Source organism: Cupriavidus sp. 22TCCZM04-2 (assembly GCF_057798895.1).
This window is the reverse complement of sequence record NZ_JBYOJS010000014.1, coordinates 112321-168126: the sequence shown is the minus strand read 5'-3', so window position 1 is coordinate 168126 and position 55806 is coordinate 112321. Positions and strand designations below refer to the sequence as shown.

Below are 55806 nucleotides of genomic sequence, written 5' to 3'. Positions count from 1 at the left end.
AGAGTTTGCCACGAATTCGTGACGACGGGCCATGCAGCCCTGGCCGTGCCCGCATTCAGTTGCCCGGCGTACGGGCCAGCCGATAGCCGCTTCCCCGCACCGTTTCGATCATATTGCTATAGCCGCCGGGCGTCAGCGCCGCGCGCAGGCGCTTGATATGCACGTCGACGGTACGCTCTTCGACGAAGACATGGTCGCCCCAGACGTGGTCGAGCAGTTGCGAGCGGCTATGCACGCGTTCCGGATGGGTCATCAGGAAGTGCAGCAGTCGAAACTCGGTAGGACCGAGATCGAGCTTGATCTGGCCAGCGTTGTCTTCTCCGGTCACACGGTGCGTGGCCGGATCCAGCCGCAGGCCGTTGATCGCCACCACATCATCGGTAAGCTGCGGCGCACGACGGCGCAGCACGGCCTTGATGCGCGCAAGGAGTTCCTTGGGCGAGAACGGCTTGGTGACGTAGTCGTCCGCACCGGCCTCAAGGCCCATCACCTTGTCCTGTTCCTCGCTGCGTGCGGTGAGCATGATGATGGGAATCTGCTTGGTGCGTTCATTGGCACGCAGTTCCTTGGCGAAGGTTGCGCCTGACTTGCCCGGCAGCATCCAGTCCAGCAACACCAGGTCGGGCAGCACGTCGCTCATCAGCGACAGCGCCTGCTCGGCGTTATAGGCACGGATCGGATAGTGCCCCGCGTGCTGCAGGTTGACGGCGATCAGCTCGGCGATCGCCGGTTCGTCTTCGACAACGAGAATACTGCTTGGCATGTGTCTGTTTCTCCGGAGGTGCGGCTCAGCTCAGGGCTTCGCGCTCCATGTCCTCACGCGATACGTGGCGGACATCGGTCCCCTTGACGATATAGATGATGAACTCGGCAATGTTCTTGGCGTGGTCGCCGATGCGCTCGACCGCCTTGGCCACGAACAGGAAGTCCAGGGCGACCGAGATCGTACGCGCGTCTTCCATCATGTAGGTAATCAGCTTGCGCACAAAGCCGCGGAATTCCTCGTCGATGGCCTTGTCGTCCTTGACGATGCTCGCGGCCGCCACGGTGTCCAGGCGAGCAAAGGCGTCCAGGGCCTGGCGCAGCAGCGAGATGGCCATCTCGCCCGACAGCTTCACTTCGGCGTAATTGATATTATGCGCCGCCGCGTCTTCCATGATGTGCTTGGTGCGCTTGGCGATCTTCTCGGCCTCGTCCCCCGCGCGCTCGAGGTTCGTGATGGTCTTGGAAATCGCCATCACCAGGCGCAGGTCGCGCGCGGTCGGCTGGCGACGCGCGATGATGTTGCCGCAGTCGGCGTCGATCTCGACTTCCAGCGCATTGAGCTGCTGCTCGCGCGCGATGACCTGGTCGGCCAGCGAGGCATCGAAGTCGGCCAGCGCGCGCATGGCGAGCTGAATCTGCGACTCGACCAGGCCACCCATCTGCAGCAGCTTGGTGTTGATGGCATTGAGGTCGGCGTCGAACTGCGTTGACAGGTGCTTTTCAGGCATGGGTATCTCCAGACCGCTATGGGTTTCCGGGGAGTTGGCGTGGCACGTCGGCCGGCATCAGCCGAACCGTCCGGTAATGTAGTCTTCCGTTTCCTTGCGGTGCGGCTTGATGAAGATCTTCTCGGTCTCGCCGAATTCGATCAGTTCGCCCAGGTACATGTAGGCGGTGTAGTCCGAGCAACGCGCGGCCTGCTGCATATTGTGGGTCACGATCACCACCGTATATTCGTCTTTCAGCTCGGCGATCAGTTCCTCGATGCGGCCCGTGGAAATCGGGTCCAGCGCCGAGCACGGCTCGTCGAGCAGCAAGACTTCGGGGCGAATGGCAATGCCGCGCGCGATGCACAGGCGCTGTTGCTGGCCGCCCGACAGGCCGTAGCCGGACTGGTGCAGCTTGTCCTTGGCCTCGTTCCACAGCGCGGCCTTGGACAGTGCCCACTCCACGCGGTCATCCATTTCGGAACGCGACAGCTTCTCGAACAGGCGCACGCCAAAGGCGATATTGTCGTAGATCGACATCGGGAACGGCGTCGGCTTCTGGAACACCATGCCGACCTTGGCGCGCAGCAGCGCGATGTCCTGGCGGCTGGTCAGCAGGTTCTCGCCGTCCATGTTGATCTCGCCCTCGGCACGCTGCTCCGGGTAGAGGCCGTACATCTTGTTGAAGGTGCGCAGCAGCGTGGACTTGCCGCAGCCCGACGGGCCGATAAAGGCCGTCACCTTGCGGTCAGGAATCGACATGTTGATGTTCTTCAGGGCATGGAACTGGCCATAGAAGAAATTCAGGTTGCGCACGTCGATCTTGGAGCGCACGGCGTCGGGAATATCGATGACAGTCGAAGTCATGCTGGTTCTCGCTTGAATTCAGGTTCCGGTCCGATTCCGGCTCTGGAATCGCGCGCCGGTCATTATTTCTTGAACAGGATGCGCGCCAGGATATTGAGCGCGAGCACGCCGACCGTAATCAGGAACACGCCTGCCCAGGCCAGTTGCTGCCACTCCGTGAACGGGCTCATGGCAAAGCGGAAAATGGTGACGGGCAGGTTCGCCATCGGCTTGTTCAGATCGCTGGTCCAGAACTGGTTGGACAGCGCGGTGAACAGCAGCGGCGCGGTTTCACCGGCGATACGCGCCACGGCCAGCAGCACGCCGGTCACGATGCCGGCATACGAGGACTTGACCGTGATCGACAGCACCATCTTCCACTTCGGCGTACCCAGCGCGAAGGCCGCTTCACGTAGTGCATTCGGCACCAGGTTCAGCATGTTCTCGGTCGTGCGCACCACGATCGGAATCTGCAGCAGCGCCAGCGCGCACACGCCTGCCCAGCCCGAGAAATGGCCCATGCGGGTCACCACCAGCGCGTAGACGAACAGGCCGATCACGATCGACGGCGCCGACAGCAGGATGTCGTTGATAAAGCGGATCAGGCTGGCCAGCGGCGACGACTTGCCATACTCGGCCAGGTAGATGCCTGCCAGGATGCCCAGCGGCGTGCCGAGCAGCGTGGCCAGCGCCACCATCACGAAGCTGCCGTAGATGGCGTTCGCCAGGCCGCCACCGGCGGTATTCGGCGCCGGCGTCATCTGCGTGAACAGGTCCAGGGACAGGCCGCCGACGCCCAGCGTGACAGTGGTGAACAGGATCCACGCCAGCCAGAACAGACCGAAGATCATTGCACCCAGCGAGGCCGTCAATGCGATCAGGTTCATGCGGCGACGGCGCGCTTGCAGGCGCGTGCGCACGGCATCGGCGTCGGGCCGCACGGCCGGGATCGATGCGGAAGACACGGTGTGGCTGGCCTGGTTCATTTTCCACCCTCATTCTTTGCCAGTCGCAGCAGCAGCAGCTTGGACAGCGCCAGCACCACGAACGTGATGAAGAACAGGATCAGCCCCAGTTCCATCAGCGCCGCCGTGTGCAGGCCTGCGCCGGCTTCCGCGAATTCGTTGGCCAGTGCGGACGTGATGCTGTTGCCCGGCGAAAACAGCGATGCGTTGTCGAGCAGGTTGGTATTGCCGATCACGAAGGTGACAGCCATGGTTTCGCCCAGCGCCCGGCCAAGGCCGAGCATGACGCCGCCGATCACGCCGGCGCGGGTATAGGGCAGGACCACGTTCCACATCACTTCCCAGGTGGTGCAGCCCACGCCGTAGGCGGATTCCTTGAGCAGCACCGGGGTGACTTCAAACACGTCGCGCATCACCGAGGCGATGTACGGAATGATCATGATCGCGAGGATGACGCCCGCGCACAGCAGACCGATGCCCAGCGGGGCGCCCTGGAACAGCTTGCCGATCACCGGAAGCTGGCCGACCGTGGCGGCGAGCGGCTTCTGGAAGTACTCGCCGAAGAGCGGCGCGAACACCAGCAGGCCCCACATGCCGTAGACGATCGACGGCACGGCGGCCAGCAGTTCGATCGCGGTGCCCAGCGGGCGGCGCAGCCAGGCCGGCGAAAGCTCGGTGAGGAACAGCGCGATGCCGAAGCTGACCGGCACGGCAATGATCAGTGCGATCAGCGAAGTGACGAGCGTGCCGTAGATCGGCACGAGCGCGCCATAGACGTCCGCGGGGGGATCCCACTCCGCAGTCCAGAGGAAGCGAGCGCCGAATGTCTGGATCGAAGGCCAGGCGCTGATCGCCAGCGACACGATGATGCCACCCAGCAAGAGCAGCGTCACGATGGCGGCCCCGCGCGTCAGGCCGCCGAACAGGATGTCGCCAATGCGGCTGGGCGGCCGTACGGCTGAGAGATCGGACGAAGTCGCCATGGTGCAGAAAATACTGTCGATGATTTGGCAGGCGCCGGCGGCAAGCCGCCGGGCCACTCAACCGGCCGCGGCACACGCTGCGGCCGGCTGCCATGCAGTCGGACTGCGGCTTAGTACAGTGCCTTGCCCGAAGCGTCCTTGACGCTGGTCTTCCAGGTGGTGCGAATCTGGTTCACGACCGCCTCGGGCAGCGGCACGTAATCCAGGTCGGCAGCCATGTTGCCGCCGCTCTTGTAGGCCCAGTCGAAGAACTTCAGCACTTCAGCACCCTGCGCCGACTTTTCCTGGTTCTTGTGGACCAGGATGAAGGTGGCACCGGCGATCGGCCATGCCGTCTTGCCCGGCTGGTTGGTCAGGATCTGGTAGTAGCTCTTGCTCCAGTCCGCGCCGGCGGCGGCGGCCTTGAAGGCATCGTCACCCGGCTGGACCACGGCACCCGACGCGTTCTTCATGTTCAGGTAGGTCATCTTGTTCTGCTTGGCGTAGGCGTATTCGACATAGCCAATTGCGCCGTTCAGACGCTGCACGAACGCGGCCACGCCTTCGTTGCCCTTGCCGCCGGTACCGCCGCCCGGCCAGTTGACCGTGGTGCCCTCGCCCACCGACTTCTGCCAGTCAGGGCTCACCTTCGACAGGTAGTTGGTGAAGATGAAGGTCGTGCCCGAGCCGTCAGCGCGACGCACCGGCAGGATGTCCTGGCTCGGCAGCTTGGCGTGCGGGTTCAGCGCCTTGATGGCCGGATCGTCCCACTTCTTGATCTTGCCCAGGTAGATGTTGGCCAGCACTTCGCCGGTGATGGTGAGTTCGCCCGGCTTCACGCCTTGCAGGTTGATCACCGGCACCACGCCGCCGATCACCGTCGGAAACTGGACCAGGCCCTGCTTGCTCAGGTCCTCGTCCTTCAGCGGCGCGTCGGAGGCGCCGAAATCGACCGTCTTGGCGCCAATCTGCTTGATGCCGCCCGACGAACCGATGGATTGATAGTTGACCTTGTTACCCGTTGCTTTTTGGTATGCATCGGCCCACTTGGAATACACGGGCGCCGGGAAGGAAGCGCCTGCACCGGTAATTTCCGCCGCGAACGCAGTACCCGCTACGACCATCGAAACGATGCCTGCCACGGCAGTCTTGACCAGCTTCATATGTCCTCCAGAGAACATTGGTTGGGAATGACAAATTTTTGACAAGACGAACTCTAAGCCGCGTATATGACAATTCCATGACATCTTCAAATCTTCTTGAAAGCCAATGGTGATGCGGGTCTCTCACAGCCGCCCTGCCCAGGCCATGTCAGGAGATGTCATCTGTTAATTGCGTTATCGGGCAAAAAAAAGCGCCGGAACATGTCCGGCGCATCGCTATCGGCGGGGGTTAGCGTGGTTCAGGCACGCAAGGCCTCTGCCAGTGTCTGCGCGGCGCGCTCAGCGGTTTCGGCCTTCTCGGCCTCGACCATCACGCGGACCACGGGTTCGGTGCCCGACGCACGGATCAGCACGCGGCCGCGGCCTGCCAGTTCTGGCTCCACCAACGCTTGCGCCGCCTTCAGGCCGGCATGTGACTGCCAGTCAAACCCCTTCTCGACACGGACGTTGATAAGCTTCTGCGGAAACAGGGTGACACCCTCGAGCAGGCCCGCCAGTGTCTTGCCGCTGCGGCGCAGCGCTGCCAGCACCTGCAGCGCGGAGACGATGCCGTCGCCGGTGCTGTGCCGGTCCAGGCACAGCAAGTGGCCCGAGCCCTCGCCGCCAAGGATCCAGTTGCGCTTGTTCAACTCTTCGAGCACATAGCGGTCACCGACCTTCGCCCGCACAAAGTCCACGCCAATACGCTTGAGCGCAAGTTCCACCGCCATATTGGTCATCAGCGTACCGACGGCGCCTTCCACGGCCTGACCTTCCGCCATGCGGTCGCGTACGATCAGGTACAGCAATTCGTCGCCGTTGTAGAGGCGGCCTTCGCTGTCCACAACCTGCAGCCGGTCCGCATCCCCATCGAATGCCAGCCCCAGGTCGGCACCGTGTTCACGCACTGCCTCCACCAGCTTTCCCGGTGCGGTGGCCCCGTATCCGTCATTGATATTGCGGCCGTCAGGCTGGTTGCCGATCGCCACGACATCCGCGCCAAGCTCGTGGAAGACATGCGGAGCGATGTGGTAGGCGGCACCGTGCGCGCAGTCCACGACCAGCTTGAGGCCGTGCAGGTCCTGGCTGTTCGGGAAGGTGCTCTTGCAGAATTCGATGTAGCGTCCCGGGGCATCGTTGATGCGCCGTGCACGCCCGAGGTCGTCGGATGGCGCGCAGACCATCGGATCATCCATGGCGGACTCGATCTGCGCCTCGACCTCGTCGGGAAGCTTGTCTCCGTCGGCCGAGAAGAACTTGATGCCATTGTCGTAATACGGATTGTGGCTTGCCGAAATGACCACGCCCGCCGACAGCCGCAGCGCGCGCGTCAGGTAGGCGATGCCGGGGGTCGGGAGCGGCCCGGTCAGCAACACATGCACGCCGGCCGAGGTAAAGCCGGCCTCCAGCGCTGCCTCCAGCATGTAACCGGAGATCCGCGTGTCCTTGCCGATCAGCACGGTCGGCCGCCCCTGCGCAGTGCGGGCGCCATGGGCGAGCACCTTGCCAGCGGCGTGTCCCAGCCGCATCACGAAATCCGGGGTGATCGGCAGCTCGCCGACCTTGCCCCGTACGCCATCTGTCCCGAAATACTTGCGCGTCATTCGATTCGTCCTTTCTTTCTTGCTCTGTCTGGCAACTATTGCTGCGATACCTGCGATGGCTGGTCGACAGTCGTCACAGCCTCATTCCGTACGGCCCACCAGGTCTGGAGGGCATCCACCGTATCCTGTACATCATGCACGCGCACGATAAAAGCGCCCCGCTCTGCCGCACAGACCGCCGCGGCAATGCTCGCCGCCACACGCTGCATCGGCGGCCGGCCGCCCAGGATCGCGCCGAGTGTCGACTTGCGCGACAAGCCCACCAGCAGCGGCAGCCCAAACCTTTCCAGTGCGGGCAACTGCCCGAGCAGGCGCAGATTATGATCCGGAGTCTTGCCAAAGCCAAATCCCGGGTCCAGCGTGATGCGCGCGGGGTCGACGCCGGCCTTGCGCAATTCAGCCACGCGTTCTCCGAGGAAGTCACCCACCTCGGCCACCACGTCGGCGTAGTGCGGATCCTCCTGCATGGTCTGCGGATCCCGCTGCATATGCATCACGCACAGGCCGGCCTGCCCTTTGGCAACCGCCTCGATGGCACCGGGCATGCGGAAGCCCCAGATATCGTTGATCAGATCGGCACCGGCCGCCAGAGATGCGCGCATCACCTCCGGCTTGTAAGTGTCGATCGACAGCGGCCTGCCGCAGTCGCGCAATGCCTCGACGATCGGAATCACGCGGGCCAGTTCCTGGTCCAGCGGCAAGGCAGCCGAACCCGGGCGGCTCGACTCGCCCCCGATATCGAGGATGTCCGCGCCTTGCCCAATCAGTTGTTCGGCATGCCGCAGCGCTGCGTCCCGCGTGGCGTGCTTGCCGCCATCCGAGAAGGAGTCGGGCGTGACATTGAGAATGCCCATGACGAGCGGGCGACGATCCAGTGCAAAGCGATAACGGCCGCACTGGAAATACGGGGATGGCGAGGTCTGCTGCAAGGTAGGAAGGCGCAATGGGAAAAGGGTGGTTCTACGCGCGTGCCGCGCAGAAACAAGAAAGCCGGTGCAGAGGCACCGGCTTGTCGGAACTACCAGGCGATCAAAGTCCTGTGAACAGCGATCCGAGCCGTCAGGCCGCGGCGGGCGCGTTCGAAGGCGCCACCGGCGAACCACCGGACGGGGCATTGCCGCCGCCGTTCGGACCTGACACACCGCGCGGCGGACGCGGCGGCTTGCCAGCCATGATGTCGTTGACCTGATCGGCGTCGATCGTTTCCCACTCCATCAGCGCGGCAGTCATGGCCTCGACCTTGTCGCGGTTCTCTTCGAGCAGGCGCTTGGCCAGCGCGTACTGATCGTCGATGATGCGGCGGATCTCGTAGTCAACCTTCTGCTGCGTGGCTTCCGACACGGTCTTCGACGACAGCTTGCCGAACATGCCATCCTGCTCGGTATCGACGTAGACCATGGCACCGAGTTCGTCGCTCATGCCGAAGCGGGTCACCATGTCGCGCGCGATCTTGGTCGCGCGCTCGAAGTCGTTGGACGCGCCAGTGCTCATGGCATTGAGGAAGACCTCTTCCGCCGCACGGCCACCGAAGAGAATCGCAATCTCTTCGAGCATGTTGTCCTTGTACTTCGAGTACTTGTCATGCTCCGGCAGCTGCCAGGTCACGCCCAGCGCCCAGCCACGCGGCATGATCGTGACCTTGTGGACCGGATCGGCCTTCGGCAGCAGCTTTGCCACCACCGCATGGCCGGACTCGTGGTAAGCCGTGGCCTTGCGCTCTTCTTCGCGCATGACCGTCGACTTGCGCTCCGGACCCATGTAGATCTTGTCCTTGGCGTCCTCGAAGTCCTGCATGTCGACCACGCGCTTGCTGCGGCGGGCGGCGAACAGCGCGGCCTCGTTGACCAGGTTGGCCAGGTCTGCGCCCGAGAAGCCCGGCGTACCGCGCGCGATGATCGAAGCATCCACATCGTTGCCGATGGGTACCTTGCGCATATGGACCTTCAGGATCTGCTCGCGGCCGCGGATGTCCGGCAGCCCCACATAGACCTGGCGGTCGAAGCGGCCCGGACGCAGCAGCGCCTTGTCGAGCACGTCGGAGCGGTTGGTCGCGGCAATCACGATCACACCCGAATTGGCCTCGAAGCCGTCCATCTCGACCAGCATCTGGTTGAGGGTCTGTTCGCGCTCGTCGTTACCGCCGCCCATGCCGGCGCCACGATGGCGGCCGACCGCGTCGATTTCATCGATGAACACGATGCACGGCGCCTGCTTCTTGGCGTTCTCGAACATGTCGCGCACGCGGGCAGCGCCCACTCCAACGAACATTTCAACGAAGTCGGAACCCGAAATGCTGAAGAACGGCACCTTGGCTTCGCCGGCGATGGCGCGCGCCAGCAGCGTCTTGCCGGTACCCGGAGGGCCGACCAGCAGCACGCCGCGCGGAATGCGGCCGCCCAGCTTCTGGAACTTTTGCGGGTCCTTCAGGAAGTCGACCAGTTCGACGACTTCTTCCTTGGACTCGTCGCAGCCGGCGACGTCCTGGAACGTGACGGCATTCTGGTTTTCATCAATCAGGCGTGCGCGCGACTTGCCAAACGAGAAGGCTCCGCCTTTCCCGCCGCCCTGCATCTGCCGCATCATGTAGAACCAGAACACGATGATCAGCAGGGTCGGTCCGAGGTAGTACAGCGCCTGGACCAGCACATTGGGTTCATCGTCCGCCTTGCCGGTCACCTGAACGCCGTACTTCATCAGGTCGCCGACCATCCAGATGTCGCCCGGCGAGATGATGGTGTACTTGGCGCCCTCTTTCGGCGACACCACGAGGTTGCGGCCCTGCACGTCGACACGCGACACCTTGCCGTTCTTGGCGTCATCCATGAACTGCGAATAGGTGACGCCGTCCTGTGCACGGGGCTTGTCGAACTGCTTGAAGACGGTAAACAACACCAGCGCGATCACGAGCCAGATTGCCGCCTTTTGAAACAGGTTGTTATTCAAGGCCGAACTCCTTTGCAATTGCCTTGCCAACGGATAGCTGCATTGTAATGCAGCACCCGCCCCGAAGGGGTAACACCGAAAACTATGGAGCCAATAGCCCCCCGGGACCAGACAGCCCGGCTTCCGCCGGATCCGTCAATTCATGACTTTGAGGTAACGCCCAAGGATAAATGTTTCAGAGGATTTGTCACGCGACGCCTTGGGCTTGCGTGCCGCGACCACCTTGAACTGCCGTTTGAACTTCTCGACGATCTGGCTGTAACCACTACCGTGGAAGCACTTTACCAGTAATGCCCCGTCCGCCTTGAGATGGGCCTGGGCAAAATCCAATGCCAGCTCGCACAGATACTCGATGCGGGCGGCGTCAGCAAAGGCCACACCGGACAAGTTGGGGGCCATGTCAGACAATACAAGGTCGATCTTTGCACCGCCGGAAGCTGCCAGGACCACTTCCTCAAGCTGGCGGAACACTTCTTCCTCGCGAAAATCACCCTGGATAAACGTGACGTCCGCGACCGCCTCCATGGGCAGGATATCGATGGCCACTACCGCGCCATCCGGCTTGCCATCGACCGCCCGCGCAGAGGCCGCCAGCTTGTTGCGCGCATACTGGCTCCAACTGCCGGGCGCGGCGCCCAGGTCGACAATGACCTGGCCTGGACGGATCAGGTTGTCCTGCTCGTCGATTTCCTTGAGCTTGTAGGCCGCGCGGGCGCGATACCCCTCGCGCTGGGCCATCTTCACATACGGGTCGTTGATATGGTCGTGGAGCCACGACTGGTTGAACTTGTTCTTCGACTTGCCTTTGGCCATTCTGATTACGCCTGTTTCCTGTTTGCCGGCTCCCCCGCGAAGCGAGCACGCCGCAATTTCTTGCCTGTTTTGCCGTTTCTTGCCGCCAACCTGCGTTGATTTGGCGGATAATACGCGCCAATCGCATGCCAGCGGTGGCCAATTCGGGCCGCCATTGCCCGTTCGGGCCGTTGGCAGCACTTATTCCTGCGCCGTCAGCGCCTATTTATGTCCGCACTTCAACTTATTCCAGCCCAGCGCTCCGAACTCCGCTCCCGTGCCCACGGCCTCAATCCGGTCGTGATGATCGGCGCGGAAGGCCTCACGCGCGCGGTGCTGGCCGAAATCGACCGCAGCCTGGCGTCGCACGACCTGATCAAGATTCGCGTGTTCGGCGACGACCGCGAAGCGCGTATCGCCATCTACGAATCCATTTGCGATGAACTGAGCGCCGCACCGATCCAGCATATCGGCAAACTGCTGGTTATCTGGCGGCCGGGCGACGCCCGCCTCAAGGAAAACCAGCCTCAGGATCTCGGTCGCCACACGCCGGTCCGCCGTGGTGGCGCCGCGCCCCGTACCGTGACGGTGAAGAAGCCCAGCGGCGCACCCAACCGCCGTCCGACCCGCAAGGACGTCACGGTGCTGGGCAATGAACGCGTCACCGCCGGCGGCAACGTCAAGCGCTCGCGTGCCCGGCCCGCCAGCCCGAAGAAAAAGGCGCTGGCCTGAACGAAGGCGGCCCGAGCGGGCCGCCTTTTTTCATACATTCGCCGGCTATTCGCCGGCGGAACGCGGCGCCGAAGCGCGCCACACCAGCGCCAGCGCCAGAAGGCTCTGCACCAGGTAGAAGGCGCTGGAAACGCCGTGCAGCATGCCGAACTGCGCGCGGAACGGCGACTCCGACACGCCGACACCGAGCGCCGTCGCCTTCTCCTTGAGGCTGCCCATGAATGGCTGGGTGCCGAAATAGCCCACCAGCACGCAACACAGCATGGCCAGTACCAGCCAGCGCAGAGCCCGATATCGGTTGGCACCGCGCCGGATCAGCACGTTGCATAGCACAAGCTGCAAGACGCCGATGGTCACGCCAAGGATAGCCTCGGTCTGGAACAGATGGCCGGCGATCATGCCCGCCATTTCGCGGCTCGGCAGGACCGAGAACAACGTCGGCGCCACCATGTAACCCACCGTCCACAGGCTGCCGGCCCAGACAACCGTCAGGAGCAGGAAGATGCGGTGGGGCAGCGGCGGCAGGCTTGAGTAGGAAGTAGAGAACACGATCCGCTTGGTCCAGTCGGTCGGGTACCGACTTCAGATGTAGCGGACGGTGATGACTTCGTACTCGCGGTCACCGCTGGGCGCCAGGACGGTCGCAACGTCGCCCTCGAACTTGCCGATCAGCGCACGCGCGATTGGCGAGCTGACGGAAATCTTGCCGCTCTCCAGGTCAGCCTCGTCATCGCCGACAATCTGGTAGCTCACCGGGCTGCCGGATTCGAGGTCTTCCAGGTCTACCGTGGCACCGAACACGATGCGGCCATCCGTATCCAGCTGGGTCGGGTCAATGACCTGCGCTGTGGACAGCTTGGATTCGACTTCCAGAATGCGGCCTTCGATGAATGCCTGCTTTTCCTTGGCAGCATCGTACTCGGCATTTTCGGACAGGTCGCCCTGCGCACGGGCTTCGGAGATGGCATTGATCACTGCCGGACGCTCGACAGCCTTCAGGCGTTGCAGTTCTTCCTTCAGCAGTTCGGCGCCACGCTTGGTAATCGGAATGGTGCTCATGTCTTCGATCAACAAAAAAATGAGCCGCAGCGGAGCTGGAACCATGCCCGGCACATAATCCAGGGCACTTCCGCTCAACCGCGGCTTCGGATGGGGAAGGCGCCCGGGGATACCGGGCGCCGATCGATGAATTCGACGTAGTTTAGGACAAGATGCCCGCAGGCAGCAACACCGGCGGGCCGCCAGCCCTTGACGGAGCGCAATCGCCCCGCCAGGTCATATTGTTACCCCAGCGTCGCATGCAGGCCCTGCAGGTCATAGACCTCCAGGCTCTGCATGTGCTTGAGGCCCTCCACCGCAGCGCTCGCGCCGGCGATGGTGGTGTAGTAAGGCACGCGGTTAGCCAGCGCCGAGATACGGATGGAACGCGAATCGGCAATCGCGCCGCGGGTCTCGTCCACCGTGGTGAACACCAGCGCCAGTTCGCCGTTCTTGATCATGTCCACGATATGCGGACGGCCATCCTTGACCTTGTTGACCACCCGGACCGGGATGCCGGCGGCTTCGATGGCCGAGGCCGTGCCGCGCGTGGCGACGATCGGGTAGCCCATGTCGTGCAGCATGCGGGCCACGGCAACGGCGCGTACCTTGTCGCTGTCCTTCACGGTGATCAGCACGGTGCCCTTTTCCGGCAGACGCGACCCCGCGGCCAGCTGGCTCTTGAAGAGCGCCTCGCCGAACGACTTGCCCACGCCCATCACTTCACCGGTGGAACGCATTTCAGGTCCGAGGACCGGATCGACGCCCGGGAACTTGTTGAACGGGAACACCGCTTCCTTGACGCTGTAGTACGGCGGCACCACCTCGTCGATAACGCCCTGCGAGTCCAGCGACTGGCCGGCCATGCAGCGCGCGGCGATCTTGGCGAGCTGCATGCCGGTCGCCTTCGACACGTACGGCACGGTACGCGAGGCACGCGGGTTCACTTCCAGCACGTAGACGGTGTCGACACCGTTGCTCTGCTGGATCGCGAACTGCACGTTCATCAGGCCGACCACGTTCAGGGCCTTGGCCATGGCAGCGGTCTGGCGCTTCAGTTCGGCCACGGTTTCCGCCGACAGCGAGTACGGCGGCAGCGAGCAAGCCGAGTCGCCCGAGTGCACGCCAGCCTGCTCGATGTGCTCCATCACGCCGCCGATGAACACGCGCTTGCCATCCGACAGCGCGTCGACGTCGCATTCGATCGCATCGTTCAGGAAGCGGTCCAGCAGCACCGGGGAATCGTTCGACACCTTGACGGCCTCGCGCATGTAGCGCTCGAGGTCGCGCGGCTCGTGCACGATTTCCATCGCGCGGCCACCCAGCACGTACGACGGACGCACCACCAGCGGGTAGCCGATTTCCTCGGCCAGGCGCAGCGCTTCGTCCTCGGCACGTGCGGTGCGGTTGGGCGGCTGGCGCAGGCCAAGCTCCTGCAGCAGCTTCTGGAAGCGCTCGCGGTCTTCCGCGGCGTCGATCATGTCCGGCGTCGTGCCGATGATAGGCACGCCGTTGCGCTCCAGGTCGAGCGCGAGCTTCAGCGGCGTCTGGCCGCCGTACTGCACGATCACGCCGACCGGCTTCTCGATCGCGACGATCTCGAGCACGTCTTCCAGCGTCACCGGCTCGAAGTACAGGCGGTCCGAGGTGTCATAGTCGGTCGACACGGTTTCCGGGTTGCAGTTGACCATGATGGTCTCGTACCCGTCTTCGCGCAGCGCCAGCGCGGCGTGCACGCAGCAATAGTCGAACTCGATGCCCTGGCCGATCCGGTTCGGGCCGCCGCCCAGCACCATGATCTTCTTCTTGTCGGTCGGGCTGGCCTCGCACTCGCCATGCTCGGCCTCGTAGGTCGAGTACATGTAGGCGGTGTTGGTGCCGAACTCGGCCGCGCAGGTGTCGACGCGCTTGTACACCGGACGCACGTTCTGCGCGATGCGCGCCTCGCGCACAGCCTTGGCGTCGGTTTTCAGCAGCTTGGCGAGGCGGCGGTCGGAGAAGCCCTTCTGCTTCACGTAGCGCAGCTCGGCCGTCGACAGGCTTGCCAGCGTGCGCGCCTTGATCTGCCCTTCGGTCTTGACGATGTCCTCGATCTGGGCCAGGAACCACGGGTCGATCGCGGTCTCGGCATATACCTCTTCGAGAGACATGCCCAGGCGGAATGCATCTCCCACGTACCAGATGCGGTCCGGACCGGCCTCGCCGATTTCCTCGACGATCTCGTCGCGGTCGGTGGACTTCTCGTCCAGGCCGTCCACGCCGACTTCGAGGCCGCGCAGGGCCTTCTGGAACGATTCCTGGAAGGTGCGGCCCATGGCCATCACCTCGCCCACCGACTTCATCTGGGTGGTCAGGTGGCTGTCGGCCTGCGGGAATTTCTCGAAGGCGAAACGCGGCACCTTGGTGACCACGTAGTCGATCGACGGCTCGAACGAAGCCGGGGTCGCGCCGCCGGTGATCTCGTTCTTCAGCTCGTCCAGCGTGTAGCCGACGGCCAGCTTGGCCGCGACCTTGGCGATCGGGAAGCCGGTGGCCTTCGAGGCCAGCGCCGACGAACGCGACACGCGCGGGTTCATCTCGATCACGATCATCCGGCCATCCTTCGGATTGATCGAGAACTGCACGTTCGAGCCGCCGGTATCGACGCCGATCTCGCGCAGCACGGCCAGCGAGGCATTGCGCAGGATCTGGTATTCCTTGTCGGTCAGCGTCTGGGCCGGGGCCACGGTGATCGAGTCACCGGTGTGGATGCCCATCGGGTCGAGGTTCTCGATCGAGCAGATGATGATGCAGTTGTCCGCCTTGTCGCGGACCACTTCCATCTCGTATTCCTTCCAGCCCAGCAGCGATTCTTCGATCAGCAGTTCGCGCGTCGGCGACAGGTCCAGGCCGCGCTTGCAGATCTCTTCGAATTCTTCGCGGTTGTAGGCAATGCCGCCGCCGGTGCCGCCCAGCGTGAACGAGGGACGGATGACGATCGGGTAGCCGCTGGTGCCGGTTTCCGTGGCGATTTGCGACTGCACGCCCATGGCTTCGTCCATGGAATGCGCGATGCCGGACTTGGCCGAGCCCAGTCCGATCTTGGTCATCGCATTCTTGAACTTCTGGCGGTCTTCGGCCTTGTCGATGGCTTCCGGCGACGCGCCGATCAGTTCGACCTTGTACTTGTCCAGCACGCCGTGGCGATGCAGGTCCAGCGCGCAGTTCAGCGCGGTCTGGCCGCCCATGGTCGGCAGGATCGCGTCCGGACGCTCTTTCTCGATGATGCGCTCGACCACTTCCCACGTGATCGGCTCGATATAGGTCACGTCGGCCGTGGCCGGGTCGGTCATGATGGTCGCCGGGTTCGAATTGACCAGGATGACCTTGAAGCCTTCCTCGCGCAGCGCCTTGCAGGCCTGCGCGCCGGAATAGTCGAACTCGCACGCCTGGCCGATGATGATGGGGCCGGCGCCGATAATCAGGATGCTCTTGATGTCTGTGCGTTTTGGCATTGCACTATCTCTTTTTTGGCCGGCCGCCCGTTCGGGACGGCCGCGCCGGAATATCAGGAATCCCGCGGGATTCGGAAAATCAGCTCAGGGTGGCCGTGGCCAGCTTCGCGCCGAAGCCGATGAACATGGCGCCCACGCCGCTCGACACGCCCGCCGACAAGCGGCGGCGGCGGCGAAAGGCGGCGGCCAGTTTCACGCCAACGAAGATCAGCGTCGTCAGGTACAGGAAGCTGAAGATCTGCACGACCACGCCCAGTGCGAGGAACGCCAGCGCCGGATAGCCGAAGCCCGGGTCGACGAACTGGATGAAGAACGAGATAAAGAACAGGATGGCCTTGGGGTTCATCAGGCTGATGATGAGCGCCTTGCGGAACGGGTTCGACTGGTCGACGGGCATGGCCGCGGCGGCATTGATTGCCTGCCCCGCCTGACCTGCCTTGGACCCGTTGCGTACCGCCCCGCGCAGCATGTTGAACCCGATCCAGCCCAGGTACGCCGCGCCGATGTACTTCACGACGTAGAACAGCGCCGGGCTGGCCTGGAGCAGCGAGGCGACGCCTGCCGCCGACAGCACCATCAGCACCGCATCGCCAAGGAACACGCCGCAGGCACCCTTGTAGCCCGTGCGCACGCCGCGCTGCGCCGCCACGGACAGCACGTACATCGAATTCGGCCCCGGCAGCAGCACGATAAAGATCGTGCCCAGCACATAAGTCCAGAAATCGGTGATGCCGAAAGCGGTATGCATGAAGGCGTTCATGGCGTGTCCCTGTTCCCTGCTCGTCCCTGTTTCTCGAATGGCGCCGCGCTTACTTGCGCGCGTCCGCCATCATCTTCGTGAAGCGGTCGAACAGGTAAGCCACGTCGTTCGGGCCCGGCGACGCTTCCGGGTGGCCCTGGAAGCAGAAGGCCGGCTTGTCGGTCAGCGCGAAGCCCTGCAGCGTGCCGTCGAACAGCGACACGTGCGTCACGCGCGCGTTGGCCGGCAGGGTTTCAGCATCGACCGCGAAACCGTGGTTTTGCGACGTGATCATCACACGGCCGTCATCCAGGTCCTTGACCGGATGGTTGGCGCCGTGGTGGCCGGCCTTCATCTTCAGCGTCTTGGCACCGATGGCGAGAGCCATGATCTGGTGGCCTAGGCAGATGCCAAAGGTCGGGATGCCGCGCTCGATGAATTCGCGCGTGGCCTTGATGGCGTAGTCGCACGGCTCCGGGTCGCCGGGGCCGTTGGACAGGAACACGCCGTCCGGATTCAGCGCCAGGGCGTCGGCCGCGCTGGCCTGGGCCGGCAGCACCGTCACCTTGCAGCCGCGCTCGGCCAGCATGCGCAGGATGTTGAACTTCACGCCGTAGTCATAGGCGACCACGTGGAACTGCGGCTTGTCCTGCTTGCCGTAGCCCGCGCCGAGCGCCCATTCCGACTGGGTCCACTCGTACGGTTCCTTGACCGACACTACCTTGGCCAGGTCCATGCCGGCCAGGCCGGGGAACGAGCGGGCCAGGTCGATGGCCTTCTGCACATTGTCCTCGCCAGCCAGGATGCAGCCGTTCTGGGCACCCTTCTCGCGCAGGATTCGGGTCAGCTTGCGGGTATCGATGCCCGCGATCGCCACGACCTTTTCCTGCTTCAGGTAATGGCCGAGCGTGTGCTCCTTGCGGAAATTCGATGCCAGGATCGGCAGATCCTTGATGATCAGGCCGGCGGCATGGACTTTCGTGGCTTCAATATCCTCACGGTTGACGCCGTAATTCCCGATGTGCGGATACGTCAGCGTGACGATCTGCCGGGAATAGCTCGGGTCGGTGAGGATTTCCTGGTAACCGGTGATGGCGGTGTTGAACACCACTTCGCCGATGGTATGGCCGGATGCGCCAATGGAATAGCCACGAAAGACCGTGCCGTCTGCAAGCGCGAGAATGGCGGACGGAAAAGACGGTAACACGGGTAGGCTCCTGCTGGACTCACCCCGTGCCCGACCTGATCAACGCCTCGTGCCCCTGGAAGAGATCCGGTACGGCCGCACTGGCAAGGCTGCCATTGCGGCGCGACTCGGTCGCAGCGCGCTCTTTGCATCACATATTTCAATGCTGGCAACACTGCGCGGACGGGGGCGGCGGAAGGTGGAAAGCGGTTGGCGCTAGGGTGAAGGGTTCTGAAAGCGAAACTTTCGGATTATATCCCGCACCGGGCAATTTCTCAAGTTTTCAAGGACTTGCGTGCGGCACGGGCCATGCCTGCGCCGCCCCGTCCGCTCCCTGCCACCCCGGCATCCGCGTTAGGCAGCCGGCGGCACCACCGCCGTGACCTCGATCTCTACCTTGGCACGCGGCTCCACCAGGTCCGCGACCTCCACGGCCGTCATCGCCGGGAAATGCCGGCCGATGCTGTCCCGGTAATGCTGGCCGATAACCGGGTAAGCCGCCACGTATTCCGCCTTGTCCTTCACATACCACGTCATGCGCGTGATGTGCTCCGGCTTTGCGCCGCCCGCCGCGAGCACTGCGACGATATTGCGCAAGGTCTGGGCCACTTGCAGGCCGAAGTCGTCGGTCTCGAACTCGCACTGGCCGTTCCAGCCGATCTGGCCTCCGACAAAGATGAGCCGGCTGCCGGCCTGCATCTCTGTCATGATGCCGTTGGAATAGCCGCGCGGTGCGGCCCAGTCGGGCGGCTGCAGAATCTTCATGATTGCGTCCTGAGGTCTTGGTTACTCGAATAGTCTTCTTCAAATGCCCCGGCCGGCCGGTGCGGGCAGGCTGGCATCCAGGTACTGCGTCATGGCGTGCCGCACCGGGTCTGGCAACGGTCTTGGCGCGATCTCGCCCGTGTCGACGCAGACGAGCCGCTGCGTCACTTCCAGTCGCAAGCCGCCGTCGGGGCCAATGAACCGCACCTGCACCGTGAAGCTCGATTGCCCCAGTTTCAGCACGCGCAGTTCACGCGTGAGCGATTCACCCAGACGGCTGGGCGCGACGAAGCGGCAGTGCAGATCGGCGGTCGGTACGCCGGCATGCCCCGTACCGTGCATAGCACTGAAAGGCCAGTCCAGCGCCTGGGCAAACCAGTCTTCGATGAAGTCGTTGAGCATCTCGAAGTAGCGCGGATAGAACACGATGCCGGCGGCATCGCAATGCCCGAAGCGCACCAGCACGGCGTTGCGGAACACCTCGTTCATGGCTTGGCGGCCCCGGTCCCGCCGCCATTGCCCTGCTGCGCCAGCTGGCGCAGCCGGAAGCGCTGCAGCTTGCCGGTTTCCGTGCGCGGCAGCGCCGGCACGAAGACGATGCGCCGCGGATATTTGTATGGCGCGATCTGGCGCTTCACGTAGTCCTGCAGCGCAGCGCGCGTAGCGTCGCTGGCCTCCACGCCTTCGCGCAGCACGACGTAGGCCGTCACCACCTGGCCGCGCTCCGCGTCCGGCGCGCCGACCACGCCGCACTCCGCCACGTCCTTGTGCTGCATCAGCGTGCCTTCCACCTCGGGGCCGGCGATGTTATAGCCGGCGGAGATGATCATGTCGTCGGAACGGGCCTGGTAGAAGTAGTAGCCGTCCTCATCCATGTAGAACGTGTCGCCGGGCAGATTCCACCCGGCCTTCACGTAGTTGGCCTGGCGCGGGTCGTCCAGGTAGCGACAGCCCGTCGGGCCGCGCACCGCCAGTTTGCCCACTGTGCCCGGCGGTACCGGCTGCATGTCCTCGTCGACGATCTGCGCGATGTAGCCCGGCACAACCTTGCCGATAGCGCCCGGCCTCACCTCGGCGCCCGCGCTCGAAATGAAGATATGCATCATCTCCGTGCCGCCGATGCCATCGGTCATTTCGATGCCCGTGGCGGCCTTCCACGCCTGGCGCGTTGCATCGGGCAGCGCCTCGCCGGCCGACACGCTTTTCTTCAGGCTGCGCAGGTCGTAGCGCGACGCCAGCGCGGCCATCTGGCGATAGAACGTTGGCGCCGTGCACACGATGGTCGCGCGGAAGTCCGCAATCAGTTCCAGCAGCGTATCCGGCGTGAGCTTTTCGGCCAGCACGGTGCTGGCGCCGATGCGCCACGGAAAGCACAGGATGCCGCCCAGCCCGAACGTGAAGGCGATCGGCGGCGTGCCGCAGAAAATGTCATCCGGCTCAGGCCGCAGTACGTGGCGCGGGAACAGGTCGCACATCGCCAGCACGTCGCGGTGGAAGTGAACCGTGCCCTTGGGCTGGCCGGTCGTGCCGCTCGTGAAGGCGATCAGGCATACGTCGTCGGCCGCCGTGTCGCAGGAATTGAACGTGTCCGGCTTGCCGGCCATCGCGGCTTCCAGCGAACCCTCGCCTGCGCCGTTGAAGTACAGCGCCTGCGTCAGGCTCGGGCAGTGAAACTCGCCACCGGCTTGCCGGTTCGCCTCCAGGTCCTCGTGCAGCCGCACATCGCACAGCGCCGCGGTGACCTGTGCCTTGTCGATGATCTGCTTGAGCTCCTTCGCGCGCAGCAGCGGCATGGTCGGCACGGCGATCAGCCCTGCCTTGATGGTCGCCAGCCAGCTCGCCGCCATCATGACGTTGTTCGGTCCGCGCAGCAGCACGCGGTTGCCCGGCACCAGGCCCATGTCCTCGGTCAGCACATGGGCGATGCGGTTGCTCAGCGCCGCAAGCTGAGCATAGGTGATGGTCTCCATGCCGCCGTCGCGCCGCTGGCGAACCGCCACGCGCTCGCCGCGGCCTTCGCGCACATGCCGGTCAACCAGTTCCACGGCGCAGTTCAGGCGCTCGGGGTAATCGGTATCCGCGTTGAAACGGAATTCCGGCCACGCCTGCGGCGGGGGCAGCCGGTCGCGGGCGAAGGTATCGAGATGGGCGGTGGTCGCCATGACTTGTCTCCTGTCTGCTGCGTCGCTGACTTGACGGGTGCCGTGCCGGCTCAGCCTGCCGCCGCGAGCGTTTCGCGCGCGATGATCAGCTTCTGCACTTCGGTGGCGCCTTCGTAGATGCGCAGCGAGCGGATCTCCCGATAGAGCCCTTCCACGCGCGTGCCGACCTTGACGCCGAGGCCGCCGAACATCTGCACCGCGCGGTCGATCACCTGCTGTGCGTTTTCCGTGGCCACCATCTTCGCCATGGCCGCCTCGCGCGTGGTGCGCACGCCCTTCACATCGCGCAGCCAGGCCGCGCGATAGGTCAGCAGCGCCGCCGCATCGATGGCAGTCGCCATGTCGCCGATGGCGGCTTGCGTGAGTTGCAGGTCGGCCAGCACGCCACCGAACATCGGCCGGGCGCGGGCACGGGCCAGCGCTTCATCAAGCGCGGCGCGGCCAAAACCGAGCGCGGCCGCCGCCACCGAGGCACGGAAGATGTCCAGCGTCATCATCGCCACCTTGAAGCCCTGCCCGGGCTCGCCGAGGCGGTTAGCCACCGGCACGCGGCAATTATCGAAGCGCAGCGTTGCAAGCGGGTGCGGCGCCATCACGTCGATCCGTTCGGCAACGCTCAGGCCCGGCGTGTCGGCATCCACCACGAAGGCTGAAATGCCGCGCGCACCCGGCGCCTCGCCGGTGCGCACGAACACGCAGTAGAAATCGGCAATGCCGCCATTGGAGATCCAGGTCTTGGCGCCATCGATCACATAGTGGCTGCCATCGGCATCGAGCCGCGCGCTGCATTGCATCGCCGCCACGTCGGAGCCGGCGTCCGGCTCGGACAAGGCAAAGGCTGCAATGGCCTCGCCGCGCGCCACGCGCGGCAGGTAGCGTTCGCGGATCCCGGCGCTGCCGGCGAGCGAAATTGCGCCGGAGCCAAGGCCCTGCATGGCGAAGGCAAAATCGGCCAGGCCATCATGGCGCGCCAGCGTTTCGCGCAGCAGGCACAGCGCGCGCGAATCGAGCTTCGGCAAGGCTCCGCCATGCTCGGCCGGCACGCAGTAGCGCAGCCAGCCGGCTTCACCCAGCTTGCGCACCAGTGCGCGGCAGGCGGCGTCGGTATCGCTGTGATCCACCTTCAGGCTGGCCGCGCACCACGCGTCCAGCTCGCGCTCCAGCAAACGGTGCGAGTCGTCGAGCAGCGGCAGGTCTAGATAGGTCTTGTCGGACATCGGGAATCCCTTTGGTTCGCGCTTCAGTCGCTGTCAGTCGCCTTCGAACACAGGCTTGCCCTTGGCGACAAAGGCCTCGTAGGCACGTCGGAAGTCACGCGTCTGCATGCAGATGGCCTGCGCTTCGGCTTCCGCCTCGATCGCTTCATCAAGACCCATATTCCACTCCTGGTGCAGCAGCTTCTTGGTCACGCCGTGCGCGAAGGTCGGGCCCGCGGCAAGTTGCGCGGCGAGCGCGTGCGCCTCGGCCAGGACCTTGTCCGGCGCATGCAGCGCGTTGAAGAAGCCCCACTGCAAACCCTCCTCGGCCGTCATCACGCGACCGGTGTAGAGCAGTTCGCTGGCGCGACCCTGCCCGATCACGCGCGGCAGCAGCGAGCATGCGCCCATATCGGCGCCGGCCAGGCCCACGCGCACGAACAGGAATGCGGTTTTGGCCTGTGCCGTCCCCACGCGCATATCGGAGGCCAGCGCCATCATCGCACCAGCGCCTGCGCAGATGCCGTCGATCGCACTGATGACAGGCTGCGGGCAGGCACGCATGGCCTTGACCAGATCGCCGGTCATGCGCGTGAAATCGAGCAGTTCGGGCATGCTCATCTTCGTGAGCGGTCCGATGATCTCGTGCACGTCGCCGCCGGAGCAGAAATTGCCGCCGGCGCCCGTGACCACCACGGTCTTGATATCGCTGGCATAGCACAGCGCGCGGAACAGGTCGCGCAGTTCGGCATAGGAGTCGAACGTCAGCGGGTTCTTGCGCTCCGGGCGATTCAGCGTGATGGTGCCCACCTTGCCGTCGTCCGAGACGGACCACAGGAAGTGTTTCGGCTTGTAGTCCGCGAAGCTGCGCTTGTGGTGGCGCATATCGAGTGCGATATCGGTCATGTTCTCTCTCTGTCAGTTCGGTGGGCAACGCGATCCGCTGCCTGTTCGCTGGCGCTGCCGCGCTTATCCTGTCATTACTTCCCCGCCCGCCACGGCAATCGCCTGTCCTGTGATCGCGCTGGCCGACGGGCGGCACAGCCATGCCACGGCGTCCGCCACTTCGTCGGGCCGCACCAGGCGGCGCTGCGGATTGCGCGCGGCCAGCTCGGCGCGTGCTTCGGCTTCGGTGCGACCGGTCTTGTCGACGATATTGGCCACGGCGTCGCGCACGATGTCGGTCTCCGTATAGCCGGGGCACACCGCGTTGACGGTAATTCCGCTGCGCGCGGTCTCCAGCGCCAGCGCGCGCGTCAGGCCGATCACGCCGTGCTTGGCCGCGCAATAGGCGCTGACGTAGCCGTAGCCGACCAGTCCGGCAGTGCTTGCCACGTTGACGATGCGCCCCCACCCTGCCGCCGTCATGGCGGGCAGCGCGGCCTGCGTGCACAGGAAGGTTCCCGTCAGGTTGACGTCCAGCATGCGCTGCCACAGCGCCAGGCTGGTCTTGCCGAACGGCGCGCTGTGCGCCTGGCCGGCGTTGTTCACGAGCACGCTGACCGGACCCGCCTTGGACTGCGCAACGGAGAACGCGGCGGCGACGCTGTCCGCATCGCTGATATCCGCCGGGACCGCTGTCAATACAGCGCCATCGGCGAGCAGCGCACGCAGCTCGTCCGCAGCACGCTCCAGCACCTGCACATCGCGGCCCACCAGCGTGACGCTGGCGCCTTCAACCAACAGCCGGCGCGCAATGGCCGCGCCAATACCGCGGCCGCCGCCGGTCACCAGCGCGTGCCGGCCCTGCAGGGAATCGACCGCCATCATCAATGCTCCACCACGCCGCGGACCATGGCTGCGGCGCGTTCCAGGTTGGTTTCGAGCTGGCGCTTGCCGGCTTCATACTGGCGCGGCCAGCTCACGTCGCGATAGCCAAGCTTGGCCGCTTCATGCAGCGTCCAGGCCGGATCGGCCAGGTGGGGGCGCGCCACGGCACACAGATCGGCACGGCCGGCCGCGATGATGCTGTCGACATGGTCGGCCTCGAAGATCGCGCCCACCGCAATGGTCGGGATATCCGCCTCGTTGCGGATGCGGTCGGCGAAAGGGGTCTGGTACATGCGGCCATACACCGGCGCCTGGTCGGGACTGACCTGACCGGACGAGCAATCGATCATGTCGGCGCCGGCCGCCTTGAAGGCCCGTGCGATCTCCACGGCATCGTCCGGCGTGATGCCGCCTTCGACCCAGTCGTGCGCGGAGATGCGCACCGAAATCGGCTTGTCCTGCGGCCACACCGCGCGCACCGCCGCGAACACTTCGAGCGGATAGCGCAGGCGGTTGGCCAGCGTGCCGCCATACTCGTCGGTGCGCTGGTTGGATAGCGGCGAGATGAATGTCGACAGCAGGTAGCCGTGCGCGCAATGCAGTTCGAGCCAGTCGAAGCCGGCCTGCGCGGCGCGGCGCGCGGCTGCGACGAAGTCATCGCGCACGCGGTCCATGTCGTCGCGCGTCATCTCGCGCGGCACCTGCGATTCACCGGGCAGGTAGGGGATCGGCGACGCCGACAGCAGCGGCCAGTTGCCCTGCGGCAGCGGATGGTCCATGGCCTCCCAGCCGAGCTGTGTCGAGCCCTTGCGGCCGGCATGGCCGAGCTGCATGGCGATGCGCGCATCGCTGTTGGCATGGACGAAATCGACGATGCGCTTCCAGGCATCGCGCTGCGCATCGTTCCACAAACCCGGGCAAGCCGGCGTAATGCGCGCATCGGGCGACACGCAGGTCATCTCGGCCACCACCATGCCGGCGCCGCCGAGTGCGCGCGAGCCAAGGTGGACAAGGTGAAAATCTCCCGGCACGCCGTCCACGGCCGAATACATCGCCATCGGGGACACCACCACGCGATTCTTCAGCGTCACGCCCCGTATCTGGAACGGCGTGAACATGGGCGGCACCGGCTTGTCTTCACGCAGGCGCAGCGTCTCGGGCGACACGCCGGCCCGGGCTGCCAGCCAGTGCTCGAACTTCTGAACATAGCCAGCATCGCGAGCACGCAGGTTCTCGTGCGAGATGCGCTGCGAACGCGTCAGCAGCGAATAGGCGAACTGCTCGGGTTCCAGCGCCGCATAGCGCTCGACGTTCTCGAACCACTCGGTGGAATTGCGCGCGGCGTTCTGGATCTTCAGCACCTCGACGCCGCGGGTGGCCTCGTAGCGCTCCAGCGCCGCCGGCAAGGCATCGTGCGCGGAAGGGCCGGCGCTGGCGATCTCCATGGCCAGGTCGATCGAATCTTCCAGCGCCAGCTTGGTGCCGGAGCCGATCGAGAAGTGCGCCGTATGCGCGGCATCGCCCATCAGCACCACCGGCACGCGGCGGCCGTCGGGCAGCGTGTTCCAGTGCACCCAGTGCTTGCAGATCACGCGCGGGAAGCGGATCCAGTTCGCCGAGCCGCGCAGGTGGGTGGCATTGCTGATCAGCTTGTTGCCATCAAGATATCTGGCGAAGAGCTTCTCGCAGTACGCCACGCCCTCCTCCTGGCTCATCTGCTCGATGCCTGCAGCGCGCCAGACCTCTTCCGGCGTCTCCACGATGAAGGTGGAGGTGTTGTCGTCGAAGCGGTAGGCATGGGCCTGGAACCAGCCGTGCTCGGTCTTCTCGAACGCAAAGGTGAAGGCGTCGAACAGCTTGTGCGTGCCCAGCCAGACAAAGCGGCACTGGCGCGTGTCGATATCGGGCTGGAAGGTTTCGGCGTAGCGCGTGCGGATGCGGCTGTTCAGGCCGTCCGAGGCAATGACGAGGTCGGCCCGGTACTGCATGGCCAGCGCCTGGTCGTCGCTGACATCGGTCTCGAATACCAGCTTCACGCCGAGCGCTTCGCAGCGCGCCTGCAGGATATTGAGCAACCGCTTGCGGCCGATGCCGATAAAGCCATGGCCGCCCGAGCGGATGGTGCGCCCGCCAATGTGGATGTCGATGTCGTCCCAGTGGTTGAAGGCCTCGTTGATCTCGACGGCGCTGACCGGGTCGGCCTGCTTCAGGTTGTCCATGGTGGCGTCGGAGAACACCACGCCCCAGCCGAAGGTGTCGTAGGGGCGGTTGCGCTCCACCACCACGACTTCGTTGTCAGGGTCCTGCAACTTCATCAACAGGCCGAAGTACAAGCCAGCCGGGCCGCCGCCAATACAAAGCACTCGCATCTGTCGTCTCCGCCGTGCCGCCCGCCGCAGGCGGAAGCACGCATCTAAATCAGGTCTAAATATTTTATACTTCAAATATTAGTCCGCATGCGCGGCGCGTGCAAGCCGAATTTGCGATGTGTCCTGACGGGCGCACACCGCAAGTTTCGTCGGTCTCCGTGGCGCAGCCTCGGAGGCTGCGCTCAACTCTTCAGGGCGGATAGCAACTGTTCCAGCGCGGCGGGATCCTCGATCGTGGTGAGATCGCCCGGATCGCGCCCTTCCGCCACGGCCTGGATGGCGCGCCGCAGCAATTTGCCCGAGCGCGTCTTGGGCAGGACGTTGACGAAGAAGACGCGCGCGGGGCGCGCCACCGCGCCAAGCTGTTGCTCCACCGTCTTCATCAGTTCGCCCTCGAACGCCAGCCGCGCCTCGGGCGTCGCGGTGCGCGCGGCGTCACGGGCAATGCAAAAGCCCATCGCCACTTGCCCCTTGAGCGCGTCCTGCACGCCCACAACGGCCACTTCGGCCACGCCTGCGTGCGATGACAGGCTTTCCTCGATCTCGCGCGTGCCCAGCCGGTGCCCGGCTACGTTGATGACGTCGTCGGTACGGCCGAGGATGAACACGTAGCCATCCTTGTCGCGCACGCCCCAGTCGAACGTCGAATAGCACTGCCGGTTCGGCACCGCAGACCAGTAAGTCCGCACGAATCGGTCGTCGTCGCCCCACACGGTGCTCATGCAGCCAGGCGGCAACGGGCCGTCGATGGCCACCACGCCCTTCTGCCCGGGTGCGCATTCTTCGCCCGTATTCTCGTCCACGATGCGCAGGTCATAGCCATAGGCCGGCACGCCCGGAGAGCCCAGCTTGGGCGGCAGCACCGCAATGCCGCGCTGGATGGCGATGATCGGCCAGCCCGATTCCGTCTGCCAGTAGTTGTCGACCACCGGTTTGCCGATGCCCTCCTGGATCCAGCGCGCGGTCGGCTCGTCGAGCGGCTCGCCGGCCAGGAACAGCAGCCGCAGGCTCGATAGATCGTATTTCGTCAGGAAGGCGGGGTCCTGCTTCTTCAGTACGCGGATCGCCGTGGGCGCGCTGAACATCAGGTTGACCTTGTACTTCTCGACCAGTCGCCAGAGGATGCCGCCGTCGGGGCGGATCGGCGTGCCCTCGTACATCAGCGTGGTCATGCCGGCCAGAAGCGGGCCATAGACAATGTAGCTGTGCCCGACAACCCAGCCGATGTCCGACGCTGTAAACATGGTGTCACCGGCCTTGCCGCAGAAGATGTACTCCATCGAGGTCGCCAGCGCCACCGCGTAGCCGCCGGTGTCGCGCTGCACGCCCTTGGGCTTGCCGGTAGTCCCTGACGTGTAGAGCACGTAGGACGGCTCGGACGATTCCAGCCAGACGCATGGCACTTCGGTATCGGCCACGCGTTCACGCCAGGCCGCGTAGTCTTCGTCGCGGCCCGCGACGCGCGGCATGTCGGCGAGTTGGCGGTCGACCAGCAGCACCTTCTCGGGCTTGTGCCCGGATAGCCGGATGGCCTCGTCGAGCAGTGGCTTGTACGGTACCACCTTGCCGGCCCGCGAGCCGGCGTCGGCGCTGACGATCACACGCGGCTGCGCGTCGTCGATGCGGGCCGCCAGGCTGACCGAGGCAAAACCGCCGAACACCACCGAATGGATCGCGCCGATGCGAGCGCACGCCAGCATGGCGAACGCCGCCTCCGGAATCATCGGCATGTAGACCAGCACGCGGTCGCCCTTGCGAACGCCCAGCCTTTGCAAGGTCGCTGCCATGCGGCTGACCTCGTCGTGCAGCTGGGCGTAGGTAAAGGTGCGCTCCTGCTCGGTCTCGGTCGACACCCAGACCAGCGCCGGCTGTTGCGCGCGCGTGGCCAGGTGCCGGTCCACGGCGTTGTGGCACAGGTTCGTGCGCCCGCCGACAAACCAGCGCGTAAAGGGCGCGCGGCTGTTGTCCAGCACTTGTCCGAACGGGGTTTCCCAATCGATGCGCTGTGCCTGTTCGGCCCAGAACCCCTCGGGGTCGGCCAGCGAACGGGCGTGCACGGCATGGCTTGCCGTCATGGCAGGTCTCCTCCGCGTCGTGCGGGTAGTTATCATCCCTGCTAGTTTGCCACCGGCACGGCGTCCTGTGCGCCCCTGGCAGACGGGCATGCGCCACATCGCACAGCGACGCCCGGGCAACAAAAAAAGGGGCGTGCCGCCGGCAACGCCCCGTTTTACCGTTCATGCCGCACTTTAGCGGGTCTTGGCGGCCTTGGAACTGCCCTTGGACGACGCCTTCACCGTCGGTGCAGCCTTGGCCGCCGAAGCACGCGGCGCTCCCGAACTCTTGCCGGCTGCCTGCCGTGGCGCGGCTTCCACCGTCATGCGCTTGCGCGCTGTGGCCTTGCCCCGTGCAGGCGACGACACCCGCACCACTTCGGGCCTGTCGGCAGCCGGCTCTGCACGCGCGACCCTGACCGCCCCGCGGGCGCGGACCGGCACCATCAGCACAAGACTTTGTCCCGCCACCAGCTTGGTGCCGGACAGCTTGTTCCACGATTGCACCTGACCAGTCGACACGCCGTAGCGGTGTGCCACCGAGGTGACGGTATCGCGGCGGCCGGCGCGCACCACCACGCGGCGCGCATCGGGCAGGTCGGGCTCCATCGCCAGCATGGCGCTGTCGGCCAGCGTCGCGCTGATGTCCTGGTCGTGGGGGCCCGAGCGCGGGATCATCACCGTCGAGCCAGCCTTCAGCCGCATGCCGCGCGGAATGCTGTTGATCTCGCGCAGCGTGTCCGGGTCAATGTTCAGGCGCGCCGCCAGCGCTTCCACGCGCTCGCGGTTGTCCACCGTCACCGCGGTCCAGCTCGACAAACCGCCACGATAGGTGTTCAGGTTGTACTGGAAGCGTTCGGCGTTATCGAACGGCAGCAGGATCTGCGGATTCGAAGCGCCCAGGATGACCGGCTGGTTGAACGACGGGTTCAGCGCCTTGAATTCTTCCAGCGACATATTGGCCAGCTTGGCCGCGAGCTTGACGTCGATATCGCGGCTCGTGGTGACCGTGACGAAGTACGGATGGTCCGGGATCTCGGGCAACCGCACGCCGTAGGCCGCCGGGTTGGCGATGATATTCTTGACCGCCTGCAGCTTGGGCACGTAGTAGCGCGTCTCGTTGGGCATCGTCAGGCTGGCATAGTCCGTCGGCAGGCCACGCGCCTGGTTGCGCGCGATCGCGCGCGACACCGCCCCTTCACCCCAGTTGTACGCCGCCAGCGCCAGGTGCCAGTCGCCGAACATGTCATAGAGGCGCTGGAGATAATCGAGCGCCGCGTCGGTCGAGGCCAGCACATCGCGGCGTTCGTCCCGGAACATGTTCTGCTTCAGGTTGTAGGACTTGCCGGTGCTCGGAATGAACTGCCACATGCCCGCGGCCTTGGCGCTCGACTGCGCCTGCGGATTGAACGCGCTTTCGACGAACGGCAGCAACGCCAGCTCGGTCGGCATATTGCGCCGCTCCAGTTCCTCGACGATGTGATACAGGTAGCGGCTGGACCGGGCTACCATGCGCTCCATGTATTCCGGGCGTTGCGCGTACCACTGCGTGCGGTCATCCACCAGCGTGCCTTCCAGGTCCTGCATGGCGAAGCCCCGGCGGATGCGGTCCCAGATATCGGCGGACGGGCCGCGCAGCCAGTCCAGGCCGGGCTGATCAGCGTTGATCTTCACGGCGCCAGGCGCGACGGTCTTGTCGGCGCTGAGCGAGTTCAGCGGATCCTTGCCGCTGCGCGAGGAAGTCAGGGCGGTCGGGACGCCGGACGCATCGGCGCCGGGCGGTGTGGGCGTGCTGGCGCAGGCAGCCAGCAGCGCCACGCTTGCAAACACCGCCAGTAATCGACCAAATTTCATTAAATTCTCGAATTGTGACGCTAAAAGGTTGCGTGATGCTAAAAAAAACAGGCTTTCGCGTCAATGAGATTTTCCAGTGGCAAGGCTATGAATCCGGCGAACCGCCTCGAGCCCTGTCGTGATGCTGTTCATCGGAAATTGTCTTTCCAGCCCCGCAAGGCGCCAAAAGCCTCCGCATCGCCGGCTACGCTGCCTCCCTGCGCCTGCACGGCCGAACGCACCGCGGGCTCGCGCGAACGCAGGAACGGATTGACCTCGCGCTCCAGCGCAATGGTGGAGGGCACGGTCGGCTGGCCTTGCGCGCGCAAGGCCTCGACGCGCGCATCCCAGGCCGCCAGCGCCGCATTGCCGGGCTCGACCGCGCGCGCAAAGCGCACATTGCTGCGCGTGTATTCGTGCGCGCAGTAGACACGCGTTTCGCCCGGCAGCGAAGCCAGCTTGTCCAGCGACGACAGCATCTGTGCCGGCGTGCCTTCGAACAGGCGGCCGCAGCCGGTGGCGAACAGGGTATCGCCGCAGAACACGACTGGCCCGGCGCCGGTCAACTCGCCGACATAGGCGACGTGGCCTGCGGTATGGCCCGGCACATCGAGCACGCGCAGTTGCAGCGCGGGCGCCTGCAACGTCACCGTATCGCCTTCGCGCACAGCCTGCGTGCGCGCGCCGATACGCTCGCCTGCCGGCCCGATCACGGGCATCGGCTCGCCGTCGGGGCCAGCCGGGTGCGAGGCGAGCAACGCCGCCACGCCACCCTGGTGATCGCCATGGTGATGGGTGATTACAATAGCGCCCAGAGCCAGGCCTTTGTCCACGAGGAACCGCTCCACCGGCGCCGCCTCGCCGGGATCGACCACGGCGGCAGTGCGGCCGTCGTGGATGGCCCAGATATAGTTATCCTGAAATGCCGGGATCGGCTCCACCTTCAACATGCGTGTACTCCTATGGCTGACCGTCCGATTGTAAGCTGGGAAGACTGGCTGGCTTCGCCTCCCGGGCAATACATGCTCCGGTGGGAGGCTCAGCAATACGACCGGATCGTGACGGATATCTTCGGCTATCACGCGGTCCAGATGGGCCTGCCCGTGATCGACACCCTGCGCGAAAACCGGATGCCGTTTTCGGCGCTCGCGCTCGATCCGGCCAGCGGCCCCCACGGGCCGCGCGCGGCGCATCCTGATGCGCGCCAGTTGCTGTGCCGGTTCGACGAACTGCCATTCGATACGCAGAGCATAGACCTTGCCACCCTCCCCCATGTACTCGAGTTCGCCGAGGACCCGCACGAAGTGCTGCGCGAGGTCTCGCGCGTGCTGATGCCCGAAGGCCGTGTCGTGGTGACCTGCTTCAACCCGATGAGCCTTTGGGGTGCGCGCCAGGGCCTGAACCGGCTTGGCGCCATGCCGTTCCTGCCCACCGATGCGCAATCGATCGGCTTCGTACGCATCAAGGACTGGCTCAAGCTGCTGGGCTTTGACATCATTCGCGGCCGCTTCGGCTGCTACTGCCCGCCCTACCGCACCGACCGCTGGCTGCAGCGCGCCAATTTCATGGAAAAGGCCGGCGACCGCTGGTGGCCGATCTTTGGCGCGGTGTACATGATTTCCGCGGTCAAGCGCGTGCGCAATATCCGCCTGGTCGGCCCGGCCTGGAAGACCGCCAAGGCCGCCCTGACGCCGGTGGCCTCTCCGGTGGCGACCCCGACCGGCACACACGGCAAGACGCCCGGCGACGACTGCTGATCCCGGCGCGCACATCAACCCTGCGGCAGCCCTGGACGGGCTGCCCTGACGAACGACACATGCAAGAAGTTACGATTTATTCCGATGGCGCCTGCAAGGGCAATCCCGGCCGTGGCGGCTGGGGCGCCGTGCTGGTGGCCGGCACCAGCGAAAAAGAGCTGTTTGGCGGCGAGGCCAACACCACCAACAACCGCATGGAGATGACCGCGGTCATCGAAGCGCTGCGCGCGCTCAAGCGCCCTTGCATCGTGCGCGTGTACACCGACTCGCAGTACGTGCAGAAGGGCATCAGCGAATGGCTGCCAGGCTGGAAGGCCCGCGGCTGGAAAACTGCCGACAAGAAGCCCGTGAAGAACGCCGACCTGTGGCAAGCCCTCGATGATCTGGTGCAGCCGCACCAGATCAGCTGGCACTGGGTACGCGGCCACAATGGCCACCCGGGCAACGAGCGGGCCGACGCGCTCGCCAACCGCGGCGTCGAGTCGCTCAACGCCTGAGCCGGTCCGCCGCTCCGCTAGAATGCCCGCCATGCGACAAATCGTTCTCGACACCGAAACCACCGGCCTGAATGCCGCCAGCGGCGACCGCCTGATTGAAATCGGGTGTGTCGAACTGGTCAACCGGCGGCTCACGGGCCGTCACCTGCACTTCTACGTCAATCCCGAGCGCGATATCGACGAGGGCGCCGTGGCTGTCCACGGCATCACCATCGACTTCCTGGCCGACAAGCCGAAGTTCGCGGAGATCGTCAACGACGTCCGCGACTTCGTGCAGGGCGCCGAGCTCATCATCCACAACGCGCAGTTCGACCTGGGCTTCCTGGACATGGAATTCCGCCTGCTGGGGCTGCCGCCGTTCCGGGGCCATGCCGCCAGCGTGATCGATACCCTGCTCGAAGCACGCCAGATGTTCCCCGGCAAGCGCAATTCGCTCGATGCCCTGTGCGACCGGCTTGGCGTGAGCAACGCGCACCGCACGCTCCACGGCGCCTTGCTCGATGCCGAGCTGCTGGCCGAGGTCTACCTGGCCATGACGCGCGGCCAGAACTCCCTGGTCATCGACATGCTGGACGGCACTGAATCCGCGGATGGCTCCGTCGCGGATTCGGACCTCTCGCACCTCAACCTGACCGTATTGCGCGCCAGCGAAGAAGAAACGACCGCGCATATCGGCGTGCTCAAGCAGCTGGACAAGGCGAGCGGCGGCAAGACCGTCTGGCAGGAAGCCGCTACGGCGTAAGGTGGCCCGGCACCCGCCCCTGAAAAAATCTGGCGCAAGGGCTTTACAAGATACAAGAAGGTCTGCATAATCTCGTTTCTCAGCTGCACGACGAAAGTCAACGCGGTAGCGACGCAGCCTGGGGTGGTTAGCTCAGCGGTAGAGCACTGCCTTCACACGGCAGGGGTCACAGGTTCAATCCCTGTACCACCCACCAGATTCAGGAAAGCCAGCCTTGTGCTGGCTTTTTTCATTTCCCCCCCACCCTCCCCGTTCTCCCGCAACACCCCCGTTCCGACTAAACGGCGCCGTCTCATTCCGGCATGATCGCCGCGCCGATACGGTAGTCAGCTCCAACAACCATCTGGAGCCGGCTCATGCCACACGTTTCGCCTCACGCCCTTTCGCAGGCGCCCGCCATGCAAGCGGCATTTACCTGGTCTGGACATTCCCCCGTGTCACCCGGCTGGTTCGAAGTCCGCCCGGTACGCGTGCCTCGCGACGCCAGGCCTGTCTATGACGAAGACCTCGACTGCATCACCGGCTACCACCGCGCCTTTGGCCGCACGGCCTTGACCTATGACTTGCTGGGCAGCTTCGTGGCGATCGATGAATCATTGGAAGCCAGTCCCGCCCGGCCCACGCTGCCCCACCTCGCCGTGGGCGCCCTCTGGCAGCCAGCGGCCCAGGGCATGACGCGCGCCGGCTTCCACGCCGAAGGCGCCGCGCTCGATGCGCGCACATGCGGCAAGCTGCGCGAGCGTTTCATCCGGCTGTCCCGCCTGCCGCTGCATTTCTCCGTGGAGGCCTTGGCGGATATGCAGCAAGCCGAGCGCTTCGTGCCTTTGCATATCCTGCGGCTCGCGATCCGATGCGGCTGCCGTGATGCGCCGGAGAGCGGCAACGAAGCCACCGTGCGCTATACCGCCGGCATCACGCGCCGGCGTGAGCCCGCGCTGCTGGAGCTGTTGGTCCGGCTCGGCGACCGGGTCATCCTGCGCATCCGCCAGTGGCCCGTCGGCGCGCGCTGATCGCCGAGAATACCGTCGCGCAGTTGCCACCATTGCGCCGTCAGAGTGCAGCAAGCCCCACAATGCCCGACCACAACCGTCGGCGCCCATCGCGATGATGACGACATCTGCTACGCTGGCGCCTGGTTCCGTACAAGAAGGGCGGGGTCGTCAATCCATATCCCTGGGACCGGAAACGGGTCAGTGCGCAGAAGAACAAACACATCATGCGTCACTCAATAAAACTGCGAATGGCGGTGGCAACCGCCATGGTGGTTACGTTGATCATCGTGCTGCGGGCCTTCGCTTCGCAGTACTACGCTTACGACGGCCTGAAGGCGCTGCAGCAGAGCCATCAGGACACCATGGTCAGGCTGGTCGCGGAGGAGCTCGACGAGAAGTTCGAGAACCGGGCCACCATCCTGCGCCAGATGGCCCACCAGTTCGCGCCTGCGCTGGGCAATCGCCCGGCCGAACTCAAGCGCATCGCCAGGCAGATGCCTGACCTGTCAGTCATGTTCAACGCCGTGTTCCTGGCGGGCCCGACCGGCGATTTGATTTTCAGTACAGCGGTGCCGGACGGCGTACACATCAACGTGGGCGAGCGCGACTATTTCCGCGCGATCGCCAATGGCGCCCCGCTTGCGGTGTCCGACCTGCTGCAGGGCAAACTGACCAAGGCGCCCGGCGTGGTACTGGCCGTTCCGCTGCGCGGGCCTGACGGCGAATTGCGTGCGGTGGTCGGCGGCGTCATCAACCTGTCGCTGAACAATTTCCTGCAGGAACTGGCACGCAGCCCGGTTGGTATCACCGGCACCTTTTGCCTGGTTTCCGCCGGTCCCAATCCGCGCTACGCCATGCATCGGGATGCCGCGAAACTGCTGACCCCGGCCAGGGCCGTCGGCGAGAACTGCGGAGCCGAGCAGCCCGAAACGTTCTGGGAGCCCATCCGCCCGCGCCAGCCGGTTATTGCGCGCTATCTGCTGGAATCCAATGGCTGGGAACTGGTGTCAGTGCTGCCGGCCGCCGAAGCCTACGCCCCGCTGATCGAGGCGCGCCGCCGCGTGCTTGCCATTGCCGCGGCGTCGCTCGCGGTCGCAGCCGCGTCGATGTGGCTGGTGATGGTGTGGCTGCTCGCGCCGCTGCAGCGGCTGCACCGCGCGGTGCGCCGCGTCGCCGCCAATCCCGCCGCCGCCTCGGAACTGCCGGTCGGCCGCGACGACGAGATCGGCGAACTGTCAGCGACCTTCGCCGATGTCATGCACCAGCTTTCCGAGCGTGAAGCGGCACTAAAGGCTGCCAAAGACCACGCCGCCGAGAGCGAGAAGCGCATCGAGGCGATTGCCAACCACGTGCCGGACTTTGTCTCGTTCGTCGACATGAACGAGCGCTTTGTCTTCGTCAACCAGGCCTATGCGCGCCACTTCGGGCTGCCGGCGCAGCAGATCATCGGCCTGTCGCTGCGCGAACTGTGGGGCACCCAGGCCTACCTGGCCTCGCGCCCGTACCTGGAGCAGGCCTTTGCCGGCAAGGCGGTGAAGTTCACGCGCGAAAGTCCGGACGGATCGGAATGCGTGCAGATCACCTGCCAGCCGGCCTGGAACGATGCGCAAGACACCATCCACGGACTGCACCTGTTCGCGCGCAATGTCACGAGCGAGCGCCAGAAGCTGCGCAGCCTGGAAGCGCAGACCATGTCCGACCACCTGACCGGCCTGCTCAACCGCAAGGGCTTCGACCGGCGTTTTGCCGAAGCGCTGGCACGCGCCGACACCGGCGGGCGGGCGGCAGCGCTGCTGCTTGTCGACCTGGACGACTTCAAGGCCGTCAACGACGGCTACGGGCACGCCATCGGCGACCGCCTCCTGATTGCCTTCGCCCAGAGCCTGACCCGCAGCGTGCGCAAGGAAGACGCCGTCGCCCGCATTGGCGGTGACGAATTCGCGGTGATCCTGGAGAACGTCAACGATATCCGCGCGGTCGAGCGTATCGCCAACGCCATCGTGCAGACGGCGCTGGCACCGCTCGTCATCGATGGGCAGGCGCATGCCGCCACCGTCAGCGTCGGCTCGGCCATTCACCGGCCCGGACAAGGCATGTCCGTCAGCGAACTGTTCATGCGGGCGGACATGGCGCTTTATGAAGCCAAGCGCCACGGCAAGGCGCGCTATGCGGCCCCGCTGGCGGACACGCCCGCGTAGCGAAGGTCAGCCGGGGCCTGCCAGGTGCCGGCAGGCCCCGCCACAAGCCATCAGCGCACGCGCCCTTCCTTCCACGCTTGCAGCAGCTTGTCGTAGGCGATGGTCTCGCCCTTCGGCTTCTCGTTGTCGAGCTTCTTCCACGGCGCGTGCTCGCCGGAGAGCCACTTCGACGGCTCGCTCTTGGTGTTGAGCTTGGGCGCGCAATGGCTCATGCCCGCGCGCTGCAGCCGGCCCATGACCTGGTCCATCTCTTCGGCCAGGTTGTCCATGGCGGCTTGCGGCGTCTTCTCGCCGGTCACCGCCGTGGCCACGTTCTTCCACCAGAGCTGCGCGAGCTTCGGATAGTCAGGCACGTTGGTCCCGGTCGGCGTCCACGCTACGCGCGCCGGGCTGCGGTAGAACTCGACCAGCCCGCCGTACCTGGCCGCGTTCTGGGTCAGGTACTCGTGATGGATGTCACTGTCGCGGATGAACGTCAGGCCGACCAGCGACTTCTTCAGCGACACCGTCTTGGCCGTCACGAATTGCGCATAGAGCCATGCCGCGGCCAGCCGGTTGGGATCGGTGTTCTTGAAGAAGGTCCACGAACCCACGTCCTGGTAGCCGTTCTGCATGCCCTGCTTCCAGTACGGACCATACGGCGACGGCGCCATGCGCCATTTCGGCGAGCCGTCGGCATTCACCACGGGCAGGCCTTTCTTGGTCATGTCGGCGGTAAAGGCCGTGTACCAGAACACCTGCTGCGCGACCTGGCCCTGCGCGGGAACGGGCCCGGCTTCCGAGAACGTCATGCCCATGGCCTGTGGCGGGGCGAACTTTTTCATCCAGTCGATGTACTTGGTCAGCGCATAGACCGCCGCCGGGCTGTTGGTCGCGCCACCGCGCGACACCGACGCGCCCACCGGCGTGCACTTATCCTCGGCCACGCGGATGCCCCACTCGTCGACCGGCATGCCGTTCGGCAGGCCCTTGTCGGCCGTGCCCGCCATGGACAGCCACGCGTCGGTAAAGCGCCAGCCGAGCGAGGGGTCCTTCTTGCCGTAGTCCATGTGCCCGTACACCTTCTTGCCGTCCAGTTCCTTCACGTCGTTGGTGAAGAAATTGGCAATGTCCTCGTACGCGGACCAGTTGGTCGGCACGCCCAGGTCATAGCCGTACTTGGCCTTGAACTTGTCCTGCAGGTCCTTGCGCGCGAACCAGTCAGCGCGGAACCAGTACAGGTTGGCGAATTGCTGGTCGGGCAACTGGTACAGCTTGCCGTCCGGCGCGGTGGTGAACTTGGTGCCGATGAAGTCCTTCACATCCAGGCCGGGATTGGTCCATTCCTTGCCGGCGCCGGCCATATAGTCCGACAGCGGCAGGATTGCACCGTAGCGGTAGTGGGTGCCGATCAGGTCGGAATCGGAAATCCACCCGTCATAGATCGACTTGCCCGACTGCATCGAGGTCTGCAGCTTCTCCACCACATCGCCTTCCTGGATGATGTCGTGGTTCACCTTGATGCCGGTGATCTCCTCGAAGGCCTTGGCCAGCGTCTTGGACTCGTACTCGTGCGTGGTGATGGTCTCCGACACCACGTTGATCTGCGTGACCCCCTTGGCCTTGAGCTTGGCGGCCGCATCGATGAACCATTTCATCTCGGCCTGCTGCTTGTCCTTGGACAGCGACGACGGCTGGAACTCGTTGTCGATCCACTTCTTCGCCTCGGCCTCGCCAGCCCAGGCATGGCCGCATGCCAGCGCGGCCGCGCAGGCTAGGACCGTCATTCCTGACTTCACGTGCACGTTCATCGGTGTCTCCTCGATAGTCCCCTCCCCGTTTGCTGTCCGCGCGCGGCCCCGGGGAAGGGTCAAGCCGCATGTCCCGCGAATCGTGATGCGGGCCGGCCCTCAGCCCTTGCGCATGACCAGCAGCAGCACCAGCATCGAAAGGCCGAAGCTGATCCAGATGGAGGGTTCCTCGGCCAGCGAAAACCACTGCATCATGCTTTCGCCAAGTCCCACCCACGCCAGGTTGATCCATGCGGCGCACATGAGGCCGATAAACAGGCGGTCGCCGCGCGTGGTGGCAATCGGCAGGAAGCCCTTGCGCAGCACCGCTGGCGAGCGGACCTCCCATGCCGTCATGGCCACCAGCATGACGACGATGCAGGCAAAGAACACGGCCACCGGCGTGGTCCAGACCATCCAGTTCAGCATGGCGATCTCCTCATGGATCGGTGGCTAGACGCGGCCCATCGCGAAACCCTTCGCGATGTAGTGGCGCACGAACCAGATCACGATGCCGCCCGGCACGATGGTCAGCACGCCGGCCGCGGCCAGCACGCCCCAGTCCATGCCCGACGCCGATACCGTGCGCGTCATGGTGGCCACGATCGGCTTGGCGTTGACCGAGGTCAGCGTGCGCGCCAGCAGCAGTTCCACCCAGCTGAACATGAAGCAGAAGAACGCGGCCACGCCCACGCCGGCCTTGATCAGCGGCAGGAAAATGGTCAGGAAAAAGCGCGGGAATGAATAGCCGTCCACGTAGGCGGTCTCGTCGATCTCGCGCGGCACGCCGGACATGAAGCCCTCCAGGATCCACACCGCCAGCGGCACGTTGAAGACCAGGTGCGCGAGCGCCACGCCCAGGTGCGTGTCCATCAGCCCGATGGTGCTGTAGAGCTGGAAGAACGGCAGCAGGAACACCGCCGGCGGCGTCATGCGGTTGGTCAGCAGCCAGAAAAAGACATGCTTGTCGCCGATGAACTGGTAGCGCGAAAACGCGTACGCCGCGGGCAGCGCGACCGCGATTGCGATCACGGTGTTCATGGCGACGTAGACCAGCGAATTGATATAGCCCGAGTACCACGAGGCATCGGTGAAGATGGTCCGGTAGTGCTCCAGCGTGAATTGCGCGGGCCACAGCGACAGCGTGGAGAGGATCTCCTCGTTGGTCTTGAACGACATGTTAACCATCCAGTAGATCGGCAGGATGGCGAACAGCAGGTAGAGCAGCAGGAACGTGGTGCGCCACGCGGTGGCGCGGTGGCGGGTATCAGCCATGGGGCATGTCCTCGCTGCCGGCGGTGCCCGCGCGCTGCATCCAGTTATAGAGGATGAAGCACATGAGCAGGATGATCAGGAAATAGACGATCGAGAAGGCCGCGGCCGGGCCCAGGTCGAACTGGCCGACCGCCTTCTGCGTCAGGTACTGCGACAGGAACGTGGTGGCGTTGCCCGGGCCGCCGCCGGTCAGCACGAACGGCTCGGTGTAGATCATGAAGCTGTCCATGAAGCGCAGCAGCACCGCGATCATCAGCACGCCGCGCAGCTTCGGCAACTGGATGTAGCGGAACACCGCGAAGCGGCTCGCGCCGTCAATCTGCGCGGCCTGGTAGTAAGCGTCCGGGATGGCGCGCAACCCCGCGTAGCAGAGCAGCGCCACCAACGGCGTCCAGTGCCAGACATCCATGACCAGCACCGTCATCCACGCATCAAAGGCACTGCCGGTGTAGTTGTAGTCAAACCCCATGCCGTCGAGCGCGGCGCCGAGCAGGCCGATATCGGTGCGCCCGAAGATCTGCCAGATCGTGCCCACCACATTCCACGGGATCAGCAGCGACAGCGCGATGATGACCAGCACGGCCGATGCTTTCCATCCCTTCGCGGGCATCGACAGCGCGAGCAGGATGCCCAGCGGGATCTCCACCGCCAGCACCGCAAGCGAGAAACCAAGCTGGCGCAGCAGCGCGTCATGCAACTCGCCATCGCGCAGCACGGTGCGGAACCACTCCGTGCCGACAAACACGCGCCGCTCGGGCGAGATGATGTCCTGCACCGAGTAGTTGACGATCGTCATCAGCGGCAGGATGGCCGAGAACGCCACGCACAGCACCACCGGCAACACCAGCAGCCACGCTTTCTGGTTGATCGGCTTCATGGCTGGCTCCATGGCACCAGCACTTCATTCACGTAGTAGCAGGTATGGCGGTTGAACACGGACAGCCACGCCGTATCGCCAGGCCGTAGCGCCGCGGCTTCCGGCCCGAGGCGCGCGCGCAACGTGCCAACCTGCCCGCCGGCCTCCTGCACGGAGCCGGTCACCAGCCAGTAGGTGCCGATGTCCTGCGCGCGTTCCACGCGCACCGGCACCGCCTGCGTATCGGTGTTGCCGGCCAGTCGCAGGTACTCGGGCCGCACGCCGACGCGGAAACTGCCGGCGTCCTGCAACGCGCCGGCCACCGCCTCGGGCAACGCCGGCATATAGCGGCGCCCCGCCATGTCAACAGCACCGTCGCGCCAGTTCGCCGGCAGGAAGTTCATGCCGGGCGAACCGATGAAGTGCCCGACAAATGTATGCGCGGGCCGCTCGAACAGCGCGTCGGCGGGCCCGACCTGCACGGCCTTGCCGCGCGACATCACTACCACCTGGTCGGCAAAGGTCAGCGCCTCGGTCTGGTCATGGGTCACGTAGATCAGCGTCAGCCGGAACTCGTGATGGATCTCCTTGAGCTTGCGCCGCAACTGCCATTTGAGCTGCGGATCGATCACCGTCAGCGGCTCGTCGAACAGGATCGCCGACACGTCCTGCCGCACCAGTCCGCGGCCCAGCGAGATCTTCTGCTTGGCGTCGGCCGCCAGCCCGCTCGCGCGCCGGTCCAGCGCGCCCGACAGGTCCAGCATCTCCGCCACGCGCCCTACCCGTTCGCGCACCTGTGCCGGCGGCACGCCGCGGTTGCGCAATGGGAAGGCCAGGTTCTCGCCGACGGTCATGGTGTCGTAGATCACCGGGAACTGGAACACCTGCGCGATATTGCGCGCCTGTGGCGAGTCGGCGGTCACGTCGCGGCCGTCGAACAGGATGCGGCCCTGCGACGGGCGCAGCAGACCGGATATGCAGTTCAGCAAGGTCGTCTTGCCGCAGCCGGACGGCCCCAGCAGCGCATAGGCCCCGCCGTCCTCGAAGCTGAACCGCAGCGGCAGCAGCGCGTAGTCCTCGTCCGCTTGCGGGTTGGCGACGTAGGCATGGGCCAGGTCCAGGTCGATACGCGCCATGTCAGCCCCTTGCTGCCGCGCGGGGTGGCAGGACATCGGCCGCCAGGCCCGCAGGCCGCCTGGGCGCACAGAGGCGCTGGCCTTCCTCATCGAACACGTAGAGTTGCTCCGGGACGAGATGCAGCATCAGCGGCGCGCCCAGCCGCAGGTCGAACACGCCGGCGAACTGCGCGACCAGGTTGCCCACGGGCGTGTCGGCGTGCACGAACGTATCGGAGCCGGACAGCTCCGCCAGCGCCACGCGGCCCGGCACCGGCACCGATCCCGGCAAACCTTCCAGGCGCAGCGCCGCCGCGCGCACGCCGACGGTAACGGGGCCGCCGTAACGGCCGGCTTCGGGCACGGGCACCGAGATGTCGTCCGAGAGCGTGACCCAGCCGCCCTGCAGCGTGCCTTCGACCAGGTTCATGGGCGGGTCGCTGAAGGCGCGCGCCACACGCAGTGAATCGGGGTAGTGGAAGACGTCGGGCGTCGGGCCGTACTGCAGCAGTTCGCCGGCATCCAGCACTGCGGTGTAACCGCCGAGCAGCAGTGCCTCGGCCGGCTCGGTGGTGGCGTAGACCACGGTGGCATCGCCCTGTGCGAACAGGTGGGTCAGCTCTTCGCGCAGTTCCTCGCGCAGCTTGTAGTCCAGGTTGACGAGCGGCTCGTCCAGCAGCATCAGCGGCGCGCCCTTGGCCAGCGCGCGCGCCAGCGCCACGCGCTGCTGCTGGCCACCCGACAGTTCGGAAGGGTAGCGGTCCAGCAGATGGTCGATATGGAGCCGGGCAGCCAGCGACCGCACGCGCGCGGCGATGTCATGGCGATCCGCCTGCCGCCGCAGCCGCAACGGCGACGCGATGTTGTCGAACACCCGCATCGACGGATAGTTGATGAACTGCTGGTACACCATCGAGACATTGCGCGCGCGCACGGGCACGCCGGTCATGTCGGCGCCATCCACCAGTACGCGCCCCGCGCTGGGCCGGTCCAGGCCGGCCATGACGCGCATCAGCGAGGTCTTGCCGGCCTGCGTAGCGCCGAGCAGCACCGTCACCGCACCCGCGGCGGGCGCCAGCGACATCGGATACAGGCAGGCTTCCGAGCCCGCTTGCTGCGCAATGCCCTCGAGACTCAGCTGCATCCGAGCTCCATGTTTGAAATGCCCTTTGCATCACAAGAATTCGCGCACCTCACGCGCACGGCACTTGGCTTTATGCTCGTTTTAGTAAAATAACGAACATAAAACAATAGTGCAGCGCATCATTTGTTTTCGTTTGTGATTGAACTAGAATTCCGGACATGACCCTCAATCCGCGCCAGACCGCCCTGCTCGATGAAGTCCGCAACCAGGGCTTTGCCTCGATCGAAGCGCTTGCGCGCAAGTTCGGCGTAACGCTGCAAACCGTACGGCGCGACGTCAACCTGCTGGCGGAAAGCGGCATGCTGGCCCGCTTCCACGGTGGGGTGCGGGTCGAGGGATCGACCACCGAGAATATCGGCTACCGACAGCGGCAGGTACTCAACGCCGAAGGCAAGATACGAATCGCGCGCGCGGTGGCCAAGGCGGTGCCCGAAGGCTGCTCGCTGATCCTGAACATCGGCACGACGGTCGAAGAGATTGCCCGCGCGCTGATGCATCACCGCGGCCTGCGCGTGATTACCAACAACCTTAACGTGGCCGGCATCCTGGCCGACAACCCGGACTGCGAAGTCATCGTGGCCGGTGGCGTGCTGCGTTCACGCGACCGCGGCATCGTGGGCGAAGCGACGGTGGAATTCATCCGCCAGTTCAAGGTAGATATCGGGCTGATCGGCATCTCGGGGATCGAGGCCGACGGCACCTTGCGCGACTACGATTTCCGCGAGGTCAAGGTGGCGCGGACCATCATGGAGCACGCGCGCGAAGTGTGGCTGGCGGCGGACGCCAGCAAGTTCCATCGCCAGGCCATGGTGGAACTGGCGCATCTGTCGCAGGTGGACAGGCTGTTCACCGACCAGCCGCTGGCGGTCCCGTTCGGGCAGATCGTCGCGGACAGCGGAGTGAACTGTGTGGTGGCGGACCAGGACTGAAGCAGCCGCCATGGCGGCGCGCGACCGTGTCCGCCCACCGGCCGGCACGATGCGCGCCGGCGGCAAGCTGCCGGAATTACTTGAAGACGACGGTCTTGTGGCCGTTCAACAGGATGCGGTGTTCGGCATGCCACTTGACCGCGCGCGCGAGCGCCACGCATTCCACGTCGCGGCCGACCGACGTCAGCTGCTCCGGGTCCATGCTATGGTCCACGCGCGCGATTTCCTGCTCGATGATCGGGCCTTCGTCGAGGTCGGCCGTCACGTAGTGCGCGGTCGCGCCGATCAGCTTCACGCCGCGGTCATGGGCCTGGTAATACGGCTTGGCGCCCTTGAAGCTCGGCAGGAACGAGTGGTGGATATTGATGGCACGGCCGGCCAGCTTGCGGCACAGGTCGTCGGACAGCACCTGCATGTAGCGCGCCAGCACCACCAGGTCGATATTCTGGTCGCGCACGACTTCGAACACGCGGCCTTCCTGCGCGGCCTTCTGCTCGGCCGATGCGTTCATCAGCGGCAGGTGGAAGAACGGCACGTCGTAGGACGCCGCCAGCTGATAGAAGTCGCGGTGATTCGACACGATGGCCGCGATCTCGACCGGCAAGCCGCCCACCTTGGCGCGGAACAGCAGGTCGTTCAGGCAGTGGCCGATCTTCGACACCATGATCATCACGCGCGGCTTGGCCGCGGCGTCGTGCAGCTCCCACTGCATGCCGAACTGCTCGCCTACCGGCGCGAACGCGGCCTTCAGCGTGTCCAGCCCCGGGCCGCCGGCCGGCGGGGTGAAATGCACGCGCATGAAGAAGCGGCCGGTAAATTCATCGCCGTACTGGTCGGAATCGACGATATTGCAGCCGTTCTGGAACAGCAGGCCCGATACGGCATGGACGATGCCCGGCTGGTCCGGGCACGAAAGAGTAAGAATGAATCCGGTGTTGCTCATCTTGAATTGTTCTGTCGGGTGCGTGCGGCACGGGGCCGCGAGGGCGCAGGCGGGGCCGCGGGCCCGGCGTCAGGCGGAATCGCCCGCGGATGCCAGCCAGCCGCGCCGGCGGAGGGCATCCAGCGTCACCAGTGTCGCATCGACCGTCATGGTGCCGGCCGACATGATAGCAAGCAATGCGGCGGGATCGATGCGGCGGTGTTCGGCCACCTCGCCGTCCTGGTTGCGCGGGATGAAGTCGGCGGGCAGTTCCAGGTCATAGGCATAGACGTGTTCCCACTGCACGCCTTCGGGAATCTCGCGCAGCACTTCGATGTGGCCGTGGGCCTGCACGCCACGGGCCAGCGCTGCCGGGATGCCCGATTCTTCCTCGCATTCGCGCACCAGCGTGGCCAGGGGGTCGCTGCCGTGCGGCATGCCGCCGGCCACCAGGTTGTCCCACATGCCGGGGTCGACCGCCTTGGCCTGGCTGCGGCGCGATATCCAGAAAGTCGGCTCGCCCCGGATTACGCCGTTCATGTGCGAGGCGAACGTGAGCAGGCCAAGGAAGCGCGCCGCCGCGCGCTCGATCACGGCCAGCGCCGGGGCCTCGAGCGCCGGTGTCACGGCGAACAGCTCGTTGCGCCAGCCCCGCACATGGCCGGCATCGGCCAGCTGCCGGGCCAGGGCCTCGAGCGCGGCGCTGCGTACCGTGAAGTTGCCACGGCCCGGCAACAGGTCGACGGCGCAACCGATGGGCGTGTCCTCCTCCGGCCCCAGCACGCAGCCCATGCCGCGCAGGATGTCGGCATGCGCGCGCGGCAACCAGCCGACCTGCTGACCCGACACCATCAGGCGCAGCTTGGTCGTGCGGTCGAACGGGCTGCGCGCGGCAATGGACGCGTCGATGGCGGCAAGGGTGTCGGTAGGCATCGGCAGACGCAAGTTGAGGTATTTCAGGGACGAAAGGCATGAACCAGCAGACCACGCAGGCCGGGCGGCAGTTCGTACTGGCGCTCGACCAGGGCACCAGCAGTTCTCGCGCCATCCTGTTCGACCACACCGGCAGCGTGGTACGGCTGGCCCAGCGCGAGTTCCGCCAATATTACCCACATCCCGGCCACGTCGAGCACGACCCGTATGAAATCTGGCAGTCGCAGCTCGCGGTCGCGCATGAGGTCCTGAACGGCTCGGGTATCTCGGCTTCGCAGTTGCGCGCGGTCGGCATCACCAACCAGCGCGAGACCACGGTGCTCTGGGACCGCAAGACCGGCGAACCCGTGGGCCGCGCGCTGGTCTGGCAAGATCGCCGCACCGCCCAGATGTGCGAGGCGCTGCTGGACGCCGGCCATGAACGGATGATCCGCGAGAAGACCGGGCTGGTCGTCGACGCCTACTTCTCGGGCACCAAGCTGCGCTGGATGCTCGACAACATTCCAGGCGTACGGGAACGCGCGCAGCGCGGCGAGCTGGCCTTCGGCACCGTGGACAGCTGGCTGATCTGGCAGCTCACCGACGGCGCGCGCCACGTGACCGACGTGTCCAACGCATCGCGCACGATGCTGTTCAACATCCATACCTTCCAATGGGACGACGCGCTGCTGGCACTGCTCGACATCCCGCACGGGGTACTTCCCGAAGTGGTGCCGTCCAGCGGCGAAGTGGCCCGCACGGTGCCGCGCCTGTTCGGCCTGGAGGTGCCCATTGCCGGCATCGCGGGCGACCAGCAGGCGGCCACCTTCGGCCAGGCCTGCTTGTCGCCGGGCATGGCCAAGAACACCTATGGCACGGGCTGCTTCCTGCTGATGAACACCGGCGACCAGCCCGTGGTGTCGCGCAACCGGCTGCTGACGACGATCGGATGGCAGATCGGCGACCAGACCCAGTACTGCCTGGAGGGCGGCGTCTTCATGGGCGGCGCCACCATCCAGTGGCTGCGCGACGGCCTGAAGATCATCGAGAGCGCGCCCGAGGTCGAGCCGCTGGCGCGGCAATGCGATGACACCGGCGGCGTGGTGCTGGTGCCGGCCTTTGCCGGCCTGGGCGCGCCGCACTGGGATGCGTTCGCGCGCGGCACTCTGGTCGGCATGACACGCGGCACCGGCCGCGCGCAGATTGCACGCGCCGCGCTGGAATCGATCGCGCTGCAAAGCGTGGACGTGCTCGACGCCATGCAGAAGGATGCCGGACTCTCGCTGGCCGAACTGCGCGTGGACGGCGGCGCCTCGCGCAGCGACCTGCTGATGCAGATGCAGGCCGACCTGCTCGGCACGACCGTGGTGCGTCCGCGCGTCACGGAAACCACGGCACTCGGCGCGGCCTACCTGGCCGGGCTGGCCACCGGATACTGGAGCGATGCCGGGGAAATCGCGACGCAATGGCAGGTGCAGCAACGGTTCGAGCCGAACCTGTCCGGTGATGCGCGCGCGCACCGGCTGGCCCGCTGGCACCGCGCCGTGGAACGCGCCCGCGACTGGGCGCGCGAAGACGACGAAGCGGCGGGCGCCGCGACATCCTGATTGCCACGCCAGCCCCCCAACCACAACACGAACGCGTCATGCAGAAAGTCCCGACCCCGATCCAGCCACCGTCCCGCGCCGCCCTGCTTGCGCGCCTGGAACGGGAGCCGCGCTGGGATGTGATCGTCATCGGCGGCGGCGCAACCGGCCTCGGCACGGCCGTCGACGCGGCGTCGCGCGGGTATCGCACACTGCTGGTGGAAGCCGCCGACTTCGCCAAGGGCACGTCGAGCAAGGCCACCAAGCTCGTGCACGGCGGCGTGCGCTACCTGGCGCAGGGCAATATCAGCCTGGTGCGCGAAGCGCTGCATGAGCGCGGGCTGCTGGCCCGCAACGCGCCGCACCTGGTCTGGCCGCTGGGCTTTGTCGTGCCGGCCTACCAGTTGTTCGACCAGCCGTTCTACGGCATCGGCCTGAAGCTCTATGACATGCTGGCCGGCAGCCTGAACCTGGACGGCAGCCGCTGGCTGAGCCACCGCGAGGTGCTGGACGCCGTGCCGGCGCTGGCCGAGCACGTGGGCGGGCGCCCGCTGCGCGGCGGCAACCTGTACTTCGACGGCCAGTTCGACGACGCCCGCCTGGCCATTGCGCTGATGCGCACGCTGTTCGACGTGGGCGGCACCGCCATCAACTACCTGCCGGTGACCGGCCTGTCGCAGCAAGGCGGCGTCGTCAACGGCGTGACCGTGCGCGATGCGCTCGGCGACGCCACCTTCCGCCTGCGCGCCGACTGCGTGATCAACGCCACGGGCGTCTGGGTTGACGCCATCCGCCAGATGGAAGACGGCCACGCGCGCACCATGGTCGCGCCCAGCCAGGGCGTGCACCTGACGCTGCCGCGTGCCTTCCTGCCCGGCGACCGCGCCGTGCTGATCCCCAAGACCGATGATGGCCGCGTGCTGTTCGTGGTGCCGTGGAACGGGCACACGATCGTCGGCACCACCGACACGCCGCGCAAGGACCTGCCGCTGGAGCCCGATGCCAGCGCCGACGATGTCGACTTCATCCTGGATACCGCCTCGCGCTATCTGGCGAGGGACCCGGGCCGGGCCGATGTCACCAGTGTCTGGGCCGGACTGCGGCCGCTGGTCAAGGCGACCGGAGAGGCCTCGACCGCTTCGCTGTCGCGCGAGCACACCATCGTGGTATCGCGCGCCGGGCTGATCACGGTCACCGGCGGGAAATGGACCACCTACCGCAAGATGGCCGAAGATGTCATCGAGACCGCCATCCAGCGCCAGATGCTGCGTGCCGCGCCTTGCGTGACGGGCGAGCTTGCCCTGCATGGCGCCAGCGGCCTGCCCGCGGACCTGCCGGCGCCCAACTCGGTCTCGCCGGACCGTTACTATGGCAACGAGTTGCCGGCATTGCGGGCCCTGCCCGGTTATGAAAATTCTTTGGCGCCCACTGCAGGGCTCACAGAAGCCCACGTGCGCTTTGCCGCGCGCCATGAACTGGCGCGGCGTGTCGAGGATGTGCTGGCCCGGCGCAACCGGGCGCTCTTCCTGGATGCCCGCGCGGCCGTGGACGCCGCGCCGCGCGTGGCGGCGATCCTGGCGGAAGAGCTGGGCCACGACGACGCCTGGCAGGCCGGCGAAGTGGCGAACTTCCGCAAGCTCGCCGCCGGTTACATGCTCGCCTGAGCCAGCGGCCGCTGACCCAATGCTCCATTTTTGACAGGACCACCGATGACTCACCGCCCGGCACGACTTGCCCTCCCCGCCCTTCTGCTGGCCGCATGCGCCAGCGCGGGCGTCTACGCTGCCGGCGCCCCGGGCATCGACAGCGTGCGCTTTCCCGAGGTCCGCACCGTGCGCTACCAGTGCGACGGTGACAAGCCGCTGACCGTGCGCTACTTCAACAGCACCGACAACCAGGCGGCCATCCTGCGGCTGGAGGGCAAGCCCGTGCTGGCCGTGAGCGTGGTCAGCGGTTCCGGCGCGCGCTATGTGGGCGGACGCTATGAATGGTGGACCAAGGGTGACGAGGGCACATTGCGCGACCTGATGCAGACGGACGCCAATCCGCCCATGCTGGGCGGCTGCCGCGCCATGCGATAGCGCGGTCTGTCATCGCCGCCATTTGAGGCAGCGGCAATCCGGGCGATAATGCGGGCCATTGCAATACGGAGAACACCATGGACGAACTTGAAGAACTGTCCGACCTGCCCATGCCACGCTTCATCTGGGGCTTCGCGATCGCCGCCGGACGCGGCGGAGAGGTCCTGCATGACGAGTTCGAGTACCTGACCCATACGCGCACCCCGCGCTTCACGTGCCGCGTCGTCGAACTCGAAGACATGCCGGCCGACAGTGACGAAGGCGGCATCGACGGACGCATCGTCCACCCCGACGATCCGCGGCGCATGTTCTACATCACCGATGCGGGCATGGCGCTGGTCAACTTCTCGATGTTCGACAAGATGCCGGACCGCCAGAAGTTCAAGAAGATCTGCGACGAGGCAATCGCCAACTGGATGTTGCGCCGCGAATTCCTCGGCGACGAGGAAGACGAGGACGACGAAGAGTAAGGCCCGCGCGCAGCGCGGTCAGGACTGCGGGCCGCGCCGCGCTAGCGACCTTCCCTCACCTCGATGAGATCCGCCGCCACCCGCTGGATTTCCGCATACACCGGGATGGCCTCGAGCGGGCCCGTGCATCCGACGGCCGTTGCCTGGCTGGCATCGGCGCCTGGCGGCAGGAATACAAAGGCCATCCCGGGCCGCCAGCCCGGATGGTTGCGCAAGCTGTCATTGAGGATGTCGAGATACTGGGCACGCGTGAAAACATGCTTTGCCATGGTCCGTTTCTCCGTGTCGGCTGCAGGCGGGCTGACGGCCCCAGTCGCGTCGAACTACCGTTGCGGGGATCGTAGCATGGCATCCCCACGGCTCTCCTCGTTAAGGCAGTGGCCCAGGCCTCGCATCCGCCATCAGGTCAGCACTCGCCCTTCTTGGCGTGGCCCGGCGGGCAGTGATACCCCTTATCCTTCTTGCCCTTGCCGCGGTAATCATCCCAGCGGCCGGGCACCAGCACCCAGCCGTCGCGCGACTGGATCCAGCGCGGAGACTCGTAGACATAGCCAGCGCGTTCACGTTCCCAGCGCCCCTGCTTCCATGCATGCTTGTGGTGGTGGTCGTCCCAGTCCCAGTAGCCCGGCGCCCAGACATAGCCGGGACGCGGTGCGGGCACGACCTCATAGAGCGGTGCCGGTGGCGGCACGCCAATGGCAATGTTGACCGAGACCTGGGCCTGCGCGGAGGAACCAGCGGCCAGTCCGCCGCAAATGAAGGCCGAAAGCAGGACCGCGGGCGGCAGGACGCGAAAACGATTCGTCATGGAAACCCTTTCTTTTTGTGGATGTGACTCAAGTCTAACGCCCGCGGGCGTCCACCCGTTGTAAGAAAGGGTATCCGGGCACCGGCCGGCCGTCGTGGCGCGGCACGACGGCGTGGTGGACTAGTGGTCCGCCGCCATGGCCTTCAGTTCGGCATCGCCCGCGACGCGCGCCGCGTCCGAAGTGGTGAACGTATCGTCGGAAACAATGGTGCGCCGGATCTGCTGGGCATTGAAATCGACCAGTGAAATGATCCAGACATAGCGGCCCGCCTGGGGCGCGGTCTGCACGAAAGCCTTCAGGCCGGAACGGGACTCGCTCGTCATGATCCACCTCCTCGCAATGCGTGTCTGGGAAGACTAGCACAGCAGGCCGACAGTTCCCCCAGCCCGTGGCGCCCCAAGCCATCAGCCGGCAAATCGCCCCAGCGTGGCTACCGCGACATTGATCAGGCCCAGCACCAGGTTGATGCCGACCGCCTGCCGGATCCGGTTGAGCGCGGCGCCGGCAACGGGCCATTCGCCAGCTTCCACGGCACGCCGCAAGACCGGATAGGGGCCGAAGAAGACGAAGACGAAGATCGCCGCCATGACCACGCCAATGCCAGCCATCAGATGCCAGTTCGGCGGTGCCGAGGCCATGCCGACGTTGGCCATCATGGCACCGCCGCTGAGCAGTATCAGCACCAATGCCAGCCATACCCAGCGGAAGAAGCGGTCAAAAACGCCGTGCCAGAGACGCAAGCGCGACGGCGGTTCCAGCACCTGGCCGGCAACCGGGCGCAGGCACAGGTAGGCGAAGAACATGCCGCCCACCCAGACGACGGCGGCCATCACATGCAGGAACAGGAGAATCGGCAGGAAGGTCATCATGGCTGTGCGGGAACGGGCGCTACGCGCCGAAGCCTGCATTCTATGCGCCACGCGCATTTGTGCGCACAGGATGCCGCGAGACTTGATAGCGATTCAGGATTGGCGCGATCGTGCCGATAACTGCCTCTGGCAATCCGGGAACCGCCCCCTCCTCCATCCCGGACCGATCAAGACCAGAAGACGGGAGCCGTCCCAACAACCCGATCAGGCCATACGCACACTCGCCCATCACATGGCTCGCGCCCCAGCCATCCGCTCCAGGCGGAACCCAATCTTCCTTCGTTATTGCCTGCGGCCGCTTATGGTCGCCGTGCTTGCCATCGCCCCCGCCGTGCTGCCCCCGGGCGTCACCGCGCAGCCGGCTCCGCAACGCGTCGACATGGTGGCGCGCGTGGTCTTCAGCCTGCTCGGCTATGCGCGCTGGCCGGCGGAGCGAGAGTCGATCCGCCTGTGCGTGGACAACGCCAGCCGGTATCCGGCGCGCTTGCTTGAAGGCGCTACCCTGAGCAACGGCAGGCAGGTGCGCCCGCGCGAGGTCGACGTCATGGCGGACCCGCTCGCGAGCCAGTGCGACGCGCTCTATCTTGGCGCCATGACTGACGTCCGGCGCCAGCGCCTCGCCGCGGAACTGACGGACCGCCCGGTGCTGGTGATCAGTGAAGAGGACTTCGAGTGCGAGACCGGCAGCATGTTCTGCCTGAGTATCCGCGAGAGCCAGGTGTCGTTCCGCGTGAATCTCGATGCGCTCGGCCGCAGCGGTGTCCATGTCCATCCCGCCGTGCTGCAACTGGGCCGGCGCAGGGGCGCATCGTCATGACGCCCGGATCGCGCCCTGCCGATGGCCGGCAACGCCCTACCCTCTACGGCGCGCTGCGCCGCATCCATCTTGGGGTGGCGCTGCTGGCGGTCTGCACAGCCGGGCTCTCGCTGACGGCACTGGGCCTGACCGCACTGCGGGTCTATGCCGACCACAACCTGCGGCTGGTGGCGCGTTCGATTGCCTATACGCTCGAAGCACCCGTGGTTTTCCACGACAAGGCTGCCACCGGCGAGACCCTGGCCCTGATCGCAGCATCCGAAGACGTATCCCGCGCCACCGTGCTCGATCCGGACCACCGCGTCCTGGCGGACTGGCAGCGTGCGGGCCACGAACGCCGTGACGGCTTGCGCCACGCGATCGGGGAATTGCTCGGCACCGGCGTGATCGAGCAGCGAATCCTGCATGACGCCAAGCCGGTCGGCACGCTGCGCATGACCGGCGATCCGTCCAACCTGCTGCACTTCCTGCTGCAGGGCGCGCTCGGCCTCCTCGCCTGCCTGCTGCTGACGGCGGTAAGCGCGCACTACCTGTCGAGCCGCATGCTGGTGCAAATCATCGAGCCACTGCGCAACCTGATGCGCGTGGCCCACGCCGTACGTTCGGAGCGCGATTTTGCCCAGCGCACGCCGCCTGCCCGCATCGAGGAACTCAATGCGCTGGGCGATGACTTCAACGGCCTGCTCGACGAACTGCAAACGTGGCAAAACCAGATGCAGCACGAGAACCGGTCGCTCGCCCATCGTGCCAGCCATGACTCGCTGACGGGCCTGCTCAACCGTTCCGCGTTCGAAGAACTGCTGGAACTCGCCGTGCGCGCGGCAGCGGCGAGCGCCGGCCATGCGGCCGTGCTCTACCTCGACAGCGATGACTTCAAGGGTATCAACGACCGCTTTGGCCACGCTGCCGGCGACGCCGTACTGGTGGCCCTGGCGCAACGCATCCGCGCCAGCGTGCGCGAAGGCGATGTCGTCGCCCGGCTGGGCGGCGACGAGTTCGCGGTGCTGACCACTTCCTTGCGCGCCCCGGCAGACGCGATCCAGATTGCGGAGCAGATCCTGCAACGGGTTCCCGAGCCCGTCCTGTTGCCCGATGGCAGCCGCATCACGGCTTCGCTCAGCATTGGCATGGCCGTGTTCCCGGTGCATGCGCAGGCCAGCCAGGGGCTGCTGCATGCGGCCGACGCGGCCATGTACGGTGCCAAGCGCCAATCTGGCGGCAACTGGCAGAGTGCCGAGCCACGCCTGGAGGCCTGCCAGGACCAGCGATGACGCCGGCCTGTCCTCAGTCGCCGAACGGGTTGGGCGCTCGATTCTCCACGGCGTCCGACAAGTCGAACTCGTCGCGCACCTTGTCGACCGCGGCGCGGATGCCGGCCTCATAGCCGGTGCCCCTGCCGAACCCCTTCATATCCCAGTTCCGTCCGCGCGCATCGCGCGGGTGAGGCTCGGGCATCGGTACGCGGATCTTCGCACCGTCCTCTCGGATTTCATCGATCTGCTGGACTCGCCGGCTCACCTCGTCCTGCAAGGCGCGCCGGCCGCGCTCGCGCTTGGCCATCGCTGTCTCCCGGAAGCGGTTGGGCAGTCATGCTAGCACGGGCAAACCCGTGTGCTCAAAGCGCGGATTTCGCGGCCTGGTAGGCGTCGTAGAGCTTGCGGAAGACCGGTCCGGGCGTGCCCGACCCAATCGCCTGGCCATCAAGGGAAACCACGGGCAGAAGCTCCTTGCTTGCCGACGACAGCAATACCTCGTCGGCACCGAACACCTCGTCACGCGAGATGCGTCGCGCCTCCAGCGAAATATCCAGCGCCGCGCACAGCTCCACCATCAGGCCATAGCGAATGCCTTCCAGGATGAGGTTGTCCTTGGGCGGGGCCGACACCCTCCCTTTGCTGACCACCCAGACATTGGATGAAGACGCCTCGGTGAGCCAGCCATCGCGGAATTGGATCGCCTCGGTGACACCGTGTTCCGCGGCATGCTGTGCGGCCAGCACGTTGCCCAGCAACGAGGTCGACTTGATCTGGCAATTGAGCCAGCGGCGATCCTCCATCGTCACGCACGGCACGCCCTTGGCCACGGCCGACGCCGACGGCAGCGACATCGGATTGGTCATGATCAGCACCGTCGGTGTAACTTCAGCAGGGAACGCATGCATGCGCCGCGCCACGCCACGCGTGACCTGGATGTACACCATCTGGTCGGACAAGCCGTTCGCCTCGACCACACGGGCGATCAGCGACAGCCATTCGGACTCGCTGTGCGGATCCGGTATGCCGATGGATGCCAGGCTGCGCGCCAGGCGCGCCAGGTGCTGGGCACCGCGGAACGGCTTGCCGTTGTAGATGGGAATGACTTCATAGATCCCATCGCCGAAGATAAAGCCGCGGTCCAGGACCGGAATGCGGGCTTCGGACAAGGGGGTCAGTTCGCCGTTGAGATAGACGGTGGAGTCGGACATGGCGCGATGGCTTGGAGAGGAAATCCGATTCTTCCACATGGAGCGGAGTCAGCTTATGCAATTACCGCATAAGACAGCCATCTCCGGCCGTCAAAATAGCGACGCCAGCCTCGGGTGGCACTCGAATGGCGAGAATTCGGTCACCCGATACACTGCCACACCGAACTGATGAAACGGATCCGCCGCGAGCAGCGTCTGGAGCTCATCGCGCGACAAGTCTCCCCGCGCCAGAATCACGCTGCCCTTCCCGGAGGCCGTTGGTCCGTAGGCCAGGAAGCGGTCCTGCTCGAACATCCTGTTCAAGTAGTCCTGGTGCGATTGCAGATGCCTCCAGAACTTTTCGGCGGGATGCGGGTACGTCAGTTCAACGAGGTACAGGTGCTTCAGTGCCATCACGATGACCGCCTGTTTGCCTTTCATTCGAAAGGGATTCGACCACAGGGCGAAGGCTGGCGGAAAGGCGTATAAATCGCGCAGGTGCGCCCGACTGCCTGCTACCGTGGATGACCCGCGCAAACACTGCATTGACCCTCATCAACGCGTGATGAGGTCCGCCTCGCGCACATAGCGTAAGCGTTTGTCGCGCCTTTTTTCTCAGCCCTTCGCTGTAAGCGGTGTCGCAGTGCGCGCGAAAGCGCGCCGGCGATCGGCTTGCGGGTCGGGACAAGCGCTGAGCACGACGATCAACGCCCGGTGCTGGCGCTCCGCGGCCATCGCGCAGCGCAAGGCGGCCAGAAGTTCGCATGCCGGCGTGGCGTCATAACCTTCGGCGCGCAGTGCCTTGACGAGCGCAATCTGGTGCCGGATCCGCTCACGGCCTTCGCGGATATAGCGGGTGCTGCGGTCGAGATCCAGAAGCTTGGTTTCAAGGTCAAGCATGTCTCTCTCCCGCAATTCGGTTTCCACTTGAGGATAGACACAAGTCACCCCAAACGGCACGCGGTGCGTGGCGCCAAAATGGTCGCTTTCAGGACATCCGAATATGCAGTCATCTTCCTATACAGTATTTCGCTACCCGGATCGAGGAGATTGGCATGACTTCGCGAATGGTTCGCGTATTGCCGGCTGTTTTGGGTTGGTCGATGCAGGCAGATGGCCTGCCCGCACCGCTTCATTTCGCCACGCTCGAAGCTGCCATTGCCGCGGGGTGGTACTACGCGCGAAAAGAGCAGGTCGAGCTGGAGATTTGCCGGGAGGACGGGACCGTCCGCCTGCGAAGCACAGGCACGGATGCGCCGATCGGGCCCGCGCTGAAGGACAAGGCCATTCCGAACGATCACCGCCCGTGCCCCGGAGTCGAATCGTGAGCTCCATCACAGCCGTACCGTGCCTGTTGTGCGGCCATCTGGCACGGCGTTGGTATGACCGTCGCGGTCCCTTGCAGGGCGATCGGATGTATCGCTGCGCCCGTTGCGGCGGCCGCTTTTCCGTCACCGGCGAGGCGTCATCCCTGATAGGCGACGGCCAGTGGGACACAGCTGAGCTGATGGACACCGTCAGGCAGCGCATTGCCGTGGGCGAACTGCCTCGCATCGAAA

Annotated in this window: 56 protein-coding genes and 1 tRNA gene (1 of these 57 only partly in view); 16 read left to right on the top strand and 41 right to left on the bottom strand. The window is 65.4% G+C overall.

Annotation, left to right across the window (positions count from 1 at the left end):
* Positions 1 to 55: 55 nt before the first annotated feature.
* The 10 genes from phoB to AC3FKG_RS20585 all read right to left on the bottom strand — a co-directional run bounded on the left by phoB (position 56) and on the right by AC3FKG_RS20585 (position 10747).
* Positions 56 to 763: a phosphate regulon transcriptional regulator PhoB gene (gene phoB, locus AC3FKG_RS20630; RefSeq protein WP_483708559.1), complete on the bottom strand. Its 708-nt coding sequence runs from the start codon at positions 761 to 763 to the stop codon at positions 56 to 58.
* Positions 764 to 788: 25 nt separating this feature from the next.
* Positions 789 to 1493, bottom strand: coding sequence for a phosphate signaling complex protein PhoU (gene phoU, locus AC3FKG_RS20625; protein WP_483708560.1), 705 nt, complete (start codon positions 1491 to 1493; stop codon positions 789 to 791).
* Positions 1494 to 1550: 57 nt separating this feature from the next.
* Positions 1551 to 2339 carry a phosphate ABC transporter ATP-binding protein PstB gene (gene pstB, locus AC3FKG_RS20620; RefSeq protein WP_483708561.1) on the bottom strand — a complete coding sequence of 263 codons (789 nt, stop codon included), beginning with the start codon at positions 2337 to 2339 and terminating at the stop codon, positions 1551 to 1553.
* Positions 2340 to 2401: 62 nt separating this feature from the next.
* Positions 2402 to 3304: a phosphate ABC transporter permease PstA gene (gene pstA, locus AC3FKG_RS20615; protein ID WP_483708562.1), complete on the bottom strand. Its 903-nt coding sequence runs from the start codon at positions 3302 to 3304 to the stop codon at positions 2402 to 2404.
* Entirely contained in the window at positions 3301 to 4266 is a 966-nt protein-coding gene (gene pstC, locus AC3FKG_RS20610) for a phosphate ABC transporter permease PstC (RefSeq protein WP_483708563.1), read from the bottom strand. The genes pstA and pstC overlap by 4 nt, the downstream gene beginning before the upstream one ends.
* Before the next feature lie 110 nt (positions 4267 to 4376).
* Entirely contained in the window at positions 4377 to 5408 is a 1032-nt protein-coding gene (pstS, locus tag AC3FKG_RS20605) for a phosphate ABC transporter substrate-binding protein PstS (RefSeq protein WP_483708564.1), read from the bottom strand.
* Positions 5409 to 5647: 239 nt separating this feature from the next.
* On the bottom strand, positions 5648 to 6991 hold the full coding sequence (gene glmM / locus AC3FKG_RS20600; RefSeq protein ID WP_483708565.1) for a phosphoglucosamine mutase: 1344 nt from the start codon (positions 6989 to 6991) through the stop codon (positions 5648 to 5650).
* Between the two features lie 35 nt (positions 6992 to 7026).
* Positions 7027 to 7845, bottom strand: a complete 819-nt coding sequence (gene folP / locus AC3FKG_RS20595) for a dihydropteroate synthase (protein ID WP_488744013.1) — start codon at positions 7843 to 7845, stop codon at positions 7027 to 7029.
* Between the two features lie 205 nt (positions 7846 to 8050).
* Entirely contained in the window at positions 8051 to 9934 is a 1884-nt protein-coding gene (gene ftsH / locus AC3FKG_RS20590; protein WP_483708567.1) for an ATP-dependent zinc metalloprotease FtsH, read from the bottom strand.
* Between the two features lie 135 nt (positions 9935 to 10069).
* Entirely contained in the window at positions 10070 to 10747 is a 678-nt protein-coding gene (locus AC3FKG_RS20585; RefSeq protein ID WP_483708568.1) for an RlmE family RNA methyltransferase, read from the bottom strand.
* 207 nt (positions 10748 to 10954) lie between these two features.
* Between AC3FKG_RS20585 and AC3FKG_RS20580 the strand changes: the two genes are divergently transcribed.
* Entirely contained in the window at positions 10955 to 11458 is a 504-nt protein-coding gene (locus AC3FKG_RS20580) for a YhbY family RNA-binding protein (protein ID WP_483708569.1), read from the top strand.
* A gap of 45 nt (positions 11459 to 11503) precedes the next feature.
* Here the strand turns inward: AC3FKG_RS20580 and AC3FKG_RS20575 are convergent, their stop codons facing one another.
* The 15 genes from AC3FKG_RS20575 to gloB form a co-directional block, all read right to left on the bottom strand.
* Entirely contained in the window at positions 11504 to 12007 is a 504-nt protein-coding gene (locus tag AC3FKG_RS20575) for a DUF4149 domain-containing protein (RefSeq protein WP_483708570.1), read from the bottom strand.
* Positions 12008 to 12040: 33 nt separating this feature from the next.
* Complete coding sequence (gene greA, locus AC3FKG_RS20570) at positions 12041 to 12517, bottom strand: transcription elongation factor GreA (protein ID WP_483708571.1); 477 nt, start codon at positions 12515 to 12517, stop codon at positions 12041 to 12043.
* Between the two features lie 224 nt (positions 12518 to 12741).
* Positions 12742 to 15990 (bottom strand): carbamoyl-phosphate synthase large subunit, encoded by a 3249-nt coding sequence (carB, locus tag AC3FKG_RS20565; protein WP_483708572.1) that lies wholly within the window; start codon positions 15988 to 15990, stop codon positions 12742 to 12744.
* Between the two features lie 79 nt (positions 15991 to 16069).
* Positions 16070 to 16750 carry a leucine efflux protein LeuE gene (leuE, locus tag AC3FKG_RS20560; protein ID WP_483708573.1) on the bottom strand — a complete coding sequence of 227 codons (681 nt, stop codon included), beginning with the start codon at positions 16748 to 16750 and terminating at the stop codon, positions 16070 to 16072.
* Between the two features lie 49 nt (positions 16751 to 16799).
* Positions 16800 to 17936: a glutamine-hydrolyzing carbamoyl-phosphate synthase small subunit gene (gene carA, locus AC3FKG_RS20555; protein ID WP_483708574.1), complete on the bottom strand. Its 1137-nt coding sequence runs from the start codon at positions 17934 to 17936 to the stop codon at positions 16800 to 16802.
* A gap of 333 nt (positions 17937 to 18269) precedes the next feature.
* Positions 18270 to 18680, bottom strand: coding sequence for a RidA family protein (locus AC3FKG_RS20550; RefSeq protein WP_483708575.1), 411 nt, complete (start codon positions 18678 to 18680; stop codon positions 18270 to 18272).
* Between the two features lie 39 nt (positions 18681 to 18719).
* Positions 18720 to 19169, bottom strand: a complete 450-nt coding sequence (locus AC3FKG_RS20545) for an acyl-CoA thioesterase (RefSeq protein WP_483708576.1) — start codon at positions 19167 to 19169, stop codon at positions 18720 to 18722.
* The gene (locus tag AC3FKG_RS20540; RefSeq protein ID WP_488744000.1) at positions 19166 to 20842 is read right to left on the bottom strand and encodes an AMP-binding protein; all 1677 of its coding nucleotides are present in this window, start codon (positions 20840 to 20842) and stop codon (positions 19166 to 19168) included. Before AC3FKG_RS20540 ends, AC3FKG_RS20545 begins: the two co-directional genes overlap by 4 nt.
* Before the next feature lie 50 nt (positions 20843 to 20892).
* Positions 20893 to 22059: an acyl-CoA dehydrogenase family protein gene (locus tag AC3FKG_RS20535; RefSeq protein WP_483708578.1), complete on the bottom strand. Its 1167-nt coding sequence runs from the start codon at positions 22057 to 22059 to the stop codon at positions 20893 to 20895.
* Positions 22060 to 22092: 33 nt separating this feature from the next.
* Positions 22093 to 22944 carry an enoyl-CoA hydratase family protein gene (locus AC3FKG_RS20530; RefSeq protein ID WP_483708579.1) on the bottom strand — a complete coding sequence of 284 codons (852 nt, stop codon included), beginning with the start codon at positions 22942 to 22944 and terminating at the stop codon, positions 22093 to 22095.
* 63 nt (positions 22945 to 23007) lie between these two features.
* Positions 23008 to 23808 (bottom strand): SDR family NAD(P)-dependent oxidoreductase, encoded by an 801-nt coding sequence (locus AC3FKG_RS20525; RefSeq protein ID WP_483708580.1) that lies wholly within the window; start codon positions 23806 to 23808, stop codon positions 23008 to 23010.
* A complete protein-coding gene (locus AC3FKG_RS20520) occupies positions 23808 to 26177 on the bottom strand; it encodes a bifunctional salicylyl-CoA 5-hydroxylase/oxidoreductase (RefSeq protein ID WP_488743999.1) in 2370 nt (789 codons plus the stop codon). Before AC3FKG_RS20520 ends, AC3FKG_RS20525 begins: the two co-directional genes overlap by 1 nt.
* A gap of 182 nt (positions 26178 to 26359) precedes the next feature.
* Positions 26360 to 28252, bottom strand: coding sequence for a propionate--CoA ligase (locus tag AC3FKG_RS20515; protein ID WP_488743998.1), 1893 nt, complete (start codon positions 28250 to 28252; stop codon positions 26360 to 26362).
* Positions 28253 to 28426: 174 nt separating this feature from the next.
* Positions 28427 to 30085 carry a transglycosylase SLT domain-containing protein gene (locus AC3FKG_RS20510; protein ID WP_488743997.1) on the bottom strand — a complete coding sequence of 553 codons (1659 nt, stop codon included), beginning with the start codon at positions 30083 to 30085 and terminating at the stop codon, positions 28427 to 28429.
* A gap of 128 nt (positions 30086 to 30213) precedes the next feature.
* A complete protein-coding gene (gene gloB / locus AC3FKG_RS20505) occupies positions 30214 to 31014 on the bottom strand; it encodes a hydroxyacylglutathione hydrolase (RefSeq protein ID WP_483708584.1) in 801 nt (266 codons plus the stop codon).
* A 12-nt stretch (positions 31015 to 31026) separates the two neighbouring features.
* Here gloB and AC3FKG_RS20500 point away from each other — a divergent pair, with 12 nt between their 5' ends.
* The 6 genes from AC3FKG_RS20500 to AC3FKG_RS20475 all read left to right on the top strand — a co-directional run bounded on the left by AC3FKG_RS20500 (position 31027) and on the right by AC3FKG_RS20475 (position 36250).
* Positions 31027 to 31821, top strand: a complete 795-nt coding sequence (locus AC3FKG_RS20500; protein ID WP_483708585.1) for a class I SAM-dependent methyltransferase — start codon at positions 31027 to 31029, stop codon at positions 31819 to 31821.
* 59 nt (positions 31822 to 31880) lie between these two features.
* On the top strand, positions 31881 to 32318 hold the full coding sequence (gene rnhA / locus AC3FKG_RS20495; protein WP_488743996.1) for a ribonuclease HI: 438 nt from the start codon (positions 31881 to 31883) through the stop codon (positions 32316 to 32318).
* 31 nt (positions 32319 to 32349) lie between these two features.
* Entirely contained in the window at positions 32350 to 33060 is a 711-nt protein-coding gene (gene dnaQ, locus AC3FKG_RS20490) for a DNA polymerase III subunit epsilon (RefSeq protein WP_488743995.1), read from the top strand.
* A 121-nt stretch (positions 33061 to 33181) separates the two neighbouring features.
* Positions 33182 to 33256: transfer RNA gene (locus tag AC3FKG_RS20485), tRNA-Val, on the top strand.
* A gap of 202 nt (positions 33257 to 33458) precedes the next feature.
* Entirely contained in the window at positions 33459 to 34070 is a 612-nt protein-coding gene (locus tag AC3FKG_RS20480) for a hypothetical protein (RefSeq protein WP_488743994.1), read from the top strand.
* A gap of 230 nt (positions 34071 to 34300) precedes the next feature.
* Entirely contained in the window at positions 34301 to 36250 is a 1950-nt protein-coding gene (locus AC3FKG_RS20475; protein ID WP_488743993.1) for a sensor domain-containing diguanylate cyclase, read from the top strand.
* Between the two features lie 50 nt (positions 36251 to 36300).
* Here the strand turns inward: AC3FKG_RS20475 and AC3FKG_RS20470 are convergent, their stop codons facing one another.
* The 6 genes from AC3FKG_RS20470 to AC3FKG_RS20445 form a co-directional block, all read right to left on the bottom strand.
* Complete coding sequence (locus AC3FKG_RS20470) at positions 36301 to 38016, bottom strand: ABC transporter substrate-binding protein (protein ID WP_483711510.1); 1716 nt, start codon at positions 38014 to 38016, stop codon at positions 36301 to 36303.
* A gap of 123 nt (positions 38017 to 38139) precedes the next feature.
* Positions 38140 to 38448, bottom strand: coding sequence for a DUF2160 domain-containing protein (locus AC3FKG_RS20465; RefSeq protein WP_483731694.1), 309 nt, complete (start codon positions 38446 to 38448; stop codon positions 38140 to 38142).
* A 24-nt stretch (positions 38449 to 38472) separates the two neighbouring features.
* Entirely contained in the window at positions 38473 to 39294 is an 822-nt protein-coding gene (locus AC3FKG_RS20460; protein WP_483708591.1) for a carbohydrate ABC transporter permease, read from the bottom strand.
* Positions 39287 to 40171 (bottom strand): carbohydrate ABC transporter permease, encoded by an 885-nt coding sequence (locus AC3FKG_RS20455; protein WP_483708592.1) that lies wholly within the window; start codon positions 40169 to 40171, stop codon positions 39287 to 39289. The genes AC3FKG_RS20460 and AC3FKG_RS20455 overlap by 8 nt, the downstream gene beginning before the upstream one ends.
* The gene (locus AC3FKG_RS20450; protein ID WP_488743992.1) at positions 40168 to 41286 is read right to left on the bottom strand and encodes an ABC transporter ATP-binding protein; all 1119 of its coding nucleotides are present in this window, start codon (positions 41284 to 41286) and stop codon (positions 40168 to 40170) included. Before AC3FKG_RS20450 ends, AC3FKG_RS20455 begins: the two co-directional genes overlap by 4 nt.
* 1 nt (position 41287) lies before the next feature.
* On the bottom strand, positions 41288 to 42409 hold the full coding sequence (locus AC3FKG_RS20445) for an ABC transporter ATP-binding protein (RefSeq protein WP_488743991.1): 1122 nt from the start codon (positions 42407 to 42409) through the stop codon (positions 41288 to 41290).
* A 158-nt stretch (positions 42410 to 42567) separates the two neighbouring features.
* Here AC3FKG_RS20445 and AC3FKG_RS20440 point away from each other — a divergent pair, with 158 nt between their 5' ends.
* Positions 42568 to 43338, top strand: a complete 771-nt coding sequence (locus AC3FKG_RS20440) for a DeoR/GlpR family DNA-binding transcription regulator (RefSeq protein ID WP_483708595.1) — start codon at positions 42568 to 42570, stop codon at positions 43336 to 43338.
* Positions 43339 to 43414: 76 nt separating this feature from the next.
* Here the strand turns inward: AC3FKG_RS20440 and purU are convergent, their stop codons facing one another.
* A complete protein-coding gene (gene purU, locus AC3FKG_RS20435; RefSeq protein WP_483708596.1) occupies positions 43415 to 44281 on the bottom strand; it encodes a formyltetrahydrofolate deformylase in 867 nt (288 codons plus the stop codon).
* A 69-nt stretch (positions 44282 to 44350) separates the two neighbouring features.
* On the bottom strand, positions 44351 to 45193 hold the full coding sequence (locus tag AC3FKG_RS20430) for an NUDIX hydrolase (RefSeq protein WP_483708597.1): 843 nt from the start codon (positions 45191 to 45193) through the stop codon (positions 44351 to 44353).
* Between the two features lie 38 nt (positions 45194 to 45231).
* Between AC3FKG_RS20430 and glpK the strand changes: the two genes are divergently transcribed.
* From glpK to AC3FKG_RS20410, 4 genes are all read left to right on the top strand, one after another.
* Positions 45232 to 46779, top strand: coding sequence for a glycerol kinase GlpK (gene glpK / locus AC3FKG_RS20425; RefSeq protein WP_483708598.1), 1548 nt, complete (start codon positions 45232 to 45234; stop codon positions 46777 to 46779).
* Positions 46780 to 46817: 38 nt separating this feature from the next.
* The gene (locus tag AC3FKG_RS20420) at positions 46818 to 48422 is read left to right on the top strand and encodes a glycerol-3-phosphate dehydrogenase/oxidase (RefSeq protein WP_483708599.1); all 1605 of its coding nucleotides are present in this window, start codon (positions 46818 to 46820) and stop codon (positions 48420 to 48422) included.
* Positions 48423 to 48467: 45 nt separating this feature from the next.
* Positions 48468 to 48839, top strand: a complete 372-nt coding sequence (locus AC3FKG_RS20415) for an MliC family protein (RefSeq protein WP_483708600.1) — start codon at positions 48468 to 48470, stop codon at positions 48837 to 48839.
* A 77-nt stretch (positions 48840 to 48916) separates the two neighbouring features.
* Positions 48917 to 49309 carry a hypothetical protein gene (locus AC3FKG_RS20410; RefSeq protein ID WP_483708601.1) on the top strand — a complete coding sequence of 131 codons (393 nt, stop codon included), beginning with the start codon at positions 48917 to 48919 and terminating at the stop codon, positions 49307 to 49309.
* A gap of 41 nt (positions 49310 to 49350) precedes the next feature.
* Here the strand turns inward: AC3FKG_RS20410 and AC3FKG_RS20405 are convergent, their stop codons facing one another.
* The 4 genes from AC3FKG_RS20405 to AC3FKG_RS20390 all read right to left on the bottom strand — a co-directional run bounded on the left by AC3FKG_RS20405 (position 49351) and on the right by AC3FKG_RS20390 (position 50984).
* Positions 49351 to 49578 (bottom strand): hypothetical protein, encoded by a 228-nt coding sequence (locus AC3FKG_RS20405; protein ID WP_483708602.1) that lies wholly within the window; start codon positions 49576 to 49578, stop codon positions 49351 to 49353.
* 137 nt (positions 49579 to 49715) lie between these two features.
* Complete coding sequence (locus AC3FKG_RS20400) at positions 49716 to 50117, bottom strand: YXWGXW repeat-containing protein (protein WP_483708603.1); 402 nt, start codon at positions 50115 to 50117, stop codon at positions 49716 to 49718.
* A 120-nt stretch (positions 50118 to 50237) separates the two neighbouring features.
* Positions 50238 to 50441, bottom strand: coding sequence for a hypothetical protein (locus AC3FKG_RS20395; RefSeq protein ID WP_483708604.1), 204 nt, complete (start codon positions 50439 to 50441; stop codon positions 50238 to 50240).
* An 81-nt stretch (positions 50442 to 50522) separates the two neighbouring features.
* A complete protein-coding gene (locus tag AC3FKG_RS20390) occupies positions 50523 to 50984 on the bottom strand; it encodes a CopD family protein (RefSeq protein WP_483711511.1) in 462 nt (153 codons plus the stop codon).
* A 304-nt stretch (positions 50985 to 51288) separates the two neighbouring features.
* Here AC3FKG_RS20390 and yfiR point away from each other — a divergent pair, with 304 nt between their 5' ends.
* Both yfiR and dgcN read left to right on the top strand, forming a co-directional pair.
* The gene (gene yfiR / locus AC3FKG_RS20385) at positions 51289 to 51804 is read left to right on the top strand and encodes a regulatory sequestration protein YfiR (RefSeq protein WP_483708605.1); all 516 of its coding nucleotides are present in this window, start codon (positions 51289 to 51291) and stop codon (positions 51802 to 51804) included.
* A complete protein-coding gene (gene dgcN / locus AC3FKG_RS20380; protein WP_483708606.1) occupies positions 51801 to 53075 on the top strand; it encodes a diguanylate cyclase DgcN/YfiN in 1275 nt (424 codons plus the stop codon). Before yfiR ends, dgcN begins: the two co-directional genes overlap by 4 nt.
* Before the next feature lie 13 nt (positions 53076 to 53088).
* On the opposite strand, the gene AC3FKG_RS20375 is transcribed toward dgcN, so the two are convergent.
* The 4 genes from AC3FKG_RS20375 to AC3FKG_RS20360 form a co-directional block, all read right to left on the bottom strand.
* Positions 53089 to 53364: a hypothetical protein gene (locus AC3FKG_RS20375; RefSeq protein ID WP_483708607.1), complete on the bottom strand. Its 276-nt coding sequence runs from the start codon at positions 53362 to 53364 to the stop codon at positions 53089 to 53091.
* A gap of 55 nt (positions 53365 to 53419) precedes the next feature.
* A complete protein-coding gene (locus AC3FKG_RS20370; RefSeq protein WP_488743990.1) occupies positions 53420 to 54268 on the bottom strand; it encodes a D-amino acid aminotransferase in 849 nt (282 codons plus the stop codon).
* A 90-nt stretch (positions 54269 to 54358) separates the two neighbouring features.
* Positions 54359 to 54688 (bottom strand): YciI family protein, encoded by a 330-nt coding sequence (locus AC3FKG_RS20365; protein WP_483708609.1) that lies wholly within the window; start codon positions 54686 to 54688, stop codon positions 54359 to 54361.
* A gap of 174 nt (positions 54689 to 54862) precedes the next feature.
* On the bottom strand, positions 54863 to 55147 hold the full coding sequence (locus tag AC3FKG_RS20360; RefSeq protein WP_483708610.1) for a hypothetical protein: 285 nt from the start codon (positions 55145 to 55147) through the stop codon (positions 54863 to 54865).
* A gap of 155 nt (positions 55148 to 55302) precedes the next feature.
* On the opposite strand from AC3FKG_RS20360, the gene AC3FKG_RS20355 reads away from it, so the two are divergent.
* Together AC3FKG_RS20355 and AC3FKG_RS20350 are read left to right on the top strand one after the other, a co-directional pair.
* The gene (locus tag AC3FKG_RS20355; protein ID WP_483708611.1) at positions 55303 to 55575 is read left to right on the top strand and encodes a DUF2188 domain-containing protein; all 273 of its coding nucleotides are present in this window, start codon (positions 55303 to 55305) and stop codon (positions 55573 to 55575) included.
* Positions 55572 to 55806, top strand: the 5' portion of a protein-coding gene (locus AC3FKG_RS20350) for a hypothetical protein (protein WP_483708612.1). It continues 50 nt past the right edge of the window; only the first 235 of its 285 coding nucleotides appear in the window; it begins with the start codon at positions 55572 to 55574; its stop codon lies beyond the right edge, outside the window. Before AC3FKG_RS20355 ends, AC3FKG_RS20350 begins: the two co-directional genes overlap by 4 nt.

Coding starts and splice junctions, on each gene's coding strand:
- phoB (WP_483708559.1), bottom strand. CDS start 763: ATGCCAAGCAGTATTCTCGTTGTCGAAGACGAACCGGCGATCGCCGAG.
- phoU (WP_483708560.1), bottom strand. CDS start 1,493: ATGCCTGAAAAGCACCTGTCAACGCAGTTCGACGCCGACCTCAATGCC.
- pstB (WP_483708561.1), bottom strand. CDS start 2,339: ATGACTTCGACTGTCATCGATATTCCCGACGCCGTGCGCTCCAAGATC.
- pstA (WP_483708562.1), bottom strand. CDS start 3,304: ATGAACCAGGCCAGCCACACCGTGTCTTCCGCATCGATCCCGGCCGTG.
- pstC (WP_483708563.1), bottom strand. CDS start 4,266: ATGGCGACTTCGTCCGATCTCTCAGCCGTACGGCCGCCCAGCCGCATT.
- pstS (WP_483708564.1), bottom strand. CDS start 5,408: ATGAAGCTGGTCAAGACTGCCGTGGCAGGCATCGTTTCGATGGTCGTA.
- glmM (WP_483708565.1), bottom strand. CDS start 6,991: ATGACGCGCAAGTATTTCGGGACAGATGGCGTACGGGGCAAGGTCGGC.
- folP (WP_488744013.1), bottom strand. CDS start 7,845: ATGGGCATTCTCAATGTCACGCCCGACTCCTTCTCGGATGGCGGCAAG.
- AC3FKG_RS20585 (WP_483708568.1), bottom strand. CDS start 10,747: ATGGCCAAAGGCAAGTCGAAGAACAAGTTCAACCAGTCGTGGCTCCAC.
- AC3FKG_RS20580 (WP_483708569.1), top strand. CDS start 10,955: ATGTCCGCACTTCAACTTATTCCAGCCCAGCGCTCCGAACTCCGCTCC.
- greA (WP_483708571.1), bottom strand. CDS start 12,517: ATGAGCACCATTCCGATTACCAAGCGTGGCGCCGAACTGCTGAAGGAA.
- carB (WP_483708572.1), bottom strand. CDS start 15,990: ATGCCAAAACGCACAGACATCAAGAGCATCCTGATTATCGGCGCCGGC.
- leuE (WP_483708573.1), bottom strand. CDS start 16,750: ATGAACGCCTTCATGCATACCGCTTTCGGCATCACCGATTTCTGGACT.
- AC3FKG_RS20550 (WP_483708575.1), bottom strand. CDS start 18,680: ATGAAGATTCTGCAGCCGCCCGACTGGGCCGCACCGCGCGGCTATTCC.
- AC3FKG_RS20545 (WP_483708576.1), bottom strand. CDS start 19,169: ATGAACGAGGTGTTCCGCAACGCCGTGCTGGTGCGCTTCGGGCATTGC.
- AC3FKG_RS20540 (WP_488744000.1), bottom strand. CDS start 20,842: ATGGCGACCACCGCCCATCTCGATACCTTCGCCCGCGACCGGCTGCCC.
- AC3FKG_RS20535 (WP_483708578.1), bottom strand. CDS start 22,059: ATGTCCGACAAGACCTATCTAGACCTGCCGCTGCTCGACGACTCGCAC.
- AC3FKG_RS20530 (WP_483708579.1), bottom strand. CDS start 22,944: ATGACCGATATCGCACTCGATATGCGCCACCACAAGCGCAGCTTCGCG.
- AC3FKG_RS20525 (WP_483708580.1), bottom strand. CDS start 23,808: ATGATGGCGGTCGATTCCCTGCAGGGCCGGCACGCGCTGGTGACCGGC.
- AC3FKG_RS20520 (WP_488743999.1), bottom strand. CDS start 26,177: ATGCGAGTGCTTTGTATTGGCGGCGGCCCGGCTGGCTTGTACTTCGGC.
- AC3FKG_RS20515 (WP_488743998.1), bottom strand. CDS start 28,252: ATGACGGCAAGCCATGCCGTGCACGCCCGTTCGCTGGCCGACCCCGAG.
- AC3FKG_RS20510 (WP_488743997.1), bottom strand. CDS start 30,085: ATGAAATTTGGTCGATTACTGGCGGTGTTTGCAAGCGTGGCGCTGCTG.
- gloB (WP_483708584.1), bottom strand. CDS start 31,014: ATGTTGAAGGTGGAGCCGATCCCGGCATTTCAGGATAACTATATCTGG.
- AC3FKG_RS20500 (WP_483708585.1), top strand. CDS start 31,027: ATGGCTGACCGTCCGATTGTAAGCTGGGAAGACTGGCTGGCTTCGCCT.
- rnhA (WP_488743996.1), top strand. CDS start 31,881: ATGCAAGAAGTTACGATTTATTCCGATGGCGCCTGCAAGGGCAATCCC.
- dnaQ (WP_488743995.1), top strand. CDS start 32,350: ATGCGACAAATCGTTCTCGACACCGAAACCACCGGCCTGAATGCCGCC.
- AC3FKG_RS20480 (WP_488743994.1), top strand. CDS start 33,459: ATGCAAGCGGCATTTACCTGGTCTGGACATTCCCCCGTGTCACCCGGC.
- AC3FKG_RS20475 (WP_488743993.1), top strand. CDS start 34,301: ATGGCGGTGGCAACCGCCATGGTGGTTACGTTGATCATCGTGCTGCGG.
- AC3FKG_RS20470 (WP_483711510.1), bottom strand. CDS start 38,016: ATGACGGTCCTAGCCTGCGCGGCCGCGCTGGCATGCGGCCATGCCTGG.
- AC3FKG_RS20465 (WP_483731694.1), bottom strand. CDS start 38,448: ATGCTGAACTGGATGGTCTGGACCACGCCGGTGGCCGTGTTCTTTGCC.
- AC3FKG_RS20460 (WP_483708591.1), bottom strand. CDS start 39,294: ATGGCTGATACCCGCCACCGCGCCACCGCGTGGCGCACCACGTTCCTG.
- AC3FKG_RS20455 (WP_483708592.1), bottom strand. CDS start 40,171: ATGAAGCCGATCAACCAGAAAGCGTGGCTGCTGGTGTTGCCGGTGGTG.
- AC3FKG_RS20450 (WP_488743992.1), bottom strand. CDS start 41,286: ATGGCGCGTATCGACCTGGACCTGGCCCATGCCTACGTCGCCAACCCG.
- AC3FKG_RS20445 (WP_488743991.1), bottom strand. CDS start 42,409: ATGCAGCTGAGTCTCGAGGGCATTGCGCAGCAAGCGGGCTCGGAAGCC.
- AC3FKG_RS20440 (WP_483708595.1), top strand. CDS start 42,568: ATGACCCTCAATCCGCGCCAGACCGCCCTGCTCGATGAAGTCCGCAAC.
- purU (WP_483708596.1), bottom strand. CDS start 44,281: ATGAGCAACACCGGATTCATTCTTACTCTTTCGTGCCCGGACCAGCCG.
- AC3FKG_RS20430 (WP_483708597.1), bottom strand. CDS start 45,193: ATGCCTACCGACACCCTTGCCGCCATCGACGCGTCCATTGCCGCGCGC.
- glpK (WP_483708598.1), top strand. CDS start 45,232: ATGAACCAGCAGACCACGCAGGCCGGGCGGCAGTTCGTACTGGCGCTC.
- AC3FKG_RS20420 (WP_483708599.1), top strand. CDS start 46,818: ATGCAGAAAGTCCCGACCCCGATCCAGCCACCGTCCCGCGCCGCCCTG.
- AC3FKG_RS20415 (WP_483708600.1), top strand. CDS start 48,468: ATGACTCACCGCCCGGCACGACTTGCCCTCCCCGCCCTTCTGCTGGCC.
- AC3FKG_RS20410 (WP_483708601.1), top strand. CDS start 48,917: ATGGACGAACTTGAAGAACTGTCCGACCTGCCCATGCCACGCTTCATC.
- AC3FKG_RS20405 (WP_483708602.1), bottom strand. CDS start 49,578: ATGGCAAAGCATGTTTTCACGCGTGCCCAGTATCTCGACATCCTCAAT.
- AC3FKG_RS20400 (WP_483708603.1), bottom strand. CDS start 50,117: ATGACGAATCGTTTTCGCGTCCTGCCGCCCGCGGTCCTGCTTTCGGCC.
- AC3FKG_RS20395 (WP_483708604.1), bottom strand. CDS start 50,441: ATGACGAGCGAGTCCCGTTCCGGCCTGAAGGCTTTCGTGCAGACCGCG.
- AC3FKG_RS20390 (WP_483711511.1), bottom strand. CDS start 50,984: ATGACCTTCCTGCCGATTCTCCTGTTCCTGCATGTGATGGCCGCCGTC.
- yfiR (WP_483708605.1), top strand. CDS start 51,289: ATGGTCGCCGTGCTTGCCATCGCCCCCGCCGTGCTGCCCCCGGGCGTC.
- dgcN (WP_483708606.1), top strand. CDS start 51,801: ATGACGCCCGGATCGCGCCCTGCCGATGGCCGGCAACGCCCTACCCTC.
- AC3FKG_RS20375 (WP_483708607.1), bottom strand. CDS start 53,364: ATGGCCAAGCGCGAGCGCGGCCGGCGCGCCTTGCAGGACGAGGTGAGC.
- AC3FKG_RS20370 (WP_488743990.1), bottom strand. CDS start 54,268: ATGTCCGACTCCACCGTCTATCTCAACGGCGAACTGACCCCCTTGTCC.
- AC3FKG_RS20365 (WP_483708609.1), bottom strand. CDS start 54,688: ATGAAAGGCAAACAGGCGGTCATCGTGATGGCACTGAAGCACCTGTAC.
- AC3FKG_RS20360 (WP_483708610.1), bottom strand. CDS start 55,147: ATGCTTGACCTTGAAACCAAGCTTCTGGATCTCGACCGCAGCACCCGC.
- AC3FKG_RS20355 (WP_483708611.1), top strand. CDS start 55,303: ATGACTTCGCGAATGGTTCGCGTATTGCCGGCTGTTTTGGGTTGGTCG.